Genomic DNA, 57,671 nt, shown 5'->3' with positions numbered 1-57,671 from the left:
ACACTTAAATACGGCGATGAACTTTTATATATTACTGGAAGTCCATACGATACATTACTTGAAGTGATTGGTGTAAATGGTAATGGTATTGAAAGTTTAAAAGAACATGGAATTGAATATAATGAAGTTCCTTTGAAAGAGGGGCAAATAGATATTCAGTCCACACTTGAAGCAATTTCAGAAAAAACAAAAGTAGTAGCTATTCAACGTTCCAAAGGTTATGACCAAAGACCTTCCATCGCTATCAAAGAAATTGAGACAGCAATTCAAGCCATTAAAGCGCGATACCCTAATATTATAATCTTTGTGGATAATTGTTATGGAGAATTTGTCGAAGAACGTGAACCTATTGAAGTTGGTGCAGACTTGATAGCAGGTTCATTAATTAAGAATCCAGGTGGCGGTTTAGCTAAGATAGGTGGTTATATCGCTGGACGTAAAGACTTAATCGAACGTTGTGGCTATCGATTAACAGCGCCTGGTATTGGTAAAGAAGCGGGCGCATCATTGTATTCGTTACAAGAGATGTATCAGGGCTTCTTTCTAGCACCGCATGTAGTTAGTCAAAGCTTGAAAGGTGCATTGTTTACGAGCTTATTATTAGAAAAAATGAATATGCAAACAGTTCCTAAATATAATGTTAAACGTACGGATTTAATACAGACCGTTCAATTTGATACGAAAGAACAAATGATAGCATTTTGCCAAAGTATACAACACGCTTCACCAATCAATGCACATTTCAGCCCGGAACCAAGCTATATGCCGGGTTATGAAGATGATGTAATCATGGCTGCTGGTACTTTTGTTCAGGGGTCTTCAATTGAATTGTCTGCAGATGGACCGATAAGACCACCATATGAAGCATATGTTCAAGGTGGATTAACTTATGAACACGTTAAATTGGCTGTTACTCGTGCAGTTGCTAATTTGAAGGAACAAAACTTAATATAGATGCTTAATGGGAGTGGTTCAGAATTTTTTTAAATTCGTCGTCCGCTCCCAGATTGTTTTTCTTGTGGAATTTCTTCATGAAATTCTCTCTGATGGGGTCCCGCCCGCAAGGATGACTAGAACTGAGAAGGCGCTTAAATTAAGCTTTTCTCAGTTCAGTCAGCTACTGCGAATTTGCGAAGTAGCACCATTATATTATTTATATCACAGCTTCTTTTCTGAAAAAATATTATATAAATGAGTCTATATTAACTATTGAAAAGAGCTTGAAATTAATATTAAATATAGATTTGGATTTTTCATGTAAGAAAACCTAACATATTTTTGTAATGCGATTAAAACTATGCTAAATTTATATCAAGTTCAAAAGTAGAGGTGAGGTTATGAATGTCTAACGATAAAATCAGACGTAATATGGCCGTGTTCTCTATGAGTGTTGTTTGTAAATTAACAGAACTCACTGCAAGACAAATCCGCTACTATGAAACACATGAACTTGTCATGCCCGAGCGTACAGAAGGAAACAAGCGATTATTTTCGTTAAATGATTTAGAACGTCTTCTTGAAATTAAATCTTTGATTGAGAAAGGATTTAACCTTAAAGGGATCAAGCAAATCATAACTAATAATCAAGGGCATCTTACATCAGATGAACAAGAGATTAGAAAAAGAATGATTGTTGACGCAACGCAGAAACCACACGGTGAAGCTTTGCCAATAAATCGTGGCGATTTATCACGGTTTATTAAATAAATTTTTGGAGGATTTCTACCATGCCTAAACGTACATTTAGTAAAGACGATATTCGTAAGTTTGCAAAAGAAGAAAACGTTAGATACTTAAGATTACAATTTACAGATATCTTAGGTACAATCAAAAACGTTGAAGTACCAGTTAGCCAATTAGAAAAAGTATTAGATAACGAAATGATGTTTGATGGTTCATCAATCGAAGGTTTCGTACGTATCGAAGAATCTGACATGTATTTATGCCCGGATTTAGATACTTGGGTTATCTTCCCTTGGACTGCTGGTCAAGGTAAAGTAGCTCGTTTAATTTGTGATGTATATACGACTGATGGTGAACCATTTGCTGGTGACCCACGTAACAACTTAAAACGTGTGTTAAAAGAAATGGAAGATATGGGCTATACAGATTTCAACTTAGGGCCTGAACCTGAATTCTTCTTATTTAAATTAGACGAAAAAGGTGAACCAACATTAGAATTAAATGATAATGGTGGTTACTTCGATTTAGCACCAACAGATTTAGGTGAAAATTGCCGTCGTGACATCGTATTAGAACTTGAAGATATGGGATTCGATATCGAAGCAAGTCACCACGAAGTTGCGCCAGGACAACATGAAATAGACTTTAAATATGCAGATGCGATTACTGCTTGTGATAACATCCAAACATTTAAATTAGTTGTTAAAACAATTGCACGTAAGCATAATTTACATGCAACATTCATGCCAAAACCATTATTTGGTGTTAACGGAAGCGGAATGCACTTCAACGTATCATTATTTAAAGGTAAAGAAAATGCATTCTTCGATCCAAATGGTGAAATGCAATTAACAGAAGATGCTTATCACTTTACTGCAGGTATCTTAAATAATGCACGTGGATTCACAGCTGTTTGTAACCCATTAGTAAACTCTTATAAACGTTTAGTTCCTGGTTATGAAGCACCTTGTTATATCGCTTGGAGTGGTAAAAACCGTTCTCCATTAGTACGTGTGCCATCTTCAAGAGGCTTATCAACACGTATCGAGGTACGTTCAGTAGACCCTGCAGCTAACCCTTACATGGCATTAGCTACAATCCTACAAGCTGGTTTAGATGGAATTAAGAACAAAACTAAAGTTCCAGAACCAGTTAACCAAAATATTTATGAAATGAACCGTGAAGAACGTGAAGCTGTAGGTATCCAAGACTTACCTTCAACACTTTACACTGCTTTAAAAGCTATGCGTGAAAATGACACAGTTAAACAAGCGTTAGGTAATCACATTTACAATCAATTTATAAACTCTAAATCAATTGAATGGGATTATTACAGAACTCAAGTTTCTGAATGGGAACGCGATCAATACATGAAACAATATTAATTCGCTAAGCAAATCGGGGAAAGACTTAGTGGTATAAGGAGTTAAGGCATTTTGCCTTAGCTTCTTTTTCTTGTTGGAAAAGCTAAATTTACTTGACCATTTTTGTGAAGAAATTGAAATTGGTCAAGTTTTGGTCAAGTACACTTTAAAATACATTCTTAATATACTTCTCAAAGTTATTTTTAGCATCATCATTCATTTTTTTAGTTACATGACTATACTTTTTTTAGTAATACTTTTGAATTTTGTTTTAACCTTTTCAATCAATTTCATAGGTATATTACTAAACATTAATTTGTTATGCCCAAGCTACTTCAGAAATAGAACGCATAATTATGCTAATGTATACAGAAAAAATGAGGGAACTACTCGCCTTTTATGCAAAATATGCAACGAATACTGGATTAACCATTCAAGAAGTCATGAAAAAAGCAGATGACTTTGATGTATATGCGTTTCGAAACAAAGCTAAAAAATATGTGAAGCGTAGAGATTTTAGCAATGAAGCAAACAAAGCACTTAAACTTTATAACTTGACTATGAAAGTATCTAGAGAAAAACTATTAAAGCAACAATTAGATTTGATAGTCAAAGATTCTACTTTGGATATTCAAGATAAGCTAGAAAATAAGTTAGTTGAGGCAGTGGATAGAGAAGTTGAAAGACAAGCACATATACTTGGGGAACATGTGAAAATTGATGACACTGAAGTAAAAGCGGTTGTTAACAGTAACTTTAAAGGTGTGAAATGGTCTACAAGATTATGGCAAGATATGGCTGTAGTTCAAAAAGAAGTGGAAAGAACAACGAGTAATGTGTTGCTTAGAGGTAGACATCCTAATGAGTACGTATCTGAGTTTAAAAAGCAAACTAATACCACAACATTTAATGCTAGCAGATTATTAATTACTGAATCAGCACGTGTGCAGTCTGAATCACAGAAGCTAACTTATCTAAAAGAATTGGGTGAAGATGGCGAATATAAATATGTGGCTAAAATAGACAAGAAAACATCTAAAATATGTCACTCTTTAAATGGCAAGGTATTTAAAGTTAAAGATATGATACCTGGAGTTAATGCTCCACCAATGCACCCTTGGTGCAGAAGTACTACAGTGCCCCATTTGGGAAACTGGCGGGATAAATTCTATAAAGAAAATACATATAAGTATCAGGTAGAACAAATAGAAAGAATACCAAAACCTTCAGGAGCGTTAAATGATACTAATGATCCTTATCAAAAAAAGAGAAATAAGCATGCTAATGTATATTATCAGTCAGTACGTCGAAGAAATAAGAAAATAGAAATTGATATTATTTCTAGAAATACCAAATTAAATAAAAATTTAGTGAAAAGAGCATATGAGCATCTTTTTATAAACAAATATAGTTTAGATGGTGGTATTAATAGATTTCATCCAGATTATTATATTGCTGTAAGTTGGCAGCGTTTGAGAGAAGGTAAAAATATTAAAGAGCAAGACTTGGTTCTATTACGTCATGAAGCCCTTGAACATTATTTAATGAATAAGTATAATTATAAGTATATAGACGCTCATAAAATTGTGGAAAGAAAATATGATTACTCAAGATATATTGAATAAGTAAGGTGAAACAGGTGCTTATATTAAGAAAATTATATGAAGATGAACAAATTATCAGATATGAATATGTACCACAAGATGACATTAAAAACGGTAAAGGCGAGATAGCTGTTAATAAATTAAGTTCAGAAGTAAAAGAATATAGTTTGTCTAAATTAGAAATTAAAAAAAATATTTTAACTTATAGAAATAAATCGTTTCTTGCAATCTTAGATTTTATTGAGGAAAATAAATTTCCTATTAAATATTTATATGCGTGGTATTAAAAATAGCATCATTTCTAGACTAATAAATAGAAAGTGGTGCTATTTTTATACACTTTTTTAACCTTCTACGGAAGGTTATTTTTTATGTCCAAAACGTGCTGATGACGTTATAAAAGCAAGTATGGAATGAAAAGTCGACAGACTATAAACGGAGGTATATCTCATGGAAAACAACCAAAGTAATATTACTGAAGAAACAAAAAGCAATGAGAATTTAGAAACACCTAATGAACAAACCCAACAAAATGAGAAAACATTTTCCCAAGAAGAAGTATCTCAAATGATTAAAGACCGTCTAGCTAGAGAAAGAAGAAAATCTGATGAGCGTATTAAAGACGCTATTCAAGAAGCTGAAAAACTGGCCAAGATGAATAAAGACCAAAAAAGCCAATATGAGATAGAAAAACTTTTGAAAGAGAATGAAGCATTAAAAGCTGAGAAGGCATTATCTCAAATGAGAAATGAAACGCGTTCAATGCTTAGTGAATCAGGTGTAGAAAACTTTGATGATCAAATTGTAGACATAATAGGAAAATCCTAATTTAATTGCTGAACTAAAATGCGCTTCAATATCTTGCAATAAAATTCAAATTACACTTGTGTGTTATATTATAAAATTAATATAATATAATTAAATAAAAAGTTGGTCTCAAAGTCTGAGAACTATAGACACAAGTAAGACGTATGAAATAGTTAATAATTTATAAGAAGATGAATTTTATGAGTAGAGATATGAGAAGAAAGTTAACTTTTTATATTAATGTAGTTACTTTATTGTTAGCTATGGTTAATTTTTTAAGAAATAAAAGGAGTGTTTAACAACATGAAATTCAACAGGGAGCAAATATCTCTATATTTAACTATAGGTATATTTATATTAGTATTACTGACTTTAATAACCAGCTTAATAAATTAACTTAAAACAATGAGTAATTTAAAATAGATGGAGTGAACAGTATGAGTAATATAACAATCCATATTGACGAAGATTTTATGCATAAATTGATTGAAGAGAAACTAGATAATATATTGCATAATTATAAGAGACAATATGCTTCAGTAGGTATTAAAGATTTAGTAACTTTAACTGGATTAAGTAAATCAACGCTTCAAAATAAAATAGTCTGTGAACCTGAAATTGTTGAAGTAACTCGCCGGGTTGGATCTAGAGTAATTTATCTGTATCCACAAGTGCTTGAAGCTTATCAAAAAGTTATTAATAGAATAGGCGTATGATAAAGGGCAGTACTCTAAACTATAGGTGACTAATATAATAAAACAAGAGTCCGAAACAAAAATAATATAATGAAGCTATTTTGCAAATTCGCAGTAGCTGACTGAACTGAGAAAGCACTTAATTCAAGCTTTTCTCAGTTCTAGTCATCCTTGCGGGCGGGGCCCCAACAAAGAGAATTTCATGAAGAAATTCTACAAGCAAAGCAAGTTGGGGTGGGACGACGAATTTAAAAGAATTCTGCCCCACTCCCACTTAAAATTCAATGTTAACGTGGTAGTGAATGTGATTAACATGATTGCTTAAACTTTTATAAGGAGAATAAAAAAGTGGAATTTAATATTAAAGTCACTATAGAAAAACGAGAGCCATCTAAAAAAGAAAAAATTATAGCACTCTTTGGATTAATTGTAATTATAGCCGGTATTTATTATAAGCTACATTAAAAAACAGGATTTCCTTTTCAGGAAGTCCTGTTTCTCTATTATCAAATTAACTCTAATAACTTATCTACATTTTCTTCGGTAGTAGCCCAACTTGTCGCAAATCGTACGACACGATGATTATCGTCATATTTCTCCCAAATCGCGAACTTCACTTTTTGTTTCAATTCATTAATCTTTTCTTCACTTAGCACGAAGAATTGTTGATTGGTAGGTGAATCGAAGTAGAGTTGATAGCCTTTTTCAAGGAATCCTTTTTTCATTTTATTAGCCATATTGATGGCATGACGGCTAATATCTAAGTATAAATTATTAGTGAATAATTCCAGAAATTGTACGCCTACTAAGCGACCTTTAGCAAGTAATGCACCATGTTGTTTGATTCGAGTGGTAAAGTGTTTTGGTTCATTGTTTTTAGTGAACACGATGGCTTCACCACATAGCGCACCTATTTTAGTACCACCTATATAAAAGATATCGCAGTATTTAGCAATATCTTCAAAAGTCAAATCACTTTGATCACTCATTAAGCCATAACCTAAACGTGCACCGTCCATAAATAGTGGTACTTGATGTTCTTTGCATACATCGGAAAGATTTTTCAATTCCTCTTTAGTATATAAAGTACCGTATTCTGTCGGATGCGAAATATAGACCATTCCAGGAAAAACCATGTGTTCGCGTTTGAAATCATTGTAAAATGTATCTAAATATTCATTCACTTCTTTTGGTCTGATTTTACCTTCATGAGATGGTATTGCTAACACTTTATGACCACTAAATTCAATCGCACCTCCCTCGTGTACGGCGACATGACCTGTATCCGCTGAAATTACACCTTCATATGGCTCTAATACTGAATTAATCACAACTTGATTGGTTTGCGTACCGCCAACTAAGAATCGTACAGTCGCTTCTGGACACTTAATGGCTGATTTAATTTTTTCTGCTGCTTGCTTTGAAAATTGATCATCACCATAACCAGAGGCCTGGATTAAATTGGTATCAAGTAATCGTTGTAATACGTTTTCATGTGCACCTTCAAGGTAGTCATTTTCAAAAGAAATCATATAATACCCCACAATCTAAATAGTTTAATTATTCTGAAAATTTAATAGAATGACTTTAGTATACAATAATTTAGCACTTATGTGAATTTAATATTTTAAATATAAAATTGTAAGCGTTTTAATTAAAAAGGTGAAGTGTAAATTTATTTGCGATTTAAATGTAAAAAGACTATGATTTAAACAAATAAGTTGAAATGGAGTGTTATAAAATGAGCAAAATCAAATTTAAAAAAATTCAAGAAAAAACTCTGGATGAGCTAGAAAAAGAGATTAATGTATATCTTGAAAGTGATGAAGGTAGCCAATATGAAGTTTTGAATATTTCGATTGATAAAGTAGAAGAACGTAAATTCCCCAATAATGAAGAAGTACTTAACGCAATTATAATATTAAATGCCAAGTAATATATTGATTGAATAGATAAATCCAAATTATAAAATTAAATAGGAGTATTATTTTATGAAATTTATGTTCGGCCCAGATTTGGGGACGTTTTTTACGATTATATTAGCACTAGGATTTGTGATAAATCTAATATTAGCATTTATTATCATTTTTTTAGAAAGAAATAGACGTAGTGCATCATCAACATGGGCATGGCTCTTTGTATTATTTGTTTTACCATTAATCGGGTTTATACTCTATTTATTTTTTGGAAGAACAGTTTCAAAAAGGAAAATGGAGAAAAATAATGGTAAAGAATTGGATACATTTAAAGATCTAGTAGATGAACAAGTTAAACAATTCGATGCATATCGTTATCAAACTCATAATCAGCAAGTAACGAAACATAGGGATCTTATTAGAATGTTATTAAACAAGCAAGATGCATTTCTAACAGAAGAAAATCATATTGATTTATTTACGGATGGCCACAAGCTTTACGACAAAGTGATTGAAGATATTTATAATGCGAAAGACTACATTCATTTAGAATATTATACATTTGAACTTGATGGCTTAGGTCATCGTATAATAGATGCATTAGAAACAAAACTTAAAGAAGGTTTGGAAGTTAAAATATTATATGATGATGTGGGTTCTAAGAAAGTAAGAATGTCAAAATTTCATCATTTCCAATCACTAGGTGGCGAAGTTGAAGCCTTTTTTGCCTCTAAGTTCCCACTTGTCAATTTTAGAATGAATAACCGGAATCATAGAAAGATTATAATTATTGATGGACAAGTAGGATACATCGGAGGATTTAATATTGGTGATGATTATTTAGGACTTGGTAAGTTAGGGTACTGGAGAGATACGCATATTCGTGTTGAAGGTAATGCCATCGATGCATTACAAATACGTTTTATTTTAGATTGGAATTCACAAGCACATCGTCCACAATTTGAATATGATGAGAAATATTTCCCTGAAAAGAATCAGCATAAAGGTAAATCAGCTATACAAATTGCTTCAAGTGGACCTGCTTTTGAGTTACATCAAATAGAGTACGGCTATACTAAAATGATTATGAGCGCCAAAAAATCTATTTATATGCAAAGTCCTTACTTTATTCCAGATCAATCCTATATCAATGCACTGAAAATGGCGGCGAATGCTGGCGTAGATGTACATTTAATGATTCCATGTAAACCAGATCATCCATTCGTATATTGGGCGACGTTTTCAAATGCTGCTGAACTATTACATAGTGGTGTGAAAATTTATACGTATCAAAATGGTTTTATCCACTCTAAAGTTATGATAATTGATGATGAAATATGCAGTGTTGGTTCCGCTAACATGGACTATCGTAGTTTCGCATTAAATTTTGAAGTGAATGCATTTATCTATGATGAAAATATCGCCAAACAAATTAGAACTGCTTATGAAGAAGATATTAAAAAATCTAAATTATTAACATTAGACGCATATAATAAACGTCCACTTTCAATTAAAATAAAAGAAGATATAGCAAAATTAGTATCACCAATTTTATAGTATTCAGAATAAGAACATACACAAACTAATCTAATAAGATTACTTGTCGGTCATTGCCGGTTAAATGGAGAAGGCATTTTGTTTCTCTATTAAATCTAATGGATTAACCTATTTATGAGATTAAGCGACACTGAGTTGCTTAATCTTTTTTGCTATTTTGTCATCATTTTACTATGACAAATGTCATATTAAAGTCATGACATTATGAACTAATTTCAGCTTCGATAAAAGAATAAGATAGATGTATAAATGATAAGGATGTGAGTTCGTAATGATAAATATCAACCAATTGAATAAATCGTTTGGCCTGAAGACTATATTAGATAACATTACTTTAAATATCGAAGAAGGAAAATGTACAGCTTTAATCGGAAAAAATGGCGCAGGCAAGTCAACATTAATTGATATACTAATTGGTCATAAACATGTGAATAGTGGATCTATTGAGGATACATCAAATCTAATTTCGTCGAAGAATATGGGGATATTATTTCAAACTACACATTTGCCTAAGCTCATTAAAGTGAAAGAGTTATATCATTTATATGCACAATTATATCCAAATCCCATGACATTTGAAACGTTTCAAAGATTAACGCATTTTACGGATGTCCAAATGAATCAATATGCTAATAAATTATCAGGAGGCAAAGAAGAATATTAGATTTTGTACTCATTTTAATAGGAAAGCCTCAATTCTTAATATTAGATGAACCCACCACTTCAATGGATATTGAAACGAGGGAACATTTTTGGAATTTGATTAGTCATCTCAAACAAGATGGAATGACCATATTGTATACGTCTCATTATATTGAAGAAGTCGAAAGGATGGCTGACAAAGTTGTGTATATAGAGCACGGTAAGGTTAAACTTAATGATACACCGCAAAATATCTTGTTTAGTCAAAATAATTCTATTATTGAAGTCATGAAATATACAGAAGACCAATATCATCAACTTTCAGAAATATACCATATAGATATTATGAATAATAATTTAAAAATACATTCAGAAAATGTTGAGTCAGTCATTATGAACTTAATTAAAATCCAAATAGATTTAAACCAAATTACAATTTATAAGAAATCTTTACTGGAACATATGTTTTCAAATGAAGAAAGTGTGGTGCAATAGCTTATGTTAAAGACAATGACTTTACTCAATTTTGAATATAAATTATTGTTGCGACGTAAATTTTCGTCATTTATGGCATTTGTTTTTCCGCTTGCGTTCTACTTACTATTTACATCTTTAATTGATATGCCAGAAGATGCAAAAAAAGTTTTTTATAAAGAATATATGTATAGTATGACTGTATTTAGTTTAATGGGCTTCTGTTTAATGCAATTTCCATTAGAAATTATAGATGAAAGGAATAATGGATGGTATAAAAAAATAATATCTACACCCATCACTGCACTAAATTATTATTTAGCTAAAATACTTAAAACAATGACTTTATTTTTTATTTCAATTGTACTTTTATATAGTGTGGCCCATTTCTATAAAGGTGTATCACTTAAACCAAGTGAATGGATCTTATCTGGTGTAACACTATGGTTAGGTGCTAGCATGTTTCTAACTTTAGGTTTAATTATTACGCAATTTAATGAAACACAGAAAGCGAGTAGTATAGCAAATTTACTTAATATTGTTTTAGCGATTATTGGCGGTTTATGGTTCCCAGTAAGTACGTTTCCAGATTGGATGCAAACCATTACTAAGTTAACACCAACGTATCATTTACGTCATTTGGCGCTTGAACTAGGTAAAGGTCATGGCTTTAATCTTCAATCGTTCCTTATTTTAGGTATTTATAGCATTATTTTTTTAGGTATTGCATTATTAATTAATAAGAAGAAAGAGGTGGATTAAATGAAACGTAGTTTAGGCGCTAAAATGGGAGAAATTTCATCTTTAATTTACTTAATATTTCCTTATTATGGTTTATATTTAACGTGGAGACATGAAAGCTTTTTCATTAATCTTTGTATAGTCATCATTTTTACGATTGCATATGCAGGGTTAATTCTATTTCATGAAACATTAAGCCACCGAATGAACTTAATTTTATTCATTATTCACTTTTTAGCGATTATCTATTTTGTATATGCATATAATCCGTCATTGAGCTTATTTTTCTTCTTCAGTGCTTTTGCAATACCATTTTTATTTAAAAAAGGGATTAAATCAATCGAATTTGTTTTATTAATAAGTTCAATGATTGCTTGTATCATCATCACAACTATACATTCCAATCACTTATATGTTGTGAGTATTATTATATATTATATTGTCATTTTAGCGATATTGTTTGGTAATTTTAAAATTGTGAAAGAAAGACAATATCGTCAACAAATTGAGGAAAAGAATAAATATATTAATATTTTAATTGCAGAGCAAGAACGCAACAGAATCGGTCAAGATTTGCATGATACATTAGGTCATGTATTTGCAAGTTTAAGTGTGAAATCAGAGTTAGCAGCGAAACTGATTGATAAAGATCCTCAAGCCGCTAAGAAAGAAATTTTAAATATAAATGAAATGTCGAAAGAAACATTGGAGAAAGTAAGGCACATTATCGAAAATTTAAAAGTACAAAGTTTTGAAGAGGAAATTCAATCAATAGCGCAAATATTACAGGATGCGAATATTCACTTTCATTTTGAAAATAAAAGAGGCGCGAGTTCTCTTAATCCAACTAAACAAACCATATTATCTATGATACTTAGAGAAGCAGTTAACAATGTGATTAAGCATGCACAAGCCACTGAAATTAACGGGAAAATAGAAAATAATGACATGGGTATTCAATTCACCATCAGTGATAATGGTATAGGTTTGAAACAACCTAATAAAGTGAATTTAAAAAGTATTAATGATAGGGTAGCGTTATTAAACGGTACTATTCATATCACTTCTAAACAGGGTACGACCATCGATATAATGATTCCGAGAGAAGGTATACAATGATTTCAATCGTGATTGCAGAAGATCAAAATATGTTACGTAAAGCAATGATACAATTAATTGAATTTCATGATGATTTAAAAGTAATCAATGATTTTGATAATGGTGTTGATGCATTGGAATGCATTACGCATAATCAGCCCGACATCGCTATTCTCGATATTGAAATACCAGGGATGACAGGCTTAGAGGTATTGTCGCAATTAAGAGAACACAAAGTTAAAACGAAGGTAATTATTGTTACGACTTTCAAAAGGCCTGGTTATTTCGAAAGAGCAGTTGCAAACGATGTCGACGCATATGTCTTAAAAGAACGCTCAGTCGACGATTTAGTTACCACCATTCACAAAGTTTTAAATAGCGAAAAAGAATATAGTACATCTTTAATGACATCTTTATTTAAAGAGGCCAATCCTCTAACGCATAAAGAGCAAGTAGTACTACGTGAGATTGGAGAAGGGTTAAGTAATAAAGAAATTGCGGATAAGCTTTATCTTTCAAATGGGACAGTAAGAAATTATATGTCTAACATTATTGATAAGCTCGAAGCGGAGAATCGTTTTGATGCTTGGAAAAAAGCGAACGATAAAGGTTGGATATAGTATTGGATTAATTTCATCAAATAGACTGCATAAAAGTGCAGAACATAAAACTGTGTTTAGGTTACTATACTTCAGTAACCGAAAACAGATGATTTTATGTTCTGCATTTTGTTTACAAAAAATCGCGTACGTTGAAGTTGAGCGCGACATTTTAAATATATTACTTATTCTTTTCTTGCTTTTCTAAATTGTCGACATGAGTAGCTAATAAACGTAACACTTGCGCTACTTTATCTGGAGGGGTGTCTTTTGACAAGGTATGCTCGAATACATTGCCATTTTGTGTTTGAACTTTATATATTAGACCGTGATGATCTATAATGACGTCTATAATTTCCATAATGACACCTCGCTAATTGATTTGATGATGAGGCTTTTGTAGCTACTTAAAAATCCATCCATTTTTATAATTAATTTTATACAATTAAGGTATTTCTTATACATACCACTAATTTTAAAAATTAACCTTAAATATAAAAAAATGTGGGAGTTAGACAGAATTTAATTTTAATTCATAGTCTCGCTCCCAATTAGCTTTACTTCTAAAATGTTTTATGCGATTCATTGTTGTACCATGCTCGAAATGATAACTAAAGTTGAGAAAAACGAATATAACAACTTTCTCAATTTAATTAGCCATTTCAAATATGATACGTCACCTTAAAAATAATAGTGTTGTCATTGTTGTTATTATTTGTTTTTTCTTTTACGTACGATCGATTGAATAATATAAGCAATAAATCCTACTAACACGCCTAATAATATCGCTACTACGACAGATACAATAATAGGTAATTTATAGACGATTTGAAGAATCACCCCGACAATAATAGCTATGATAACAGCTATAACTGTCACTAAATTTTCATTTTTCTCAGACATCTATGTCACTCCTAACGCATTTATTATAGCATGGTATGACTCAACAATTCACTTATTGCGTGTAAGGTTGAGTCTAACTTTGTTCAATAAAATTAAGAAGCCATTGACGATTAATTTTAATTTATATATGATATTTATTATTGAAATTAAAAGTGTAGGTGACAACTGTGAATTCGAAAAAATCCCTTAGCATCATAGTATTAGCAGTTTTAGTAATAGGCGTTTTAGCTTTTCAATTTATTAATCATACAGGTCCATTTAAAAATAGTGGCACGCAATCTTCATCAAATTCTACTAATATGAAAGATAAAGAAAAAGTACATGTAGAACGTGTGGTAGATGGTGATACCTTTGTGGCAACTAATGAAGACGGCAAAGAAATTAAAGTTAGGCTTATTGGTGTAGATACACCAGAAACAGTAAAACCTAACACACCAGTTCAACCTTATGGTAAAGAAGCGTCAAATTATAGTAAACAACATCTAAACGGAAAAGATGTATACTTAGAATATGATAAAGAAAAAGAGGATCGTTATGGACGAACTTTGGCGTATGTGTGGTTGAATGATAACACGATGTACAACGAAGAATTAGTAAAAAAAGGATTAGCACGTGAAAAGTATTTCTCACCAAATGGCAAATATCGTCATATATTCGAACAAGGCGAACAACAAGCTAAAAAAGATAAAGTGAATTTATGGAGTTAAAAATTTAAGCGATTGACACGTGTATCTGTAAAAAGATGGAATGTCAATCGCTTGTTTAATGCATTAATTATTAAAGCTATTTACAATTTTAGTCACTTGTTCTTCAGAAAGCGGATGCTTAGATAAATCAATTGCATTTTTGATTACCGCTTCAAGAGATGACTTAGTCGAAACAGTATCCACATATTGAGCTCTTTCATCTGAACCTTCAATGATATTGACACTACCATCACTAAAGTAAACGACACCGATACTTTGTACTTTATGGTTAAAGTGATTTTCAATACCGTCTTTTAGAATTTTAGAATTAATTGCTGCCTGTTCATATGGATCATGATCATAAAATTCATAAATGACACGGTTACTTTGGATTTTTTCGATGAAAGTATAAATCTCACTTCGTGGTGAATCGAACTGACTATGATATTGTTTGCTAACATAATGACCAACAATTTGATTGACATCAGTTGTGTCGATTTGCATATCATCGTCAACTGGTGCATCAAAGTGATAAAATGTCTTTTGTTTCCAGTTTTTGACATCAATATTGATTAAACCAACATCTGAAACGACGATATAATCAAACGTTCTAGCATATTCAAAGAAAGGATGCTTAGTAGCTAAATTACTTGTCGTTATAATATCATAGAATTTTAACTTTCCTTCGTCTTTATACTTATCAAGTATGCCAGTTAAAACGTGCTTTGCGTTTCGTTTAGCATGTGAGCTTACGTCATTATTAGAACTAAGCATTTGATTTTTGAGTTCTAAATTTTCATTACTAAGCGACGCATTCTTTGTTACCATCTGATTTCTCGCGTAAACTTCTGTATCAACTCTATCTTGCATATAACGTTGATTTAAGATGAACGCTAAAATAAGAATAACGATGATAACAACCAAGATAATTGTTAATGTCATAATTCATCACCTATGTTCGAATTTTTCATTTTATATCACTCATTTATTGTAATCTTAAAGACGTGAGTGATATGAAATAACATATAAATTATATCTATTATATTTGCGTAGTTCAACAAAATATAAATTAAGTTAAATTGTTAAATTAATAAAAATAATCTAATTATTAGTCATATCAATCATTTTTTTAACATCATTTTTAACAATACTTCACAATTCGTAAATTGAAAACTCAAATCAGTATATGTATAATTAGTATATGAAAGCGTTTCCTTTGGAGGTAGTAATATGGAACATCAACAACATGTAGAAGAGCTAGTTAAAATATTAAAAAATAAATGTCGTACTTCATTCAAATTTCACGGGGAAGTCGCAATGCAGTTATTTTTAAGTGATAATTTTATTCTACCTTCTAGAGTCGACATTTGTGTAGAGCGCAAGCAACTCGTCGAAGTACTAAAAGTAATTCCTTCCACATATCAATTAAATTATTATGATAAAAATAATGCGTTAATGGATCGTAATCAACTAAGTGTGCCAGAAATAGCGCACATAGATATTACGTTTAACCAACAATTGTTAATAAATATCTTCATTTATGATGTGGTGAATGAAGAATGGATATTTAGACTTGATAATAATATTCGTATTCCTATGAATAGCATATACTTTCATTCATTGACGTGGGGCGTAGATTATATTAAGCCAGAAATTGTATTAATGTATGATTTATTAGATAACCAAAACTATCATCAATTACCTAACTACAAAATGGTTTTAGACTCTTTAAGCTATTATCAATTTGTAATTTTGAAAGTAGTTGTGGGTGAGCAACGTATAAAAGAAGCTTTAGCCAATAATCATTCATAAAAAACATCTAATATTTAAGTAAAATGTAAAGGAACATGATTACTTAAATACTAGATGTTTTTAATTATGCTCGCTTATTTAAGTTTTTTAAACAAACGCCGTGATAACAATATTCATATGTAGACAAAACAGCTTTATCTGCATCTTCAATTGAAATACCAAACATCATTGAAATTTCTGATGACCCTTGGTTAATCATTTTTAAATTGATATTGGATTCTGCTAAGGCATGCGTGATAGTGTTCGCTGTGCCAATCGCTTTATTCATACCTTCGCCAACAATCATTAATATGGCTAGATCATGCTCGATACTTAATTCATCGACATCACAACGTTTACGAATCGCATTGAGTACATCTTTCTCTTTACCTTTTAATTGATGCGTACGGAGAATGATACTGATGCTATCAATCCCTGAAGGCATATGGTCGAATGAAATATTATAGTCTTCTAATATTTCAAGTACCTTACGAGTGAAGCCAACTTGTCTGTTCATTAAATATTTTTTAATGTTAATTACAGTAAATCCTTTATCACAACTAATACCAATAATGACATTTTTATCACTTACATCTCTATCATGGCGAATAAATGTTCCTTTATCTTGTGGGCGATTGGTATTTTTTATAACCACTGGAATTCTATGTTTATAAAGTGGTTGCAAGGCTTCATCATGGAAGACGCTAAATCCTGCATAAGACAATTCACGCATTTCACGATAGGTAATCTCTTCAATAAGATCGGGGTTTTGAATAATATTTGGATTCGCTTTGAAAATACCTGATACATCAGTGAAGTTCTCGTAAAGAGATGCTCTAATTCCTCTAGCAATAATTGCACCCGTAATGTCAGAACCACCTCTAGGGAAGGTAACAACGTAGTTATTCTTTGATACACCAAAGAATCCAGGGATAATAATTTTGCCTTCAATATCTCTTAATTTACTTATCTGTTCATATGCTTCTTCTAAAATTTGTGCTTGCTGTGGTAAATCTGTTACTAGAATACCTGCATCTTTAGGTGAAAGATAAGTCGTTTTAAAGCCTTGTGAATCATTATATGAGGCAATTAATTGTGCATTAAAATTTTCGCCACAAGATAGAAGTGCATCATACAATCTTAAAGGTTCTTCTTTTAAAGTTGAAATAATTTCTTCTAATGTCTCGTCAATCACAGTTAATAACGACGTATCCATATCCAATTCTTGTAAGATATCAGCATATCGTTGAATAATTTCTTTCTTTTTATCCTGATAATTAAGGTTATTTAGCACTTTTTCGTATAATCGAACAAGAAGATCTGTCGTTTTAACATCATCTTTGTGTCGCTTTCCTGGTGCAGATACAATGATAATTTTACGTTCTGGGTCACTATTTACGATATCTAGGACTTTTTTTATTTGTGTTGCATTTGAAACTGAACTACCGCCGAATTTTGCCACTTTCATATACCTAATCAACCTTTCTAAAAAATCAGAAAATTCTATTTAATTTTCTGATATCACGTGATAATATATAGCTAAGTATTTACATTTTATGCTAAAAAGTCCTATCAATTTAATATGGTTTAATAGTATACTAAAACAAAGTATATTTCAACAAGACAATTGTATTTCTCAATTATACAAATGGGGGAAGATAAAAATATGAAAGAATTAAATATTGCTTTACTTGGTCTAGGAACAGTTGGATCAGGCGTAGTTAAAATAATTGAAGAAAATCGACAACAAATCATTGATACGTTAAACAAAGATATTGTTATTAAACATATTTTAGTACGTGATAAAACTAAGAAAAGACCTATTAATATTAGCCGATATCATTTAACTGAAGATGTTAATGAAATTTTAAATGATGATTCCATTGATATTGTCATTGAAGTTATGGGTGGTATCGAGCCAACTGTAGATTGGTTGAGAGATGCGTTAAAGAGCGGGAAACATGTCATCACTGCAAATAAAGATTTATTAGCAGTACATTTAAAATTATTAGAAGATTTAGCTGAAGAGAAAGGACTTGCATTGAAGTTTGAAGCGAGTGTTGCTGGCGGTATTCCTATTGTAAATGCAATTAATAATGGATTGAATGCGAATAATATTTCTAAGTTTATGGGAATACTCAATGGTACTTCTAACTTCATTCTTTCTAAAATGACGCGCGAACAAACAACGTTTGAAGAAGCACTTGATGAAGCACAACGATTAGGATTTGCTGAAGCAGACCCAACTGATGATGTAGAAGGCATTGACGCAGCGCGCAAAGTTGTTATTACGTCTTATTTATCGTTTAACCAAGTTATTAAATTAAATGATGTTAAGGTTCGAGGTATCAGCCAAACAACGCTATCTGATATCAATGTAGCTGATAAATTAGGCTATAAAATCAAACTAATTGGTAAGGGAACTTATCAAAATAGTAAAGTGAACGCATCAGTTGAACCAACATTAATACATAAATCCCACCAACTAGCTACAGTTGAAGATGAATATAATGCTATTTATGTCGTAGGAGATGCAGTAGGTGACACAATGTTCTATGGGAAAGGCGCAGGTAGCCTAGCTACTGGTAGTGCCGTTGTAAGTGACTTATTAAACGTTGCATTATTCTTTGAATCAAATACACATACATTACCACCACACTTTGAACTGAAAACGGATGCAACACGAGAACTGATGGATACGGAAGATGTAGTATCCATTCAAGAGAAGTTAAATTATTATGTCGTTCTAAAAAGTGACTTATCAAAAGAAAAATTTGAATCATTATTGAAAGAAACGTTACCATTCCACAAATCACTACAGGTTGAACAGCGTGATGATCAATCTTATGGTGTAGTTATTGTTGGTTTAGATCAATCACCGGAAAGCGTTTTAAGTAAAGCTGATTTTAATATCGAGAAAATTTATCCAGTTGAAGGGGTTTAATGTTTATGAAAAGATGGCAAGGTTTAGTAGATGAGTTTAAAGCATATTTACCAGTTAATAGCGACACACCAAAGTTAACTTTAAATGAAGGTCATACACCATTGATTCATTGTGACAATTTATCGGACATGTTAGATATTGATTTATATGTAAAATATGAAGGTGCAAATCCAACAGGTTCTTTCAAAGATAGAGGAATGGTTATGGCTGTTACTAAAGCGAAAGAACAAGGGAAGAAAGTCGTCATTTGTGCATCTACTGGTAACACTTCAGCTTCCGCAGCTGCGTATGCAGCAAGAGCTGGACTAAAAGCAATTGTGGTTATTCCAGAAGGAAAGATTGCACTTGGTAAATTGTCGCAAGCTGTAATGTACGGTGCTGAAATCGTTTCAATTGAAGGAAACTTTGATGAAGCGTTGGAAATAGTTAAGGAAATTGCTAAAAATGACGAAGAGATTGAACTAGTTAATTCTGTAAATCCTTATCGTATTGAAGGACAAAAGACAGGTGCATTTGAAATTGTTGAGCAATTAGAACAAGCACCTGACATACTTGCAATTCCAGTTGGTAATGCTGGTAACATTACTGCTTACTGGAAAGGGTTTAAAGAATATCATGAGAAAAAAGGTAGTCAATTACCGCGATTATTTGGTTTCCAAGCAGAAGGTGCTTCACCAATAGTACAAAATAAAGTGATTAAAAACCCTGAAACAATTGCTACAGCTATTCGAATTGGTAATCCAGCGAGTTGGACTAAAGCTACTAAAGCGTTAGATGAGTCTAAAGGATTAATTGATAGTGTTACAGATGAAGAGATATTAGAAGCTTATCAATTAATGACATCTAAAGAAGGTGTGTTTAGTGAGCCGGCTAGTAATGCTTCAATTGCTGGATTAATTAAATTACATCGTGCAGGTCGACTACCTAAAGGTAAAAAAGTAGTGGCAATTTTAACTGGTAATGGATTAAAAGATCCTGACACTGCTATTTCGATTTTAGATAATCCGATTCAACCGCTTCCTAACGATAAATCAAGTATTATTGATTACATAAAAGGGGCTTTGTAAAATGAGCGAACAATTGCACTTAAAGATACCAGCGTCTACGGCTAATCTAGGCGTTGGTTTCGATTCAATAGGTATGGCTATAGATAAATATTTGCATCTCTATGTGGAACGAATTGAAGGGGATAATTGGGAATTTACGTATCTGAATTCTGAATTAGCGTCACTTCCTAATAGTAAGGAGAATTATGTTTATAAAGTAGCGCAACAGGTTGCATCAAAATATAATGTTCAATTGCCTAGCTTAAGTATTTCAATGAGAAGTGACATTCCTTTAGCACGAGGCTTAGGATCTTCAGCATCAGCGTTAGTAGGTGCATTATATATTGCTAACTATTTTGGCAATATACAATTATCTAAATACGAACTACTTCAATTAGCAACAGAAATTGAGGGTCACCCCGATAATGTAGCACCTACAATATATGGTGGTTTGTTAGCAGGTTATTATAATCCCGAAACTAATGAAACGAACGTAGCACATATTGATGTACCAAACGTTGATATCATTTTAACTATACCTCCTTATGAATTAAAGACTGAGGACTCTCGTAATGTATTACCTGATCAATTTTCTCATAAGCGTGCGGTTCAAAGTAGTGCAATTAGTAACACGATGCTATGTGCATTAATTCAACATAATTATGAACTTGCTGGAAAAATGATGTCTCAGGATGGCTTTCATGAGCCATTTCGTCAGCATTTAATACCTGAATTTAAAGAGGTTAAAGCATTGGCTCAACAATACGATGCCTATGCGACAGTGATAAGTGGTGCAGGGCCTACAATATTGACATTGAGTCGTAAAGAGAAGAGTGGGCAATTAGTTAGAGCATTGAGACAACAAGTTGCGTCATGTCATTCTGAACTAGCTACAATTAATGAAATAGGTGTTGTAGAAGAAATTGTGTATCCTTCATAAATTTTATTGTAAAATATAAAAGAGTGAATTGTCGAAAGGAGTACACTTCAGATATGAATAATTATAAAATGGTTGTCATGGATATGGACGATACATTAATTAATAGTGAAAATAAAGTAAGTCAAGAAACAAAAGATTATTTAATAGATATTCAGAACCAAGGGTATAAAGTAGTTCTAGCTTCAGGAAGACCTACTGAAGGTATGTTGCCCATTGCTAAAGAACTTCAATTAGATGTACATGATAGTTACATCATTAGTTACAATGGTGGCAAAACAATCAAAGTGTCTACAGAAGAAGTAGAAGTGAGTCAAAGTGTATCGAAGAAAAATTTTGACCTTATTGCAGATTTTTGTCGTAAACACCATTTCTTAATATTGACTTATCAAGACGGATACATCATTCATGATGGTGATCACGAATATAGAGATATTGAATCTGAACTTACGGGACTACCTATGAAGCGCGTCGAAGATATTAAAGCATATATCAAAGAAGATGTACCTAAAGCAATGGGTGTTGATTATGCTTCGAATATCTCTAAAGTACGTGACGACCTGCATGGACGTTTTAATTCGGAAATAGACGTGACAACAAGTAAACCATTCTTTTTAGAATTTATGGCTAAAGATGTTTCTAAAGGTAATGCGATAAAAGCTTTATGTGAGAAAATGAATATATCATTATCTGACGTGATTTGTTTTGGAGATAGTTTGAATGATCAATCTATGTTTGAAGTCGTTGGTTGTGCGATTGCAATGGGAAATGCCAATGAAGAACTTAAAGCGATTGCGGATAAAATAACGTTAGATAACGATTCTAATGGCATACCAGAGGCATTGAAAGAACTTTTATAGTACAAAATAAGGCATGAGAAATGAGTGCGGTGTATGTTCATCATTAAAACTATGATGAACAAGCCATGCTTATTCTCATGCCTTTTTATATTTATTTAGCAGTATGTGTCCATTCATGTTTACCCTTATAGCGCTTAACATAAGCATAAACTTGGTCCGCAGCATAATCTAAATTGGTATAGACTGTAATAGTAAACGCAGACTGATTTTCACCAAATGGCTCTGTACTAAATACATCCTTTAAATGCGTAAACAAATTCTCCATTTGGTCATGTTCAAGGCTAGGGTACTCTCTTAAAGTACGTTTTAGCAATTGACCATTTTTTTCCTCGAGAGATTGTACAACGATAACGAAACGTTCTTCACTTTTAATGACATCATCAAATAAGTTTGTTTGACCAACCATTTTGCTATTCACCTCTAAGTCATCATCTTTACTATTATTATACTAGATAACTGATTTTTCGAAAATAATCAATATATTGTAACTATAAAAAATACGAGAAACAAAAAGCGGTTAATCCACTTTTAGTTTCTCGCACTCAATGATTTAATTAATCGTTATGATAATGATGTGGTGTAATATCCATATCATTTAATTTTACAAATTTTGTTTTTCTGATTATTTTATGAGCTAAGAAAATAAGCCCTAAGATAATGATTGGCAGAATATTAACGAAGAATTTGCCTATATTACCATCAAATAAATCTCCAATAGAATTACCAAAATATAAGAAAATTAAAGTTGCAAATACTAAAATTGGTCCTAGTGGATATAAAGGTGATTTGTAAGGTAATAGTTCATTAATATCTTGACCTTGGCGTTTAATTGCCCTACGTAATCTAACTTGAGCCCACGAACTAGCTGCCCATACAATAATGACCAATGAACCTATTATATTTAATAAGCTAAACACAGCATTTGAATAGAAATTAGCAATAATGATAATTGCGACAATTAAAATGTATGTTGTTACTAATGCACGTAATGGTAGTTTAGATTTATCATTTAATTTACTTAAGAATTTAGGTGCTTGTTTCTCATCACTTAAAGAGAATAACATTCTACTTGTAGTGTAGACACCTGAATTTGTCGCTGATAATAATGATGTCAAAATAACAGCATTGATAACTGAAGCGGCAAATGCAACACCAATTCTATCAAATACAATTGTAAAAGGACTTTGTGAAACGGATTCATTCTCATTTAATAATAATGGATCTGTATATGGAATAATAGCCGCAATGACACCTATAGATAATACGTAGAATAATAAAATTCTCCAGAATACTTGTTTAACAGCTTTAGGCATTGTCTTTTGTGGATTGTCAGATTCACCAGCAGTTACTGCTACAACTTCAGTACCACCAACTGAGAAGCCGGCTACTAATAGTACGCCTAAGAAACCAGATATACCGCCTACGAATGGGGCGTCACCTTTTGTATAATTTTCAAAACCATACGTGTGACCACCTAAAATACCGAAAATCATCAAGAAGCCAACAATGATAAATATAATAATAGTTACAACTTTTATGAGTGATAACCAAAATTCAGTTTCTCCAAAGGCTTTAACCGTAAAAATATTTAATAAAAATACAATAGTTATAAAAATTAAGCTCCAAGTAAGTGGACTAAAGAATTTGAATACGTCCCAATAATAAAGCACATTTGAAGCTACCATTACATCTACGCTAGATACTAATGACCACATAATGTAATATAACCATCCCATAGTGAAGCCAAGAGAAGGGTCTACAAATCGCGTTGCGTAAGAACTGAATGATCCTGAAACAGGGTAAAAAGTTGCTAGTTCACCGATTGATGACATTAAAAAGTAAAGCATTACTCCGATTAATAAATAAGCTAAAATAGCGCCCCCAGGACCCGCTTGAGCAACAACACTACCTGTTGCTACAAAAAGCCCTGTACCAATTGCGCCACCTATAGCAATCATAGATATGTGTCTTGAGTTAAGACCACGTTTCATATTGTTATCTTCCATATGATGACTCCTAATTCTAAAATTTAAAATATACAAACCATTTTAATCCTTTTGAAGAGAGTATTCAATAACTTTTGAACAATTTAGCTTAAAAATTTTAAATTTTCTGACTTTTTACAGATTATTGAAAATGTTTCAATTATAGGACTTATGGGTTTATTAATAGTAGATTCTAAATTATAATTATTATAAATAAGTGAAAGGGGAATTAACTATGGCGAAAGATGATAAAAGATTGACTGGTTTGTTTGGGCACCCAGTTTCAGATAGAGAAAACAGTATGACAGCTGGTCCGCGAGGTCCTCTATTAATGCAAGATGCTTATTTCTTAGAGCAAATGTCTCACTTTGATCGTGAGGTCATTCCTGAACGTCGTATGCACGCGAAAGGTTCAGGTGCATTTGGTACCTTTACTGTTACAAATGATATTACAAAATATACAAATGCTAAAATCTTTTCAGAAGTAGGGAAACAAACAGAAATGTTTGCACGTTTCTCAACAGTAGCAGGTGAACGTGGCGCTGCCGATTTAGAAAGGGATATCCGAGGATTTGCACTAAAATTCTACACTGAAGAAGGTAACTGGGATTTAGTAGGTAACAATACACCTGTATTCTTCTTTAGAGATCCTAAATTATTTGTGAGTTTAAACCGTGCCGTTAAAAGAGATCCACGTACTAATATGAGAAGTCCACAAAATAACTGGGACTTCTGGACTGGTTTACCTGAAGCGTTACACCAAGTTACTATTTTAATGTCTGATAGAGGTATGCCAAAAGATTTCCGCCATATGCATGGTTTCGGTTCGCACACATATTCTATGTACAATGATGAAGGTGAACGTGTATGGGTTAAATATCATTTCAGAACGCAACAAGGTATCGAAAATTATACTGATGATGAAGCGGCTGAAATTGTAGGTCAAGACAGAGAATCTTCTCAACGTGACTTATATGATGCAATCGAAAACGGCGATTATCCTAAATGGAAAATGTATATCCAAGTCATGACAGAGGAACAAGCTAAAAATCACCCAGATAATCCATTTGATTTAACTAAAGTATGGTACAAAGGTGATTATCCATTAATTGAAGTCGGTGAATTTGAACTTAACAGAAACCCTGAAAACTATTTCATGGATGTAGAACAAGCAGCGTTCGCACCAACAAACATTATTCCTGGTTTAGACTTCTCACCAGATAAAATGTTACAAGGTCGACTATTCTCATACGGTGATGCACAACGTTATAGATTAGGTGTTAACCACTGGCAAATACCTGTAAACCAACCTAAAGGTGTTGGTGTTGAAAACATGTGTCCATTTAGTCGTGATGGCCAAATGAGATTCCTTGATGGTAACCAAGGTGGAGGCCCACATTACTATCCAAATAATAAAGGTGTGTATCAATCACAACCTGAATATAAGAAACCAGCATTCCCTGTAGACGGTGATGGCTACGAATATAATCAAAGACAAGACGATGACAATTACTTTGAACAACCAGGTAAATTATTCCGTTTACAATCAGATGATGCGAAAGAAAGAATCTTTACAAACACAGCAAATGCAATGGATGGTGTGAGTGAAGATGTTAAACATAGACATATCCGTCATTGCTATAAAGCTGATCCAGAATATGGTAAAGGTGTTGCCAAAGCCTTAGAAATCGATATCAATGATGTTGATTTAGAAGGTACTAACGACGAAACTTACGAAAATTTTAAATAGTACTGAAAAAATTCAATTGCGTTGAACATTGTATTATGGTAAAATTTTAAATCGTAAGTATTCCTAGTTAAACAAGAAAGGATGTTAATTATGCGCGTTAATGTAACATTAGCTTGCACAGAATGTGGCGATCGTAATTATATTACTACTAAAAACAAACGTAACAATCCTGAGCGTATTGAAATGAAAAAATATTGCCCAAGATTAAATAAATACACGCTACACCGTGAAACTAAATAATATCTTATCTTTTAAATACGACAATAAAGATAAAGTTAACAATGGGAAGTAGGGCAGAAACAATATTTTCTCAAATTTATTTCATTGTCCTCCCCAGGCTAGGTTGACTAGGTTTGAAATAGCTTGGTTTAAGCGTATTTCAAATCATCAACTATTGCCAAAATGATAATAGAGGCTGAGACATTTTATTTTGTCTCAGCCTCTTTTCTACGATTAGTCAAATACTTATAATATGGCAGTTTTATGAGGGTTCTCATTAGGCTGCTTTCTTAATTTGACGTAATAATTGATATGATAATGATCGTAAGAATACTGTCCATTTATAATAGTCATGATCATTCAAAATAAACGTTTTCTCGTTTTTTAATGATCACGAATGTTTGCAATTAATTTATTAAATTGAGTTATTCGTCTTGTAAATTTAAAATCATATGTTATTATATAAAACGTAATAATTATGATTTATAAAAATAGGAGTGACTCAAATGGCAAAAAAATCTAAAATTGCTAAAGAAATGAAAAGAGAAAAATTAGTAAATCAATATTATGAATTACGTCAAGAATTAAAAGCAAAAGGAGATTATGAAGCATTACGTAAATTACCACGTGATTCTTCTCCAACACGTTTAACTCGTAGATGTAAAGTGACAGGCCGTCCAAGAGGTGTCATGAGAAAATTCGAAATGTCTAGAATCGCATTTAGAGAACATGCACATAAAGGACAAATTCCTGGTGTTAAAAAATCAAGTTGGTAAAATTCAAATCTAGTACCTTAGTCCATTTACAAGACAATTAAAACATTGTAAAGTATATAAGGGTGAGAAAATGAATGATTTTTAGTTTTGATATACTAAACGTTCGTTTTTACTTAATAAATATGATTGTATAGGGGCTAAAAAGTATGAAAATTTTTGATTATGAGGATATTCAATTAATTCCAAATAAATGTATCGTTGAAAGTCGTTCTGAATGTGATACAACTGTCCAATTCGGACCTAAAACATTCAAGTTACCTGTAGTTCCTGCAAATATGCAGACTGTAATGAGTGAAGAATTAGCGCATTGGTTTGCCAAAAATGATTACTTTTATATAATGCATCGCTTTGATGAAGAAGCTCGTATTCCATTTATTCAAAATATGCAAAAAGAAGGTTTATTTGCTTCTATATCAGTAGGTGTTAAAGCAAATGAATTTAAATTTATTGAAGATTTAGCTGACAAACAATTGGCGCCTGAGTATATTACGATTGATATCGCTCATGGACACTCAGATTCAGTTATTAAAATGATTAAGCATATTAAAAAGCATATTCCTTCATCATTTGTAATTGCTGGGAATGTAGGTACGCCAGAAGGTGTTCGAGAACTTGAAAATGCAGGCGCTGACGCCACTAAAGTTGGAATTGGGCCAGGTAGAGTTTGTATTACTAAGATTAAGACTGGTTTTGGTACTGGTGGCTGGCAATTAGCAGCCTTAAACATTTGTAGTAAAGCAGCACGTAAACCTATTATTGCTGATGGTGGTTTAAGAACACATGGTGATATAGCCAAATCAATTCGTTTTGGTGCGAGTATGGTGATGATTGGTTCTTTATTTGCTGCTCACGAAGAGTCACCAGGTGAAACAGTTGAATTAGACGGTAAACGTTATAAAGAATATTTTGGTAGTGCATCTGAATTCCAAAAAGGCGAACATAAGAATGTAGAAGGCAAAAAAATGTTTGTTGAACACAAAGGGTCATTAAAAGATACTTTGACTGAAATGCAACAAGATTTACAAAGTTCAATTTCATACGCAGGTGGAAAAGATTTAAAATCATTAACAACTGTAGATTATGTTATCGTACGAAATTCAATTTTTAATGGGGACAAAGATTAAAATTTGAGTGGCAGGTGTACATTATCAAAAAATTCTTTTTACTTTCATTGGTATTGTTATTTGTAACTTTATTAATACCATTAAAAGAAAATCAAATACTAATAAATATTCAAAATGACGTAAGAAGTAAAGTTCAACAAGTAATGAACCAAGACTCAAGTGTTAAAAACAATGCACTAAAGACACCTAAAGATCAAGACTTTGCAATCAATAATATTCAAATGAATATGTCCAAAGACAAAGTTGAGCGTCAATTAGGTCAACCTAAAAGAGTAACATCTAACGAATATGGAACGAAATGGTATACCTATTACAACAATGATTACGAAAACTTTGTTATGGTTAGCTATATTGATAATAAGGTCAATGCATTGTATAGTAATCAGAATGTCATTACTTCTAAATCTAAAGTGAAATATAACACACCTAAAGATGTCGTAAAAGAACGACTTGGTAAGCCGTTAAAAGAAATGGTTAAAGGCAGATATCGAATTGATATCAGTAGTGATGAATATGATGTTTTCCATGAGGATAATATTTATACAACTGTTTTTTATGATAAACATAATGACAATGGTGTTACCGCATTACTTCAAGTTAGTGATGCTATGGAAAAAAGATTGACTCAACACTATGGTGCACCATCCTCAACGTTAGAACAGAGTTTTGAATATCAAAATTATGATTTAGTTAATGCAGAGCGAAAACAACATGGACTGAATACATTAAGTTATGCTCAAGATGTGTCTAATACTGCGAGAAAGCATAGTGAAGATATGGTAAAACAGAATTATTTTGATCATAACAATTTAGATGGGGCATCCCCATTTGATAGATTAAAGGCTGATAACATTGACTTTAACGCTGCAGGTGAAAATTTAGCTTACGGTCAACAAAATAGTATATTTGCACATGAAGGATTAATGAATTCACTTGGTCATAGAAAAAATATATTGAATTCAAATTTTAAAACACTAGGGGTAGGCGTTGATTTTAATGATGAGCGTCAGCCATATTGGACAGAAAATTATACTGGGTAAGTGTTTTAAACCAACTTATTTAGGGTATCTTTTAGTTGATAAGGAAGTTGATATTATGACAACTAAAGATGTGAAAAAACTAGATATTCTAGACAAAGTTAAAGAAATTTTGAATAAAAAAGAAAATGAAAAGCAAAAGAACTAGCAAAGTCTACATTGTAAACTTTGCTAGTTCTTTATTTATTTCGATATATAAGAGAGAGGTAAACGTAAATTTTAAAATTTAGAACTACAATTCTCTATATAAACCAATCACTTTACCTATAACGGTTACGTTATCAAGATAAATTGGGCTCATTGTACTATTTTCAGGTTGTAATCTATAACGTGTTTTCTCTTTATAGAAACGTTTAACCGTTGCCTCATCATCTTCAGTCATAGCTACAATAATGTCTCCGTTTTCAGCAATGGTTTGACTTCTAACGATAACTTTGTCTCCGTCTAAAATGCCAGCTTCAATCATACTTTCACCAACAACATTTAAAATGAAAATGTCACTATTGTGTGTAGATGTTAAATGCTCTGGTAATGGAAAATATTCTTCAATATTTTCTACTGCAGTAATTGGAATACCAGCAGTAACTTTACCGATTACAGGAACGTAAATTGTTTCTTCCATGTTAACTGAATCATTCGTTTGTTCGCTAACAATTTCAATTGCTCTTGGTTTAGTAGGGTCTCTTTTAATATATCCTTTTTCTTCTAGTCGCGATAAATGGCCGTGGACAGTAGAACTTGACGCTAATCCAACAGCTTCACCGATTTCTCGAACACTAGGTGGATATCCTTTCGTTTGTACTACATGTTTAATATAATCATATATTTCGCTTTGACGTTTAGTTAATTCTCTCATATATAGGCACTCCCTAGTTTTATTTAACTATAGTATAGCATTTATTTATTTAATGAACAAACATTTGTTCGTTTTTGTGTTGACTAGGAACAGATGTTCTGTTAAAGTGTGTATACAAACAAATGTTCTAGAGGTGGAAGTAATGTTTAATAAATATAAAAATAAATTAATTACGAATATAGCTGTTGTATCAATATCTTGTGTTGTTTTTATAGTATTTTTCATGAATTTATATCATAACGCTCAAACGGAACAAACGTACGAAATCACTGATCATACAATTTCTAAACAGGCAATAATTAAAGATGATAATAAGAACGTAAATAACACGAATGGGGAACAAAATGACTACAAAGTGTTCGCCTTTGTCAGATAAGTATCAATTTTGAGGTCTATCGAAGCTATTGAAATGTCTATAGCTTTTGCCTAGGCCTCTTTTTTGTTATATTCTATGAAGTAAAAGAGAATGAAATAGGAAAATATAGAAAGAGTGATAAAGATGCCTCAAGATAATTTAAATATAGATAGAATTAATGAACTAGCTAAAAAGAAAAAAGAGCAGGGCTTGACGGAAGCTGAAGCTAAAGAACAGTCAAAATTACGTAAAAAATATTTAGAAGCATTTAGAAAAGGATTTAAACAACAAATTGAAAGTACAAAAGTAATTGATCCAGAAGGTAATGATGTTACGCCTGAAAAATTAAAAAAAATTCAAGCACAAAATAAAAAGTAGTAAATTTAAAGTAAGGTTCTTTGAGACTAAACGATTATCAATTACACTATTTTTAAGTTATAATATAACAAATATGATTTAAATAGAAGGGAAGTATTAGAGATGTTTAACGAGAAAGATCAACTAGCGATAGATACTATTAGAGCTTTAAGTATCGATGCAATAGAAGAAGCTAATTCAGGTCACCCTGGGTTACCAATGGGCGCTGCACCAATGGCATACACGTTATGGACACGCCATTTAAATTTTAACCCTCAATCTAAAGACTATTTTAATAGAGACCGCTTTGTATTGTCAGCAGGCCATGGTTCTGCGCTATTATATAGCTTATTACATGTTTCAGGTAGTCTTGAATTAGAAGAATTAAAGCAATTTAGACAATGGGGCTCTAAAACACCTGGACACCCTGAATTCAGACACACTGATGGTGTTGAAGTTACTACTGGTCCTCTAGGACAAGGTTTTGCTATGTCAGTGGGTATGGCATTAGCTGAAGATCATTTAGCTGGTAAATTTAATAAAGATGACTTCAATATTGTTGATCACTATACTTACGTACTAGCATCTGATGGTGACTTAATGGAAGGTATTTCTCATGAAGCTGCTTCATTTGCAGGTCACAACCAATTAGATAAATTAATCGTATTATATGATTCAAATGATATCTCATTAGACGGGGAATTAAACAAAGCATTTTCAGAAGATGTAAAAGAACGTTTCGAAAGTTATGGTTGGAATCACATTTTAGTTAAAGATGGTAATGATCTTGATGCTATTGATCAAGCGATTACGAAAGCTAAATCACAACATGGACCAACGATGATTGAAGTTAAGACAATTATTGGTTATGGTGCGCCTAATGTTAGCGGAACGAATGGCGTTCACGGTGCACCACTAGGTTCAGATGAAAGAAAATTAACATTTGAAGCATATGGTTTAGATCCAGAAAAACGTTTCAACGTTCCAGAAGAAGTATATGAAATTTTCCAAACTACAATGCTAAAACGTGCAAATGAACATGAAGACGCATGGAAAGCATTATTAGAAACGTATTCAAATAAATATCCAGAATTAGCTGATGAATTTAAATTGGCTATTAGCGGTAAATTACCAACAAATTATAGAGATGAATTACCACGCTTTGATAGCGATCATAATGCTGCAACTCGTGCTGATTCAGGAGAAATCATCCAAGCGTTAAGTAAATCTGTGCCTTCATTCTTTGGTGGCTCAGCTGACTTAGCTGGTTCAAATAAATCAAATGTAAAAGAAGCAACTGATTATGATAGAAATACACCTGAAGGTAAAAATATATGGTTTGGCGTGCGTGAATTCGTAATGGGTGCAGCTGTAAATGGTATGGCAGCACACGGCGGTTTACATCCATATGGTGCAACATTCTTTGTATTTAGTGACTACTTAAAACCTGCGTTACGCTTATCAGCTATTATGGGATTAAATTCAACATTTATCTTTACACATGATTCAATTGCAGTAGGTGAAGATGGTCCTACTCATGAACCAATTGAACAATTAGCTGGATTAAGATCTATTCCAAATATGAATGTTATACGTCCCGCGGATGGAAACGAAACAAGAGTAGCATGGGAAGTTGCGCTAGAATCAGAACAAACACCTACTTCATTAGTACTTACACGTCAAAATCTACCATATTTAGACGTTGATGAAGATACAGTTGAACAAGGTGTTCGTAAAGGTGCTTATGTTGTTTTTGAAACAGAAACTAAGCCTGAATACTTGTTACTAGCAACTGGTTCAGAAGTTAGCTTAGCTATTGAAGCGGCTAAAGATTTAGATAAACAAGGTAAAGGTGTACGTGTAGTATCAATGCCAAACTGGTTTGCTTTTGAACAACAATCAGATGAATATAAAGCATCTGTAATTCCTAAAGAAATCACTAAACGTGTGGCAATTGAAATGGCATCACCACTAGGATGGCATAAATATGTTGGAACAGAAGGTAAAGTGATTGGTATTGATCAGTTTGGTGCAAGTGCCCCTGGTGATTTAGTTGTCGAAAAATATGGTTTCACAAAAGAAAATGTATTAAATCAAATTCGTACACTTTAATGATGGAAAAATGAAAGCTTGGCACAAAAAGATAGTGGAAATATTAGTTAATGCCTAGAAGTTAACTAATCTAAGACAGCGTTTGAACATGCCTTCTTAGTCATATATCTTTGTAGGGGCGGGACAATGAATTCAAATTGAATTTTGTCCCGCTTCATTTATTTATAAAAATATATAATTGATTTTAAATTTTTATGTGTAAGTTTAAAAATAAGACTTACATTTGAGTAAGTATTTGTTATGATAACATTTGGATATAGATTTACTAACTAGCTCTTGAAAATAGAATAGTAATTTAGTAAAATTCAGTAGGATATAGAAAGTGGGTGAAACAATGGCAACGTGGTTAGCAATTTTATTAATCATTGTAGCGCTTATCGGTGGACTAGTTGGTGGTTTCTTTTTAGCACGTAAATACATGATGGATTATCTGAAAAAAAACCCACCTATTAATGAAGAAATGTTACGTATGATGATGATGCAAATGGGTCAAAAACCATCGCAAAAGAAAATCAATCAAATGATGACAATGATGAATAAAAACATGGATCAAAACATGAAAAGTTCAAAAAAATAATCTTCTAACGGATTGTAAGACCTTTAAGGTTTACAATCCTTTATTTTTATAGTAAAACATCTTTAGTGTTATTTAAAAAAATTAAAAAGATTTAAAATATCAAATTACTTTTAATTAAGTAATCTCTAGTAAGAGTTTATGAATATAAGAGGGTGTAACGTTGGCATATTTAATTTTTTCAATTGTATTTGCATTATTTATGGGAATCGTGGTAATTTTTATTCGCATGAAAGCACAAAACTTTCCTGTTAATGAAAAGAAAATCATTTTACCACCATTTTTTATGGCTACAGGTGCATTGATGTATGTGATTCCGTACTTTAGATTAACTGGGATGGAAATCTTAGAATCAATCATACTCGGCGTTTTATTCTCTACAGTCCTAATATGGACAAGTCATTTTGAGATACATGGTACTGATATTTATATGAAGCGTTCTAAAGCATTTCCAATTATTTTAATATCATTGTTAATTATACGAACTGTAATTAAAATATTTATTAGTAGTCAAATTGATCCAGGTGAAATTGGCGGTATGTTCTTCTTATTAGCCTTTAGCATGATTGTACCTTGGAGATTAGCTATGTTGTATAAATATAAAAAATTGAAAAGTAGAATTGTAAAATAAGCTAGGGTTAGCATAGCGTGTTTGAAAGAATATAAAGACACATTGTTTGTTAGGTGGAAGACGACTTCTTAATGATATCGTTCCACCTTTTTTTAGTTTGAACTATGAAGTAATTCAGGATATAATAAATACGAACAAATGTTCTTGATGGAGGAGTTAAAATGAAGATTATTCATACTGCTGATTGGCATTTAGGTAAGATTTTAAATGGTAAGCAATTTTTAGAAGATCAACGATACATACTAAACCAGTTTATTGAGAATTTGAAAGACGAGAAACCAGATGTTTTAATCATTTCAGGTGATATTTATGATACGTCTTATCCTAGTAAGGAAACAATTAAACTTTTTGAAGAAACGATTAAAACAATCAATGTAAACATGGAGATTCCGACGATTATAACGAATGGAAATCATGATGGTAGAGAAAGATTAAACTATGGTTCTACTTGGTTTGAGTTTTCACATTTATATATTCGAACGCAACTTCATTCAATGTCTACACCCATAACGATTAATGACATCAACTTTTACACACTCCCATTTGCCACAATTAGTGAAATTAAAGCCTTTTTTAATGACGATGAGATAAAGACCTATGAGCAAGCAACTCAAAAATGTATCGAGCATTTATCAACGCATTTAGATCAAAATCAAATCAATATATTAATTGGCCATTTAACTATTAAAGGTGGTAAAACGTCAGAGTCTGAGAGACCTCTTACAATTGGGACAGTTGAGAGTGTAGAAAAGTCTAATTTTAAAATGTTCGATAGAGTGCTCTTAGGACATTTGCATCATCCGTTTAGCATCACCGATAATGTCATTGATTATAGTGGCTCACTATTGCAATATTCATTTTCAGAGGTTAATCAAGCTAAAGGTTATAAGAGATTAACAATAAAATCAAAAAACAACATTGAAACTAAGTTTGTTCAATTGAAGCCATTGCGAGAATTAGAAGAAATTGAAGGTGACTATATGGATGTCGTACAAGGAAATGTTCCTGTGAAGAGTAAAGACAACTATTTCCATTTTAAATTAAAAAATATGTCACATGTTACTGATCCAATTATCCACCTTAAACAACTATTTCCGAATACATTATCTTTAAGTAATATCACATTTGAAAGTCGAAATGATACCACTTATGCAAATTTTAAAACAACAGATGATCCTACAATCATTAAAAATTTCTTTAAAACGATTACAGATGAAGATTTAACAGAATATCAAGAGAAAAAGATACACCAATTATTAAACCAAGTTATTTATAAGGAGGATTAAATCATTGAGACCAACTAAATTAATACTTAATAACTTTGGACCATTTATACACGAAATGATTGATTTTCAACAAATAAATAATGAACAGTTATTTTTAATTAGCGGGAAAACTGGTTCGGGAAAGACGATGTTGTTTGATGCTATTGTTTATGCATTATTTGGAAAGGCTTCAACAGAAGGAAGAAATGAGGGTGAATTGCGAAGTCATTTCGCTGATGGTAAATCACCAATGAGTGTAGAGTATGAATTTAATATCAATGATAAGAAATTTAAAATATATAGACAAGCTGGTTTCGTTAAAGAGGGAAATTCATCGCCAACAGCAGGGAAACTTGATGTATTTGAATTTGATGAAGATAGTCAGTCATATGAATTGCGAGAGAGTAAAATTAGTTCAGGTAATAGTTATATCAAAGAACTATTAGGTATAAATGCGGAGCAATTTAGACAATTATTTATATTACCACAGGGCGAATTTAAGAAATTTTTAGTTTCAAATAGTTCTGATAAACAGAGTATTTTAAGAACGCTATTTAACAGTATACGTTTTGAAGAGATGCAGAATTTATTAATGAATCAAGTTAAAGATGAGAAAAAGCACATTGAAACACGTTATGATCAAATTCAGATGCTTTGGGATGATGTTGAAACATTTGAAGATGATACATTAATTCAATTTAAAGACTTAAATAGTATGCAAACTAAAGAAATTGTTAATGCAATACCTCAATTTGAACAAGTAGGTCAACGTTTAGGTGAAGAATATGAACATCTAAAATCACAGCATTTCGAATCACTTGAATCTATCAAACGCAAGATAGAGTCAAATCATAATTTAATTGATTCATTAAAAGAACTAGAACGTAATAAAAATGAAAAAATTCAACTTGAAAAAAATAAAGCGTATATTGAAGAATTAAAAAGTGAATTACATAAAATAATGGAAGTTAAACCCTTAAGTCATTTATACGATCAAAAAAATGCTAAAGAACAAAAGCTAAAAGATACGCAACAGAAGTTAAATACTATTTTAAAATATTTGGAAGAACTTAATGCAAATTTGAACAAACTCCAAAAAGAACAGAATAATTTAAATGAACAGTCTGAAATGGTTACTAATAAAGCAGCATACGTTGAAAAAACAAAACAATTTTATATGAATTTGAATAAATATCAGAAAGCATTTGAAGAAATTAAACAAAATGATGCGCATCTTAAAAGTAATAATCAAACGCAAGAAGAAAATAGAGTCTTAATCAATAATTTAAATAATGAAATTGCTCAAATAGATGTTAGTAGTGAAAATATTGAAAAACTTAACCAAGTTATATTTGAATTAAAAATGACATATGATAAAAAAATGGCTTTAAAAGAGAGTAAAGATAAATTTCAATTATTAAATCAAAAATATAACGAAACTGAAATTAAAATTAGTGAGGTTAAAGAACAGATCTCAGATTTGAAGGTTGAATTAGAGAAAATAGATAAAACAAATATTGATTTAAATGATAAACAAACATTTATTCAAGAGATTCAAAATGCGCTTCACGTTGGAGACACATGTCCAATATGTGGGAATGAGATTGAATCACTTAATGAGCATATCAACTTTAATGAAATCGCTAGAAATCAAAGTTTAATAAAAAATGTGAATAATGAGTTGAATTCTAAAGTGAATGAGTTAACAAAACTTGAAACGACTTCTGAACATATTAGTAAACAAATGAATGAATTAGAGTTTAATGATGATGAAATTAACGACATTGGTGAAATAGAAGCCCAATTAACAGTAAAAAGTAAAGAAAAAGAAAATCTGCAGCTTCAATTAAAAGAACTTGAGAAATTAAAAAAAGAACTCGAAAAGCAAAAAGACATCTATCATAGTTTACAGATTAAACATGAAAAATTACAATCATTGAAGCAATATTACGAAACATTAATATTGGATTTTAAAGATAATACCAACTACGAAGACATATCAAATTTTGAACAATGCTACATGGAATATGATCAAATTGTTAGTGAATATGTAATGAAGAAAGAAACTTTAGAGTCAGAATTAAACCAAACAAAGCAACAAATTGAAATTGAATCTAATAATTTAAATAATAATCAGCAAGGTATCGAGGAACTTAAACAAGAACTAAATGATTATAGCGACAAGATTAATCAAGAAATGGAACGTATAGGATTAAATTCATATGAAGATGTTGCATCTTTACTTGCTAAGTTAAATAGCAAAGAACAAATTGAAATGAAGATTAAGCAATATGAACAAGATCATCAAAAATTCACATTAGAAATTGAGCGTTTATCTAATATTACGAAAGGTCAAGTACCTGAAGCGGTTGATCAGTTAGACGCTACTAAGACTGAAATTGAAAAACAGTATAATCATTACATGGAAATGAGTGCTACAGTTCAATATAAAGTACAAAGTAATAAAGAAAAATTCAATAGTATAACGAACCATATTAATTATTTAGACAAAGAATTAAAAGAGCAACAAGAAATATTTGAATTATCTGAGGTATTATCAGGCAAAAATAGTAAGAAATTAACATTAGAAAATTATGTACTTATTTACTATTTAGAACGTATCATCCATCAAGCAAATATACGTTTAGAGCGTATGAGTGGAGAAAGATATCAATTAAAACGAAGAGAATCAATATCTCATGGTTATAGTGGTTTAGAAATTGAAGTGTTTGATTTTCATTCAAATAAATCCAGACACATTAGTTCGTTATCTGGTGGTGAAACATTCCAAGCATCACTCGCTTTAGCATTAGGTTTAAGTGAAGTGGTCCAACAGGAATCTGGCGGTATTACATTAGAATCAATGTTTATTGATGAAGGGTTTGGTACGCTAGACCAAGAAACATTAGAAACGGCGCTAGACACTATCGTTAAACTAAAAACGACAGGTAGAATGGTTGGAATTATATCTCATGTGAGCGAACTGAAACAACGCATACCATTAATTCTCGAAGTAACGTCAAATCAATATCAAAGTCAAACCAGATTTAAATGGAATTAAAAAAAATACAATATGGCAACTTAATATCAGTACTATCGTTGCCATATTGTATTTAATTATCATTATTTTGCTCTTAATAAATCGCGAATTTCTGTTAATAAAACAGTATTTTCTTCGATTTCTTCTTCAGGCTCTTCTTTTTTCACTAATGTATTTGCTATTTTTACAAATATAAATAGTGCAATTGCTACAATTATAAAATCAATAATCGATTGAATGAATAGGCCATATTTAATTCCCCAGAATTCCCAATCTTTAGCAAAATCAACTGAGCCGAAAATTTTACCAATTAATGGCATAATAATGTATGTAACTAAAGATGTAACAATTTTGTTGAACGCTGCACCCATAACTACAGCGATTGCTAAATCCAACACGTTACCTTTAAGTGCAAACTCTTTAAATTCTTTAAACATAAACTCAATACCCCCACATAAGAATAAAATATATTATACAACATATAAATATTTTAGTAAATGTTTAATTTAAAAGAAATTTGCTATTGTATAAAGCCTTTGTTATCCTTTAATATAGCGTCTTAAATTACTTCATAGAATATTATCATATGTAAATTAAAATATAGTAAAGGAAAGGAGTAAGTAAATTATGAATTCTTCTTCAGAAGAAACAAAGCATAATAAGAAGTTTTCATCGGTTTTTATCTATAGTGCTATAGTAGTAGCTATTGTGGTATTAATCGGTGCGTTTTTACCGGAGCAATTCGGTACAATTACAGGTAATATCAGTAGTTGGATTACTGAAAAGCTTGGTTGGTATTACATGATTTTGACTACAGTAATTGTGTTCTTTTGTATCTTTTTAATCTTTAGTCCAATCGGTAAACTTAAGCTAGGTAAACCAAACGATAAACCAGAATTTAATACAGTATCTTGGTTTGCAATGTTATTTAGTGCCGGCATGGGTATAGGTTTAGTGTTCTACGGCGCAGCTGAACCTATGGCAGATTTTGCTTCACCACCTAATGCGGATCCTAAAACTACTGAAGCATACACGGAAGCATTACGTTCAACATTCTTCCACTGGGGATTCCATGCTTGGGCAGTATATGGCGTAGTTGCATTAGCATTAGCCTATGCACAATTTAGAAAAGATGAACCAGGATTAATTTCAAGAACATTACGTCCAATTTTAGGTGATAAAGTTGAAGGACCTATCGGAACAGTTATTGACGTTCTTTCAGTTTTCGCAACTGTTGTAGGTGTAGCTGTATCACTTGGTATGGGCGCACTACAAATTAATGGTGGACTTAATTACCTATTTGGCATTCCAAATAATGTATGGGTTCAATCTATTATTATCGTAGTAGTTACAGTTTTATTTATTGCTAGTGCATGGTCAGGTTTAAGTAAAGGTATTCAATATTTAAGTAACTTAAATATTGGATTAGGTACACTTTTAATGATTATTGCTTTAATAATTGGACCGACTGTACTCATCTTTAATATGTTTACTAGTTCAACTGGTAGCTTACTCAATACATTCTTATTCAACAGTTTTGATACTGCAGCGCTAAATGGCCAAAAACGTGAATGGATGTCTTCTTGGACACTTTACTATTGGGGTTGGTGGTTAAGCTGGAGTCCATTCGTAGGTGTGTTCATCGCACGTGTTTCTAAAGGACGCTCAATTCGTGAATTTATTTCAGGTGTATTACTTGTACCTGCTATCATAAGTTTCTTATGGTTCAGTGTATTTGGTGTATTAGGTATCGAAACAGGTAAAAAACATCCTGAGTTATTTGATATGACACCTGAAACTCAACTATTTGGTGTATTCCACCACGTTCCATTAGGAATGGCATTATCACTTATAGCATTAGTGTTAATTGCTTCATTCTTTATTACATCTGCCGATTCAGCAACATTCGTACTAGGTATGCAAACAACATTTGGTTCACTTGAACCTTCTGGTACTGTTAAAGTAACTTGGGGTGTTGCGCAATCATTAATCGCGTTCATCTTATTATTAGCAGGTGGAGGAAATGGTGCTGACGCATTAAATGCGATTCAAAGTGCGGCAATCATAAGTGCCTTCCCATTCTCCTTTGTAGTAATAATGATGATGATTAGTTTCTATAAGGATGCAAATAAAGAACGTAAATTCTTAGGATTAACACTACAACCAAATAAACATAGACTTGAAGATTATGTTAAATATCAGCAACAAGATTATGAATCTGATATTTTAGAAAAGCGTGAATCAAGAAGAAACGCTGAAAAATAATATTAGGTAATCGTAATTAAGTTTATTGCCTTCAAGCACTTAACCAGTGCTTGAAGGCAATTTTTTTATTGAAGCAGCTACAACAATTTGTATATTAATGAAAATCATTCTCAATTAATAATATTTACTTATAGTAGGTTGCTTATATGATAAGAATAACTTATATACACTGATTAAAAATGCGAAAGCTAAATCACGTGAAATATAAGTATATAGAGTTGTTTTGAAAATCATATAATTATACAATTTATTTAAAGGCATATAAATATGAATTTTTAATATTCAAGGGGGATATACAAATGACTTCAAACATTAAGCAACAAGCTAAAAAGACATTTGAAGCGAATGGCCAGTCATATACGTATTATGATTTAAAGAGTTTAGAAGACCAAGGCTTAACGAAAGTAAGTAAATTACCTTATTCAATTCGTGTTTTATTAGAATCTGTCTTAAGACAAGAAGATGAATTTGTCATTACAGATGAACATATTAAAGCTTTGGGTAACTTTGGTAAGGAAGGGAACGAAGGTGAAGTACCTTTTAAACCATCTCGTGTTATTTTACAAGACTTCACAGGTGTTCCTGCAGTAGTAGACTTGGCATCATTACGTAAAGCAATGAATGATGTTGGTGGGGATATTAATAAAATCAACCCAGAAGTACCAGTAGACTTAGTTATTGACCACTCTGTTCAAGTTGATAGCTATGCTAATCCAGATGCATTAGAAAGAAATATGAAATTAGAATTTGAACGTAACTATGAACGTTATCAATTTTTAAATTGGGCAACTAAAGCATTTGATAACTATAATGCTGTTCCCCCTGCTACAGGTATCGTTCACCAAGTAAACCTAGAATATCTTGCAAATGTGGTACACGTTCGTGACGTTGATGGAGAACAAACGGCATTTCCAGACACACTAGTAGGAACTGACTCTCATACAACGATGATTAATGGTATTGGTGTACTTGGTTGGGGTGTTGGTGGTATCGAAGCTGAAGCGGGGATGTTAGGCCAACCATCATACTTCCCAATTCCTGAAGTAATTGGTGTACGTTTAACTAATTCATTACCTCAAGGTTCAACAGCTACTGATTTAGCCTTACGTGTAACACAAGAACTACGTAAAAAAGGTGTAGTAGGCAAATTTGTTGAATTCTTTGGACCAGGTGTAACGGATCTACCTTTAGCAGACCGTGCAACAATTGCCAACATGGCGCCTGAATATGGTGCAACTTGTGGTTTCTTCCCGGTTGATGAAGAGTCACTTAAATATATGAGATTAACTGGACGTAAAGAAGAACATGTTGAATTAGTAAAAGCATACTTAGAGCAAAATAATATGTTCTTCACTGTAGATAAAGAGGATCCAGAATACACAGATGTTATCGATTTAGATTTATCAACTGTTGAAGCTTCATTATCAGGTCCAAAGCGTCCACAAGATTTAATTTTCTTAAGTGATATGAAAAAAGAATTTGAAAAATCTGTTACTGCACCAGCTGGTAACCAAGGACACGGATTAGATCAAAGCGAATTTGATAAAAAAGCAGATATTCAATTTGCAGATGGATCTACTGCAACAATGAAAACAGGTGATATAGCTATTGCAGCGATAACATCATGTACTAATACATCTAACCCATATGTTATGTTAGGTGCAGGATTAGTTGCTAAAAAAGCTGTTGAAAAAGGCCTTAAAGTACCTGAATTTGTTAAGACTTCATTAGCACCGGGTTCAAAAGTTGTAACTGGTTACTTACGTGACTCAGGTTTACAAGAATACCTTGATGATTTAGGTTTCAACTTAGTTGGTTACGGTTGTACAACATGTATCGGTAACTCTGGACCGTTATTACCAGAAATTGAAAAAGCAGTGGCTGAAGAAGATTTATTAGTAACATCAGTATTATCTGGTAACCGTAACTTTGAAGGTCGTATTCATCCATTAGTTAAAGCAAACTATTTAGCTTCTCCTCAATTAGTAGTAGCTTATGCATTAGCTGGTACAGTTGATATTGATTTACAAAATGAACCTATCGGTAAAGGTAAAGATGGTGAAGATGTATACTTAAATGATATTTGGCCTACTATTCAAGAAGTTGCGGATACTGTAGATAGTGTTGTAACACCTGAGCTATTCCTAGAAGAATATAAAAATGTATATAACAACAATGAAATGTGGAATGAAATCGATGTAACAGATGCTCCTTTATATGATTTCGATCCAAACTCAACATATATCCAAAATCCATCATTCTTCCAAGGTTTATCTAAAGAACCGGGTACAATTGAACCGCTTAAAGACTTAAGAGTGATGGGTAAATTTGGTGACTCAGTAACGACTGACCACATTTCTCCAGCAGGTGCTATCGGTAAAGATACACCAGCAGGTAAATATTTATTAGATCACGATGTACCTATTAGAAACTTTAACTCATACGGTTCTCGTCGTGGTAACCATGAAGTAATGGTAAGAGGTACATTTGCGAATATTCGTATTAAAAACCAATTAGCGCCAGGTACTGAAGGTGGATTCACAACATATTGGCCAACTGATGAAGTAATGCCAATTTATGATGCTGCTATGAAATATAAAGAAGACGGTACTGGTTTAGCTGTTTTAGCAGGAAATGATTACGGTATGGGTTCTTCTCGTGACTGGGCTGCAAAAGGTACAAACTTATTAGGCGTTAAAACAGTTATCGCTCAAAGTTATGAACGTATTCACCGTTCTAATTTAGTTATGATGGGCGTGTTACCATTACAATTTAAAGATGGTGATTCAGCTGATTCACTTGGTTTAGATGGTAGAGAAGCAATTTCAGTAGACATCGATGAAACTGTTCGTCCTCATGATATTGTTAAAGTTCACGCTAAAAAAGAAAATGGCGACGTTGTTGATTTTGAAGCAATCGTCCGTTTCGATTCTCTAGTTGAATTAGATTACTATCGTCATGGTGGTATTTTACAAATGGTTTTAAGAAACAAATTAGCACAATAAATTAATATGTGAAGCCATGCTGACTTTATGTTGGCATGGCTTTTTTATGTTAATATGAATTGTGAATGATATAGGAAAGAGGTACGAATGAATGATATACAGTATGACTGAAATTGAAGCTAGATATCAAGAAACAGATAAAATGGGTGTGATTTACCATGGGAATTACGCTACATGGTTTGAAGTTGCACGAACAGATTATATTCGTAAGCTGGGCTTTAGTTATGCAGACATGGAGAGAGAGGGTATCATTTCTCCGGTTGTAGACCTTCAAATTAAATATAAAAAATCAATTTTTTATCCTGAAAAAGTAACAATCAAAACATGGGTTGAACAATATTCAAGGCTTAAATCAGTTTATTGTTATGAAGTTTATAATGAAAATGGGGAACTTGCGACAACGGGATCTACACAATTAATATGTATGAAATCAAGTAATTTTCGTCCAATAAGGTTAGATCGCTATTTTCCAGAATGGCATAAAACATATAGTCACGTTGATAAATTGAATCAAGAAGAAAAAGATTTTGAAGTAACACAACCAAGCGATCTTGAAATTTAAATAAAATAAAAGACCATTGGGACAACATTATCTCTATCATGTTGTCCCAATGGTCTTTATGATTTAATTTACTTTAGAATAGGCAATTTCGTCGTCATGGTCTACTTTTTCAACGAGAACATCACTATCTTCGAAATACCATAAATCATCTTCTGAAACGACCAATACTAAGTCATTATAATTCTCTTCATAACCTATTTCTACATCTTGTCTAGGTTCAACGCGAAAGGCAGGACTGAAACCTTGTTTAAGTTGAAATTCACCACCATATCGTACGTAAAACTGTAAAACCTTGTCATTCTCAGGCAAATCTAATTCATCTTTAAACCATTCTACAGCTTGATCTGTTAGTTTAATTTTCATTACATAATCCTCCTACCTTATATATCTATTACTAAATTTTTATCTTTATTGGAACTCTAAGCATTATAACATAATACCTTTTTGAGATAATCTTTAATGATTTTATGAGCATAATAAAAAGGAGTAGGACAGAATGCTTTTAAATTCACTGTCCGACTCCCAGCTTGCTTAGCTTGTAGAATTTCTTGATGAAATTCTCTTTGCTGGGGCCCCGACTCCCAGCTTGCTTAGTTTGGGCTCCGCCCGCAAAGATGACTAGTTTTGTGAATAGCTTGGTTCAAGCGTCTTCTCAATACAGTCAGCTACTGTGATTTGCAAAGTAGCATTATTATATTATAGATTTCGGGATCGATATTTTCTGATTAATAATTACATCCATTTTATTTTAGGTTCTTCGCCTTTAAAGATTCTTATTATATTAGTACGGTGCCTTATGATTAAAATAATCGAAACAAGTAGGCTCATACCGAATAATATGTAATCTTGTATGATGAGTGAGCCAATTACACAACATATTGCAGCAATAATACTTGAGAGTGAAACATATTTAAATATATATAACACGCCAAAGAATATAATTGCTAATACGAGCAGTAAAATAGGGTTTACACCTAAGACAACACCTGCACTTGTAGCAACTGCTTTACCGCCTTTAAATTTAAGGTATATCGGATAAACGTGTCCTAGTATTGCGAATAAACCTACGATTAACCCATGTGTGAAGAACGTGCTAAGCGGTCCATCTGCATGCACTGGAAACCAAATGGGAAAGAAAACGGTTATAAACCCTTTAAATATATCTAAAAAGGTTACAACAAATCCTGCTGGTTTACCAAGAACTCGGAAGCTATTAGTTGCGCCAGTATTGCCACTTCCAAATTGTCTAATATCTTTTTTGAAAAAGAGCTTTCCTATAACATATCCATTAGGAATAGCACCGATGAGATAGCTTAATATGAGCATGACTACTATCATCATATAACTTTACACATCCTTTAATAACGTAGCTATATTTTACCATAATCTCATAGCTAGCAACGACCAATTTTGAAATTTTGTTTTTTTACTAACTTAAAATAGATTAGTTTTTAACTCACACTTGCAATTTAGACCGATTTATATAAGAATAACTATTGTATAGTTTTTAAAACGAACGTACGTTTGTAGGAGGCGAACGCATTGGCAACAAAAAATTTAAATCATTATTCAGATGATTCTATTCAAGTATTAGAGGGATTGGAAGCTGTAAGAAAGCGTCCAGGTATGTATATAGGATCTACTGATAAACGAGGTCTACATCATTTAGTATATGAAGTTGTAGATAACTCTGTGGATGAAGTGTTAAACGGATATGGTAATGAAATAAATGTAACAATTAATCAGGATAATAGTATTTCTATTGAAGATAATGGTCGTGGCATGCCTTCAGGGATGCATGCATCAGGTAAACCTACTGTAGAAGTTATTTTTACCGTCTTACATGCCGGTGGTAAATTTGGTCAGGGTGGATATAAAACATCTGGTGGATTACATGGTGTTGGTGCTTCAGTCGTTAATGCATTGAGCGAATGGTTAGAAGTTGAAATACATAGAGATGGGAATATCTACAAGCAAAGTTTTAAAAATGGTGGGGTGCCTGCCTCTGGTTTAGTTAAATCAGGTAAAACGAAGAGAACAGGAACTAAAGTTACATTTAAACCAGATCCTGAAATATTTAAAGCAACAACTTCATTCAATTTTGAAACATTGAGTGAAAGATTACAAGAATCAGCCTTCCTATTAAAGAATCTTAAAATAACATTGAAAGATTTACGTAGTGGTAAAGAACGTGAAGATGTTTACCATTATGAAGAGGGGATTAAAGAATTTGTAAGTTACGTCAATGAAGGCAAAGAAGTTCTTCATGATGTAACAATGTTCACAGGTTCAGCTAATGGCATAGAAGTGGATGTTGCTTTCCAATATAACGATCAATACTCAGAGAGTATATTAAGTTTCGTTAATAACGTGCGTACAAAAGACGGAGGAACACATGAAGTAGGATTTAAAACTGCTATGACACGTGTCTTTAATGATTACGCTAGACGAATTAATGAATTAAAAGAAAAAGACAAAAATTTAGATGGTAATGATATACGCGAAGGTTTAACTGCGATTATATCAGTACGTATTCCAGAAGAGTTGCTACAGTTTGAAGGACAAACGAAGTCTAAATTAGGTACTTCAGAAGCGCGTAGTGCAGTTGATTCAGTAGTCTCTGATAAATTACCATTTTATTTAGAAGAAAAAGGACAACTTTCTAAATCACTTGTGAAAAAGGCAATTAAAGCACAACAAGCTAGAGAAGCAGCACGTAAGGCCCGTGAAGACGCACGTTCAGGTAAGAAGAATAAACGTAAAGATACGTTGCTCTCAGGAAAGTTAACACCTGCTCAAAGTAAGAATACTGAAAAAAATGAATTGTATCTAGTCGAAGGGGACTCTGCAGGTGGTTCAGCTAAGCTTGGTAGAGATAGAAAATTCCAAGCGATTTTACCTTTGCGAGGTAAAGTTATTAATACTGAAAAAGCAAGACTTGAGGATATATTTAAGAACGAAGAGATTAACACGATTATCCATACAATTGGCGCTGGAGTAGGAAATGACTTCAAAATTGAAGATAGCAATTATAATCGTATTATTATCATGACTGATGCTGATACAGATGGTGCGCACATTCAAGTATTATTATTAACTTTCTTCTTCAAGTGTATGAAACCACTAGTACAAGCTGGTAGAGTGTTTATTGCATTGCCTCCACTTTATAAACTTGAAAAAGGAAAAGGTAAATCTAAACAAGTTGAATATGCTTGGACAGACGATGAACTTGATAAACTTCAGAAAAAATTAGGAAAAGGATTTATGTTACAACGTTATAAAGGTCTTGGTGAAATGAACCCTGAACAGTTATGGGAAACGACAATGAATCCTGAAACTCGAACGCTTATTCGTGTTCAAATTGAAGATGAAATGCGCTCTTCTAAACGTGTTACAACATTGATGGGTGATAAAGTTGCACCACGTCGTGAATGGATTGAAAGTCACGTTGAATTTGGCATGCAAGAAGATCAAAGTATATTAGATAACACTGAAGTACAAGTAATTGAAACTGAAGAATATACTGAGGAGGAAACAAATTGAGTGAGATAATTCAAGATTTATCACTTGAAGATGTGATAGGCGATCGTTTTGGAAGATATAGTAAATATATTATTCAAGAACGTGCTTTACCGGATGTTCGTGATGGCTTAAAGCCAGTGCAACGAAGAATTCTTTTCGCAATGCATAGTAGTGGAAATACCTATGATAAGAATTTCCGTAAAAGTGCTAAGACAGTCGGTGATGTTATCGGTCAATACCATCCACATGGTGACTCATCAGTATATAATGCAATGGTCCGTTTAAGTCAAGATTGGAAATTGCGACATGTCTTAATTGAAATGCATGGTAATAACGGTAGTATTGATAATGATCCACCAGCAGCAATGCGTTATACCGAAGCAAAGTTAAGTCAATTATCTGAGGAACTTGTACGTGATATTAATAAAGAAACAGTAGCTTTTGTTCCTAACTATGACGATACAACACTTGAGCCAATGGTATTGCCGGCAAGATTCCCCAATTTACTAGTAAATGGTTCAACAGGTATTTCTTCTGGCTATGCGACCGATATTCCACCGCACAATTTAGCTGAGGTTATTCAAGCAACATTGAAATACATCGATAATCCTAATATTACTGTTAGTCAATTAATGAAATATATTAAAGGACCAGATTTTCCAACTGGTGGTATTATTCAAGGTATCGATGGTATTAAGAAAGCTTATGAAACCGGAAAAGGTAAAATTGTCGTACGTTCTAAAGTCGACGCAGAAACACTTCGAAATGGTCGCCAACAACTTATCGTGACAGAAATTCCATACGAGGTGAATAAAAGTTCACTTGTAAAACGTATTGATGAATTAAGAGCCGATAAGAAAGTAGACGGTATCATTGAAGTACGAGATGAGACGGATCGTACTGGTTTAAGAATTGCTATTGAATTGAAAAAAGATGTAAATGCAGAGGCTATAAAGAACTATTTATTCAAAAATTCTGATTTACAAATTGCATATAACTTTAACATGGTTGCAATTAGTGACGGACGTCCTAAATTAATGGGTATTCGTCAAATTATAGATAGTTATTTAAATCATCAAATTGAAGTGGTAGCGAACCGTACTAAATATGATTTAGATCATGCTGAAAAACGCATGCATATTGTAGAAGGTTTAATGAAAGCATTATCAATTTTGGATGAAGTCATTGCTTTAATTCGTAACTCTAAGAATAAAAAAGATGCAAAAGACAATTTAGTATCTGAATTCGAATTTACAGAAGCGCAAGCAGAAGCTATCGTTATGTTGCAACTATACCGTTTAACGAATACGGATATCGTTGCATTAGAAAATGAGCATAATGAGTTAGCAAATATGATTAAAGAATACCGTCATATACTGGATAATCATGATGCGCTATTACAAGTAATTAAGAATGAATTGACTGACATTCGAAAACGATTTAAATCTGAACGTTTGTCATCAATTGAAGCGGAAATTGCAGAAATTAAAATTGATAAAGAAGTGATGGTGCCAAGTGAAGATGTTGTTTTAAGTATCACACGTCAGGGTTATATTAAACGCACATCTACACGTAGTTTTAATGCCAGTGGTGTTGCAGAAATTGGACTTAAAGATGGAGATAGTTTACTTAAATATCAAACAGTCAATACGCAAGATACGGTACTAGTATTTACAAATAAAGGCAGATATTTATTCATTCCAGTTCATAAACTCGCAGATATTCGATGGAAAGAACTTGGGCAACACGTTTCTCAAATTGTCCCTCTAGACGATAATGAAACTGTGGTCGATGTATACAATGAGCAAAACTTCAAAGATGATGCATTTTATGTATTAGCAACGCGAAATGGTATGATTAAGAAAAGTAACGTTAGTTTATTTAAGACAACGCGCTACAATAAACCGTTAGTTGCCATGAAAGTTAAAGCGCAGGATGAATTAATTAGTGTAATGCGCCTAAATAAAAATCAATTGATTACTGTATTAACTCATAAAGGTATGTCATTAACGTATTCAACTGAAGAATTATCTGATACGGGATTGAGAGCAGCTGGTGTTAAATCTATTAATTTAAAAGATGAAGATGTTGTAGTTATGACAGATGCCGTAAATCAAGATAGTTCAATTATAATGGCTACTCAAAGAGGCGCTGTAAAACGTATCAGCTATAAAATTCTACAACAAGCTAAGCGAGCACAAAGAGGAATTACATTACTTAAAGAATTAAAGAAAAATCCACACCGTATTGTTGCTGGTCATGTTGTTAAAGATGAGCATATGTATACATTATATTCTGAAAGTCATACGGAAGAAGGACAAATAACTGATATTCATTTATCTGAACAATATACAAATGGTTCATTTATCGTTGATGTTAAGGAGTTTGGAGACGTTCTAGATATGACAATCGACTAATTGCTCAAAAAATTTTATTTTCAATTTAAAAAGAAAATGATAAAATTGAACTTGTTATTTTAACCAATTTTAATCTTTCAAGAGATTTATATTGATGTTGTATAACCTCAAACGTAATATACATTAGTATTATTTAATTGAGTTTATTCAATGCAGTATAAATCTCTTGTAATATATCTTAGGATATTAATCAATTATAGATGAGAGGGATTTAATGAGTGATTTTGATAATTTAATACCTGGGTGGTTTAAAACAATCGTTCAGGTAGGTAATGATTTAATTTGGTCGCAATATTTAATTGGATTACTATTAACTGTAGGCTTCTTCTTTACAATTAGTTCTAAATTTGTGCAATTACGTATGTTGCCAGAAATGTTTAGAGCTTTAGTAGAGAAACCTGAAACGTTGAATAGTGGTGAAAAAGGTATATCACCATTCCAAGCATTTGCAATCAGTGCTGGTTCTCGAGTAGGTACTGGTAATATTGCCGGCGTAGCTACGGCAATTGTGCTTGGTGGACCTGGTGCAGTATTTTGGATGTGGGTAATTGCTTTCATTGGAGCGGCAAGTGCGTTTATGGAAGCTACTTTAGCTCAAATTTATAAGGTTCACGATAAAGAAGGCGGATTCCGTGGGGGTCCAGCATACTACATAACTAAAGGTTTAAATCAAAAATGGTTAGGTATTTTATTCTCAATATTAATTACTGTAACATTTGCGTTTGTATTTAATACTGTTCAATCTAATACAATTGCAGAGTCATTAAATACTCAATACAACATAAGTCCAGTTATAACAGGTATTGTATTGGCAGTTATTACAGCAATCATCATCTTTGGCGGTGTGCGTAGTATTGCAACATTATCGTCATTAATTGTGCCTATTATGGCGATCATTTATATTGGAATGGTTTTAGTTATTTTATTATTAAATATTGACCAAATTGTTCCAATGATAGGTACGATCATTAAGAGTGCGTTTGGTTTCGAACAAGTTACCGGAGGCGCTGTTGGTGCGGCCATCCTTCAAGGTATTAAACGTGGTTTATTCTCTAACGAAGCTGGTATGGGTTCGGCACCTAATGCTGCTGCTACAGCGGCTGTACCACACCCAGTGAAACAAGGTTTAATTCAATCACTTGGTGTATTTTTCGATACTATGTTAGTTTGTACAGCTACAGCGATTATGATTTTATTATATTCAGGATTAAAATTTGGTGAAAGTGCGCCTCAAGGTGTTCAAGTTACTCAATCAGCATTAAATGAACATTTAGGTTCAGCTGGGGGTATCTTCTTAACAGTTGCGATTACGTTATTCGCATTTTCTTCTGTAGTCGGTAACTATTACTACGGCCAATCAAATATTGAATTTTTATCTAAAAATAAAGCAATTATGTTTATTTTCAGATGTTTAGTTGTTTTATTAGTATTTGTTGGTTCAGTTGTGAAAACTGAAACTGTATGGAGTACTGCCGATTTATTTATGGGATTAATGGCGATTGTTAACTTGATTTCTATTATCGGTCTTTCAAATATAGCAATAGCTGTCATGAAAGATTATCAAAAACAACGTAAAGCTGGTATGAAACCTGTGTTCAAACCAGAGAATCTCGAAATCAACTTGTTTGGCATTGAAACTTGGGGTAGAGAAAATCAACTACCTAAAAAGTAATCGATTGAATAACTATTTAATATAATATTATTAACATACTCCTTTCAATGTATTGAATTTAGGTTTCATAACGTTGGAAGGAGTTTTTACATTAAGTTTGAAATCTTTTCATTTTTAATAAATCGTTTTATAATTCATATATTAAAAAGAAAGGTGATTATGATGAGTGAGTATACTATTTCTAAAGCTTTAAATAACAACGTCATCATATGCACTTATAATAATCAAGAGGTTATTCTCATTGGAAAAGGTATTGGCTTTAATAAAAAGGCGGGAATGACCTTAGATGAAAGTGCTTCAATAGAAAAAGTTTATAAGCTAGAACAAAAGCAACAGCAAGAATATTATAAATCTTTAGTTGAAATTGCAGATGAAGATGTTCTACAAGCGGTAATTGAAGCAGTCAATTTTATAACGAGTACAACGCATACTACTGACGATAAAAATCTTGTTGTTGCTTTGACTGATCACATTATATTTGCATACAAAAGATTAAAGCAAAATCAAATTATTAGTAATCCATTTGCTATTGAAACCAAACATTTATATAGTGGCGCTTATGCAATTGCAAGCCAAGTTATTGATAAACTGAATCAACGACTAGATGTTAATTTTCCACCTGATGAAATTGGATTTATCGCATTACATATCGCATCTAACACTGAGGATTTAACAATACAGGAAATGTCTTTAATTAATAAGTTAATTAGTAAGAGCATACTGATTATTGAAAATGATTTGAACCATGAAATTGATAATCATACAGTTCAATATCAACGATTTATTAGGCATATCCAATTTTTAATTCGACGTCTTAATAAAAAAGAATATATTTATGCTCAAGATGTCTTTATTGATATGGTTAAAAACCATTATCCTAATGCATACAATACTGCTTTTAAAATCTCAAGAATGATACAAAAACATTTAAATATTCCTATTGATGATTCTGAAATTGTTTATCTTGCACTACATATTTATCATTTTGAAACACAAATAAGTTCATCTTAAAGCGAAACAACATTTAATTGTTTTTGTGTTATGATGTTAGATAGCTTTAGTTCTATAAGTTAGTTAAGGTATGGTGAGGAACATGACAACTGAAAATAAACAAGTTGAAGATAACAGCGCAAAAAAATTCAGTTTTACAGAAACGCGTTTTATGAAGTTTTTAGGCGGTAAAGATTTATTATTTGCTTTACTTTCATTAGTGCTCATAGGCATTGTAATATTTATATTTGATAAAGTTTCATATGTTTTTGAACCATTTATCATTATATTTAATACTATTGTGGCACCAATTATTTTATCGCTCATTTTGTTTTATCTTATTAATCCAATTATCAATTTGATGGAAAAATATAATATCCCAAGATTGCTGGGCATTATTATTGTGTTTTTAGCAATTGTTGGTGGCGCAACATTAATTATTAATTTATTAATTCCATTAATCAGTGATCAAATCACACGCTTAGCGAACAATTTCCCTAAGTATGTAGATAAATTTAATAATGCAATAGATCAAGTTACGCATTTTTCTTTCTTATCTTCATTTTATACTCAAATACAAGATTGGTTAGACTCAGTCTCTAACAAGATTCCTTCGATGGTTTCGAGTTATTTTGATGGATTTGGAACTAAAATAAGAAGTTTTGCAGAAGCGATAGTAAATGTAGGTGTAGTGCTTGTCACAACACCATTTGTATTGTTCTTTATGTTAAAGGATGGTCATAAGTTTAAAGAGTATTCAACTAAGATTATGCCACCAAAATTTAGAAAAGATTACCATGATTTAATGGAGAAAATGAGTGTACAAGTGGGTTCTTATATTCAAGGCCAAATTATTGTTTCATTTTGTATCGGTATCTTACTCTTTATTGGTTATTCTATCATTGGGCTTGATTATGGATTGGTGCTTGCATGTATCGCAGCTGTTACAAGCGTTGTTCCTTATTTAGGTCCAACTATTGCGATTTCACCAGCTATTATCATAGCCATTATTACATCTCCACTTATGTTATTGAAATTAATTGTAGTATGGACGCTTGTTCAATTTATCGAAGGACATTTTATTTCACCAAATGTCATGGGTAAAACATTGAAAATTCATCCTTTAACAATTATTTTCATTTTATTAAGTGCTGGTAATTTATTAGGAATCGTTGGTGTTATTTTAGGTATACCAGGATATGCGATACTTAAAGTATTAGTCTCTCACATGTTCTTATTATTTAAACGTCGTTATAATAAGTATTACGGTAATGATTCAGGAGAATATGAAATAAAAAAAGAAGAGACAAAAGAATATACTCGAGCCGATTAGTACGGCTTGTTGATGCAAAGTGTAGTCGAGTAAAAGATAAATAATGCTAGAGTGTTACTTTGTAGTAGTTGACTAGGGCTGAGAAAGAGGAATATCCACTTTTTCTCAGCCCTATTTTTTTAATAAAATGTACATATCAAATTTTGGAATTTGAATGTATAATCTCACGTACATTACAATACTGTTAGCATGTGTAATATATATTCATATGTTCATTCAAATGAAGGTATGATATATTTTAAACTAATCGAAGTTGAAGGTAGAGGTATGATATGACTGAAGAACTAAAAAATAGATTATTATCTATACTTAAATTTGTTTTTGCTGCAGTGTTGTTTATAGCAGTTGTTGCCACGCTATATCATGAACTTGCTCATATTAATTTCAAGCAAACGCTTGAAGCTTTTAGCAAAATTAATCGTTGGTACCTTGTAGGCTTATTTATCTGTGGTGGTGCTGCAATGATTTTGCTGAGCTTATACGATCTTATATTGGTTAAGGGATTGAAACTTGATATCCCACTGATAAGAGTGTTTAAAGTGAGCTATATTATTAATGCACTCAATGCTATTGTTGGTTTTGGTGGGTTTATCGGTGCTGGATTTAGAGCATTTGTGTATAAAAATTATACAACGGATCGAAAAAAATTAGTGCATGCCATTTCAATTATACTTATATCAATGTTGACAGGTTTGAGTCTTCTATCAATTCTTGTCGTATTACATATCTTTGATGCTTCGCACATATTAAATAAAGTAAGCTGGGTAAGATGGATATTATATATTGTTGCATTATTCTTACCTTTATTTATTGCTTATACCATGATTAATCCTATTGATCGTTATAACAAATATTTAGGTGTTTATTGCACATTAGTATCTAGTGTTGAGTGGCTTGCTGCTGCATCAGTACTTTATTTATCGACAGTTATTGTTGATATCAATGTCGCATTTACGACTGTAATTGGAATTTTTATCATTGCTGCGCTTTCTGGATTAGTCAGTTTTATTCCCGGAGGTTTTGGTGCTTTCGATTTAGTTGTATTACTAGGATTAAAGTCGTTAGGCGTTCCTGAAGAAAAAGTTTTATTAGCGTTATTATTGTATCGTTTCGCTTATTACTTTGTACCAGTCATTATTGCACTTGTATTATCTACTTTTGAATTTGGTTCTTCTGCTAGAAAGTACTTTGAAGAATCTAAATATTTTGTTCCTGCAAAAGATGTAACATCATTTTTATTTTCTTATCAAAAAGATATTATTGCTAAAATACCATCTTTTGCTTTAGCCACTTTAGTATTAATCACAAGTTTTGTATTCTTTATTAATAACATTACGATTGTTTATGATGGCTTATATGATGATCATCATTTTGCATATTATATTATGTCATCTATTCATACTAGTGCTTGTTTATTATTACTTCTTAATGTTAGAGGGGTATACAAGCAAAGTCGTCGTGCTATTTTATTTGTAATGATTTCGCTTATTTTAATTTTCGCCGCGACAATATACACTTATGCATCTTTAATTTTATTATCATGGATTATTCTAATATTTGTATTACTTGTTCTTGCATATCGCCGATCTAAAGTTGTGAAGCGACCATTTAGATTAAAGCGGTTCATTGTAGCCATTATTTTGAGCGTCTTTGTATTATACGTTAATCACATTATTATTTCCGAAACATTATATGCGCTGGACATTTATCATATTGAAATGGATACATCATTATTAAAATATTATTTCTGGTTAACAATTCTTGTCGTTGTAATGTTAGTGGGTATAGTTGCATGGCTCCTTGAGTCAAAATACAATAGACCACACCAATTTGAAGATTTGTCACAATGTAAAGCAATCATCGAAACATATGGTGGTAATTATTTAAGTCATCTGATCTACAGTGGGGATAAAGATATCTTTATGCATGAAAATGAACAAGCATTTTTAATGTATCGTTATAAAGGTAATGCACTTGTTGTGTTAGGCGATCCAATTGGTGACCCAAATGCTTTCCAATCGTTACTGATTGATTTTTATAATTATGGTGAAAAGTTAGGTTATGACATCATTTTTTATCAAGTGTCAGATCGGTTTATGCCACTTTATCATAATTTTGGTAATCAATTCTTCAAATTGGGCGAAGAAGCCATCATAGATTTGACTCAATTTACGACATCAGGAAAGAAACGTCGTGGTTTTCGAGCGACACTTAATAAATTCGATGATTTAAATATTCAATTTGAAATTTTAGAACCACCTTTTTCAATGGATATTATTTCTGAATTGAAATATGTCAGTGATCAATGGTTAGATGGACGTAATGAAATGCATTTTTCAGTAGGACAATTTACTGAAGACTATTTACAACAAGCGCCTATTGGAATCATGAAGAATGAAGAGGGTAAAGTAATTGCGTTTTGTACTTTAATGCCTACTTATTATAATGAAGCTATTTCTGTTGATTTAATTCGTTGGTTACCTGACCTTGATTTACCTTTAATGGACGGTTTGTATTTGCATATGCTACTTTGGGGTAAAGACAAAGGCTATAAAGCATTTAATATGGGGATGGCAACATTATCGAATGTAGGTCAATTAAATTATTCATATCCACGTGAACGTGTAGCTGGTCGTGTTTTTGAACATTTCAATGGACTTTATCGCTTTCAAGGATTACGTAAATATAAAGAAAAATATAGCCCTAATTGGGAACCAAGATTTTTAGTTTATAGAAAAGACAGTTCATTATGGTACAGTATGCTAAAAGTAATGAGAGTTATTCGTCATAAAGAAATCATTATTTAAAAATAAGGCATCCTACAAGTGAAATGATAACAATCATTTATGAAGGATGCCTTTGATTATTTATGTGTTTAATTTGCGCTATAGTTAGCACGGTCTTGTTGTTCTTGAGCATAACGCTCAGGGTTCTTTTTATAAAAATCTTGATGATATTCTTCCGCTTTGTAAAATGTTGAAGCGGGTAAGATTTTAGTTGCTATTGCTTTTTCAGAATGAATGGTTTGCTCGAGTTGGTGGATGTATTGTTCAGCGAGTTTTTTTTGGTCCTCATTTGTGTAGAAGATTGCCGTTCTATATTGAGAACCTCTGTCTTGAAACTGGCCACCATCATCAATAGGATCAATTACCGAAAAGAATACTTCCAATAATTTATTATAAGAAAACAGTGCAACATCATATTCGATTTTTACAGTTTCATAGTGTCCTGTGGTCCCACTTTTCACATCTTCATAAGTAGGGTTGTGAGTTGAACCACCCATGTAGCCAGATGTTACTGTTTCTATACCATCGAATTGATCGAAAGGTTTGGTCATACACCAGAAACACCCACCAGCAAAATATGCTGTATTAATATTCATTTATGCCATCCTTTCATTGGACCTTAGTACCATTTATTTAAAAATTACTTGATTTTTTAAAGTAACTTCTATAACTTAGTCAAGTCCAGACTCCT

Annotated in this window: 50 protein-coding genes and 4 pseudogenes (1 of these 54 running past the window's edge); 42 read left to right on the top strand and 12 right to left on the bottom strand. The window is 32.2% G+C overall.

Annotated elements, in window-relative coordinates; all coding sequences use genetic code 11:
* The 9 genes and pseudogenes from KA878_RS02320 to KA878_RS02290 all read left to right on the top strand — a co-directional run.
* On the top strand, positions 1–954 hold the 3' portion of the coding sequence (locus tag KA878_RS02320) for a methionine gamma-lyase family protein (protein ID WP_193839397.1). The gene continues 285 nt to the left of window position 1, outside the view; only the last 954 of its 1,239 coding nucleotides appear in the window; the start codon falls outside the window, past its left edge; its stop codon occupies positions 952–954.
* Between the two features lie 387 nt (positions 955–1,341).
* Positions 1,342–1,707 carry a MerR family transcriptional regulator gene (locus KA878_RS02315; protein WP_053029363.1) on the top strand — a complete coding sequence of 122 codons (366 nt, stop codon included), beginning with the start codon at positions 1,342–1,344 and terminating at the stop codon, positions 1,705–1,707.
* Between the two features lie 20 nt (positions 1,708–1,727).
* Positions 1,728–3,068 (top strand): type I glutamate--ammonia ligase, encoded by a 1,341-nt coding sequence (glnA, locus tag KA878_RS02310; RefSeq protein ID WP_075109051.1) that lies wholly within the window; start codon positions 1,728–1,730, stop codon positions 3,066–3,068.
* 293 nt (positions 3,069–3,361) lie between these two features.
* Positions 3,362–4,259: pseudogene (locus tag KA878_RS02305) on the top strand (minor capsid protein); the annotation flags it as partial.
* A 227-nt stretch (positions 4,260–4,486) separates the two neighbouring features.
* Positions 4,487–4,549 (top strand): annotated as a pseudogene (locus KA878_RS14620) (phage head morphogenesis protein); the annotation flags it as partial.
* A 137-nt stretch (positions 4,550–4,686) separates the two neighbouring features.
* Positions 4,687–4,938, top strand: coding sequence for a hypothetical protein (locus tag KA878_RS02300; RefSeq protein WP_053018922.1), 252 nt, complete (start codon positions 4,687–4,689; stop codon positions 4,936–4,938).
* 79 nt (positions 4,939–5,017) lie between these two features.
* Positions 5,018–5,111 (top strand): annotated as a pseudogene (locus KA878_RS14265) (hypothetical protein); the annotation flags it as partial.
* Positions 5,102–5,479, top strand: a complete 378-nt coding sequence (locus KA878_RS02295; RefSeq protein WP_193839395.1) for a DUF4355 domain-containing protein — start codon at positions 5,102–5,104, stop codon at positions 5,477–5,479. The pseudogene KA878_RS14265 and the gene KA878_RS02295, both read left to right, overlap by 10 nt.
* Positions 5,480–5,895: 416 nt before the next feature.
* On the top strand, positions 5,896–6,174 hold the full coding sequence (locus tag KA878_RS02290) for a hypothetical protein (protein ID WP_193839394.1): 279 nt from the start codon (positions 5,896–5,898) through the stop codon (positions 6,172–6,174).
* A 485-nt stretch (positions 6,175–6,659) separates the two neighbouring features.
* Here the strand turns inward: KA878_RS02290 and KA878_RS02285 are convergent, their stop codons facing one another.
* Positions 6,660–7,685 carry a threonine aldolase family protein gene (locus KA878_RS02285; protein ID WP_075109290.1) on the bottom strand — a complete coding sequence of 342 codons (1,026 nt, stop codon included), beginning with the start codon at positions 7,683–7,685 and terminating at the stop codon, positions 6,660–6,662.
* Between the two features lie 209 nt (positions 7,686–7,894).
* On the opposite strand from KA878_RS02285, the gene KA878_RS02280 reads away from it, so the two are divergent.
* The 6 genes and pseudogenes from KA878_RS02280 to KA878_RS02255 all read left to right on the top strand — a co-directional run bounded on the left by KA878_RS02280 (position 7,895) and on the right by KA878_RS02255 (position 13,201).
* Positions 7,895–8,089 (top strand): hypothetical protein, encoded by a 195-nt coding sequence (locus KA878_RS02280; RefSeq protein WP_075109291.1) that lies wholly within the window; start codon positions 7,895–7,897, stop codon positions 8,087–8,089.
* A 55-nt stretch (positions 8,090–8,144) separates the two neighbouring features.
* A complete protein-coding gene (gene cls / locus KA878_RS02275; RefSeq protein WP_193839393.1) occupies positions 8,145–9,626 on the top strand; it encodes a cardiolipin synthase in 1,482 nt (493 codons plus the stop codon).
* Between the two features lie 271 nt (positions 9,627–9,897).
* Positions 9,898–10,763 (top strand): annotated as a pseudogene (locus KA878_RS02270) (ABC transporter ATP-binding protein).
* A gap of 3 nt (positions 10,764–10,766) precedes the next feature.
* Positions 10,767–11,504 (top strand): ABC transporter permease, encoded by a 738-nt coding sequence (locus tag KA878_RS02265; RefSeq protein WP_075108761.1) that lies wholly within the window; start codon positions 10,767–10,769, stop codon positions 11,502–11,504.
* Positions 11,505–12,602: a sensor histidine kinase gene (locus tag KA878_RS02260; protein ID WP_193839392.1), complete on the top strand. Its 1,098-nt coding sequence runs from the start codon at positions 11,505–11,507 to the stop codon at positions 12,600–12,602. It begins immediately after the preceding gene.
* The gene (locus KA878_RS02255; RefSeq protein WP_193839391.1) at positions 12,599–13,201 is read left to right on the top strand and encodes a response regulator transcription factor; all 603 of its coding nucleotides are present in this window, start codon (positions 12,599–12,601) and stop codon (positions 13,199–13,201) included. Before KA878_RS02260 ends, KA878_RS02255 begins: the two co-directional genes overlap by 4 nt.
* A 160-nt stretch (positions 13,202–13,361) precedes the next feature.
* Here KA878_RS02255 and KA878_RS02250 read toward each other — a convergent pair whose 3' ends face one another.
* Positions 13,362–13,541 (bottom strand): hypothetical protein, encoded by a 180-nt coding sequence (locus tag KA878_RS02250; RefSeq protein WP_193839390.1) that lies wholly within the window; start codon positions 13,539–13,541, stop codon positions 13,362–13,364.
* Positions 13,542–13,891: 350 nt separating this feature from the next.
* A complete protein-coding gene (locus KA878_RS02245) occupies positions 13,892–14,083 on the bottom strand; it encodes a hypothetical protein (RefSeq protein WP_053029380.1) in 192 nt (63 codons plus the stop codon).
* 167 nt (positions 14,084–14,250) lie between these two features.
* Here KA878_RS02245 and nucI point away from each other — a divergent pair, with 167 nt between their 5' ends.
* Positions 14,251–14,790 carry a thermonuclease NucI gene (gene nucI, locus KA878_RS02240; RefSeq protein ID WP_193839389.1) on the top strand — a complete coding sequence of 180 codons (540 nt, stop codon included), beginning with the start codon at positions 14,251–14,253 and terminating at the stop codon, positions 14,788–14,790.
* A 63-nt stretch (positions 14,791–14,853) separates the two neighbouring features.
* Here nucI and KA878_RS02235 read toward each other — a convergent pair whose 3' ends face one another.
* On the bottom strand, positions 14,854–15,711 hold the full coding sequence (locus KA878_RS02235; protein WP_070855566.1) for a hypothetical protein: 858 nt from the start codon (positions 15,709–15,711) through the stop codon (positions 14,854–14,856).
* A gap of 288 nt (positions 15,712–15,999) precedes the next feature.
* Between KA878_RS02235 and KA878_RS02230 the strand changes: the two genes are divergently transcribed.
* Positions 16,000–16,581 carry a hypothetical protein gene (locus KA878_RS02230; RefSeq protein ID WP_075108756.1) on the top strand — a complete coding sequence of 194 codons (582 nt, stop codon included), beginning with the start codon at positions 16,000–16,002 and terminating at the stop codon, positions 16,579–16,581.
* A gap of 64 nt (positions 16,582–16,645) precedes the next feature.
* Here the strand turns inward: KA878_RS02230 and KA878_RS02225 are convergent, their stop codons facing one another.
* On the bottom strand, positions 16,646–18,028 hold the full coding sequence (locus KA878_RS02225) for an aspartate kinase (protein ID WP_053029384.1): 1,383 nt from the start codon (positions 18,026–18,028) through the stop codon (positions 16,646–16,648).
* A 198-nt stretch (positions 18,029–18,226) separates the two neighbouring features.
* On the opposite strand from KA878_RS02225, the gene KA878_RS02220 reads away from it, so the two are divergent.
* Genes KA878_RS02220 through KA878_RS02205 form a run of 4 tightly spaced genes read left to right on the top strand, consistent with a single transcriptional unit; the run spans position 18,227 to position 22,347 of the window.
* Positions 18,227–19,504 carry a homoserine dehydrogenase gene (locus KA878_RS02220; protein ID WP_193839388.1) on the top strand — a complete coding sequence of 426 codons (1,278 nt, stop codon included), beginning with the start codon at positions 18,227–18,229 and terminating at the stop codon, positions 19,502–19,504.
* Positions 19,505–19,509: 5 nt separating this feature from the next.
* Entirely contained in the window at positions 19,510–20,571 is a 1,062-nt protein-coding gene (gene thrC / locus KA878_RS02215) for a threonine synthase (protein WP_193839387.1), read from the top strand.
* Between the two features lies 1 nt (position 20,572).
* Positions 20,573–21,490: a homoserine kinase gene (gene thrB, locus KA878_RS02210; RefSeq protein ID WP_193839386.1), complete on the top strand. Its 918-nt coding sequence runs from the start codon at positions 20,573–20,575 to the stop codon at positions 21,488–21,490.
* A gap of 53 nt (positions 21,491–21,543) precedes the next feature.
* Positions 21,544–22,347 carry a Cof-type HAD-IIB family hydrolase gene (locus KA878_RS02205; RefSeq protein ID WP_075108752.1) on the top strand — a complete coding sequence of 268 codons (804 nt, stop codon included), beginning with the start codon at positions 21,544–21,546 and terminating at the stop codon, positions 22,345–22,347.
* Positions 22,348–22,438: 91 nt separating this feature from the next.
* Here KA878_RS02205 and KA878_RS02200 read toward each other — a convergent pair whose 3' ends face one another.
* Together KA878_RS02200 and KA878_RS02195 are read right to left on the bottom strand one after the other, a co-directional pair.
* Positions 22,439–22,753, bottom strand: a complete 315-nt coding sequence (locus KA878_RS02200) for a hypothetical protein (protein ID WP_053029389.1) — start codon at positions 22,751–22,753, stop codon at positions 22,439–22,441.
* A 148-nt stretch (positions 22,754–22,901) separates the two neighbouring features.
* On the bottom strand, positions 22,902–24,353 hold the full coding sequence (locus tag KA878_RS02195) for an amino acid permease (RefSeq protein ID WP_193839385.1): 1,452 nt from the start codon (positions 24,351–24,353) through the stop codon (positions 22,902–22,904).
* Between the two features lie 214 nt (positions 24,354–24,567).
* Here KA878_RS02195 and KA878_RS02190 point away from each other — a divergent pair, with 214 nt between their 5' ends.
* The 5 genes from KA878_RS02190 (at position 24,568) to KA878_RS02170 (ending at position 29,241) form a co-directional block, all read left to right on the top strand.
* Positions 24,568–26,082, top strand: a complete 1,515-nt coding sequence (locus KA878_RS02190; RefSeq protein WP_053029391.1) for a catalase — start codon at positions 24,568–24,570, stop codon at positions 26,080–26,082.
* A gap of 90 nt (positions 26,083–26,172) precedes the next feature.
* A complete protein-coding gene (gene rpmG / locus KA878_RS02185; RefSeq protein ID WP_001265708.1) occupies positions 26,173–26,322 on the top strand; it encodes a 50S ribosomal protein L33 in 150 nt (49 codons plus the stop codon).
* A 485-nt stretch (positions 26,323–26,807) separates the two neighbouring features.
* Positions 26,808–27,077: a 30S ribosomal protein S14 gene (gene rpsN / locus KA878_RS02180; RefSeq protein WP_070855571.1), complete on the top strand. Its 270-nt coding sequence runs from the start codon at positions 26,808–26,810 to the stop codon at positions 27,075–27,077.
* Between the two features lie 146 nt (positions 27,078–27,223).
* On the top strand, positions 27,224–28,201 hold the full coding sequence (guaC, locus tag KA878_RS02175) for a GMP reductase (RefSeq protein WP_193839384.1): 978 nt from the start codon (positions 27,224–27,226) through the stop codon (positions 28,199–28,201).
* A gap of 14 nt (positions 28,202–28,215) precedes the next feature.
* Positions 28,216–29,241 (top strand): CAP domain-containing protein, encoded by a 1,026-nt coding sequence (locus KA878_RS02170; protein WP_193839383.1) that lies wholly within the window; start codon positions 28,216–28,218, stop codon positions 29,239–29,241.
* A 229-nt stretch (positions 29,242–29,470) separates the two neighbouring features.
* Here KA878_RS02170 and lexA read toward each other — a convergent pair whose 3' ends face one another.
* Complete coding sequence (lexA, locus tag KA878_RS02165) at positions 29,471–30,094, bottom strand: transcriptional repressor LexA (RefSeq protein ID WP_053029396.1); 624 nt, start codon at positions 30,092–30,094, stop codon at positions 29,471–29,473.
* Between the two features lie 142 nt (positions 30,095–30,236).
* Here lexA and sosA point away from each other — a divergent pair, with 142 nt between their 5' ends.
* From sosA to sbcC, 7 genes are all read left to right on the top strand, one after another.
* A complete protein-coding gene (gene sosA / locus KA878_RS02160) occupies positions 30,237–30,470 on the top strand; it encodes a DNA damage-induced cell division inhibitor SosA (protein ID WP_193839382.1) in 234 nt (77 codons plus the stop codon).
* 123 nt (positions 30,471–30,593) lie between these two features.
* Positions 30,594–30,827, top strand: a complete 234-nt coding sequence (locus KA878_RS02155) for a DUF896 domain-containing protein (protein WP_193839381.1) — start codon at positions 30,594–30,596, stop codon at positions 30,825–30,827.
* Positions 30,828–30,929: 102 nt separating this feature from the next.
* Positions 30,930–32,918 (top strand): transketolase, encoded by a 1,989-nt coding sequence (tkt, locus tag KA878_RS02150; protein ID WP_193839380.1) that lies wholly within the window; start codon positions 30,930–30,932, stop codon positions 32,916–32,918.
* Positions 32,919–33,252: 334 nt separating this feature from the next.
* Positions 33,253–33,495, top strand: coding sequence for a YneF family protein (locus KA878_RS02145; protein ID WP_011275855.1), 243 nt, complete (start codon positions 33,253–33,255; stop codon positions 33,493–33,495).
* A gap of 160 nt (positions 33,496–33,655) precedes the next feature.
* Entirely contained in the window at positions 33,656–34,123 is a 468-nt protein-coding gene (locus KA878_RS02140; RefSeq protein ID WP_193839379.1) for a CcdC family protein, read from the top strand.
* A gap of 161 nt (positions 34,124–34,284) precedes the next feature.
* Positions 34,285–35,409 (top strand): exonuclease subunit SbcD, encoded by a 1,125-nt coding sequence (gene sbcD / locus KA878_RS02135; protein WP_193839378.1) that lies wholly within the window; start codon positions 34,285–34,287, stop codon positions 35,407–35,409.
* 4 nt (positions 35,410–35,413) lie between these two features.
* Positions 35,414–38,449: an exonuclease subunit SbcC gene (gene sbcC / locus KA878_RS02130; RefSeq protein WP_193839377.1), complete on the top strand. Its 3,036-nt coding sequence runs from the start codon at positions 35,414–35,416 to the stop codon at positions 38,447–38,449.
* A gap of 62 nt (positions 38,450–38,511) precedes the next feature.
* Here the strand turns inward: sbcC and mscL are convergent, their stop codons facing one another.
* Positions 38,512–38,865, bottom strand: coding sequence for a large conductance mechanosensitive channel protein MscL (mscL, locus tag KA878_RS02125; RefSeq protein WP_033080045.1), 354 nt, complete (start codon positions 38,863–38,865; stop codon positions 38,512–38,514).
* A 190-nt stretch (positions 38,866–39,055) separates the two neighbouring features.
* Here mscL and KA878_RS02120 point away from each other — a divergent pair, with 190 nt between their 5' ends.
* The 3 genes from KA878_RS02120 (at position 39,056) to menI (ending at position 44,260) form a co-directional block, all read left to right on the top strand.
* On the top strand, positions 39,056–40,693 hold the full coding sequence (locus KA878_RS02120) for a BCCT family transporter (RefSeq protein WP_075108741.1): 1,638 nt from the start codon (positions 39,056–39,058) through the stop codon (positions 40,691–40,693).
* Between the two features lie 299 nt (positions 40,694–40,992).
* Positions 40,993–43,698: an aconitate hydratase AcnA gene (acnA, locus tag KA878_RS02115; protein ID WP_193839376.1), complete on the top strand. Its 2,706-nt coding sequence runs from the start codon at positions 40,993–40,995 to the stop codon at positions 43,696–43,698.
* A 91-nt stretch (positions 43,699–43,789) separates the two neighbouring features.
* Positions 43,790–44,260: a 1,4-dihydroxy-2-naphthoyl-CoA hydrolase MenI gene (gene menI / locus KA878_RS02110; protein ID WP_053029405.1), complete on the top strand. Its 471-nt coding sequence runs from the start codon at positions 43,790–43,792 to the stop codon at positions 44,258–44,260.
* Positions 44,261–44,323: 63 nt separating this feature from the next.
* Here the strand turns inward: menI and KA878_RS02105 are convergent, their stop codons facing one another.
* Entirely contained in the window at positions 44,324–44,623 is a 300-nt protein-coding gene (locus tag KA878_RS02105; protein ID WP_053030979.1) for a HesB/YadR/YfhF family protein, read from the bottom strand.
* Positions 44,624–44,992: 369 nt separating this feature from the next.
* The gene (plsY, locus tag KA878_RS02100; protein WP_193839375.1) at positions 44,993–45,601 is read right to left on the bottom strand and encodes a glycerol-3-phosphate 1-O-acyltransferase PlsY; all 609 of its coding nucleotides are present in this window, start codon (positions 45,599–45,601) and stop codon (positions 44,993–44,995) included.
* A 201-nt stretch (positions 45,602–45,802) separates the two neighbouring features.
* Between plsY and parE the strand changes: the two genes are divergently transcribed.
* From parE to mprF, 6 genes are all read left to right on the top strand, one after another.
* Positions 45,803–47,803, top strand: coding sequence for a DNA topoisomerase IV subunit B (parE, locus tag KA878_RS02095; RefSeq protein ID WP_193839374.1), 2,001 nt, complete (start codon positions 45,803–45,805; stop codon positions 47,801–47,803).
* On the top strand, positions 47,800–50,199 hold the full coding sequence (gene parC / locus KA878_RS02090; RefSeq protein ID WP_210142059.1) for a DNA topoisomerase IV subunit A: 2,400 nt from the start codon (positions 47,800–47,802) through the stop codon (positions 50,197–50,199). The genes parE and parC overlap by 4 nt, the downstream gene beginning before the upstream one ends.
* Before the next feature lie 214 nt (positions 50,200–50,413).
* Positions 50,414–51,871 (top strand): glutamine transporter AlsT, encoded by a 1,458-nt coding sequence (gene alsT, locus KA878_RS02085; RefSeq protein ID WP_075108736.1) that lies wholly within the window; start codon positions 50,414–50,416, stop codon positions 51,869–51,871.
* Between the two features lie 162 nt (positions 51,872–52,033).
* A complete protein-coding gene (gene glcT / locus KA878_RS02080) occupies positions 52,034–52,882 on the top strand; it encodes a glucose PTS transporter transcription antiterminator GlcT (RefSeq protein ID WP_193839372.1) in 849 nt (282 codons plus the stop codon).
* An 82-nt stretch (positions 52,883–52,964) separates the two neighbouring features.
* Entirely contained in the window at positions 52,965–54,194 is a 1,230-nt protein-coding gene (locus KA878_RS02075) for an AI-2E family transporter (RefSeq protein WP_075108735.1), read from the top strand.
* A 272-nt stretch (positions 54,195–54,466) separates the two neighbouring features.
* The gene (gene mprF / locus KA878_RS02070) at positions 54,467–57,001 is read left to right on the top strand and encodes a bifunctional lysylphosphatidylglycerol flippase/synthetase MprF (RefSeq protein ID WP_193839371.1); all 2,535 of its coding nucleotides are present in this window, start codon (positions 54,467–54,469) and stop codon (positions 56,999–57,001) included.
* Between the two features lie 68 nt (positions 57,002–57,069).
* On the opposite strand, the gene msrA is transcribed toward mprF, so the two are convergent.
* Positions 57,070–57,576, bottom strand: a complete 507-nt coding sequence (gene msrA, locus KA878_RS02065) for a peptide-methionine (S)-S-oxide reductase MsrA (protein ID WP_053030965.1) — start codon at positions 57,574–57,576, stop codon at positions 57,070–57,072.
* Positions 57,577–57,671 lie beyond the last annotated feature (95 nt).

The sequence above is a fragment of the Staphylococcus sp. GDY8P57P genome (genome assembly GCF_017892585.1).
Taxonomy (GTDB): Bacteria; Bacillota; Bacilli; order Staphylococcales; family Staphylococcaceae; genus Staphylococcus; species Staphylococcus borealis.
This window is presented reverse-complemented; position numbering and strand designations above follow the sequence as displayed.

What these genes read in the sequence shown, in the direction of transcription:
- KA878_RS02315 (WP_053029363.1), top strand. Translation starts at nt 1,342, where the DNA reads ATGTCTAACGATAAAATCAGACGTAATATGGCCGTGTTCTCTATGAGT.
- glnA (WP_075109051.1), top strand. Translation starts at nt 1,728, where the DNA reads ATGCCTAAACGTACATTTAGTAAAGACGATATTCGTAAGTTTGCAAAA.
- KA878_RS02295 (WP_193839395.1), top strand. Translation starts at nt 5,102, where the DNA reads ATGGAAAACAACCAAAGTAATATTACTGAAGAAACAAAAAGCAATGAG.
- KA878_RS02290 (WP_193839394.1), top strand. Translation starts at nt 5,896, where the DNA reads ATGAGTAATATAACAATCCATATTGACGAAGATTTTATGCATAAATTG.
- KA878_RS02285 (WP_075109290.1), bottom strand. Translation starts at nt 7,685, where the DNA reads ATGATTTCTTTTGAAAATGACTACCTTGAAGGTGCACATGAAAACGTA.
- KA878_RS02280 (WP_075109291.1), top strand. Translation starts at nt 7,895, where the DNA reads ATGAGCAAAATCAAATTTAAAAAAATTCAAGAAAAAACTCTGGATGAG.
- cls (WP_193839393.1), top strand. Translation starts at nt 8,145, where the DNA reads ATGAAATTTATGTTCGGCCCAGATTTGGGGACGTTTTTTACGATTATA.
- KA878_RS02265 (WP_075108761.1), top strand. Translation starts at nt 10,767, where the DNA reads ATGTTAAAGACAATGACTTTACTCAATTTTGAATATAAATTATTGTTG.
- KA878_RS02260 (WP_193839392.1), top strand. Translation starts at nt 11,505, where the DNA reads ATGAAACGTAGTTTAGGCGCTAAAATGGGAGAAATTTCATCTTTAATT.
- KA878_RS02255 (WP_193839391.1), top strand. Translation starts at nt 12,599, where the DNA reads ATGATTTCAATCGTGATTGCAGAAGATCAAAATATGTTACGTAAAGCA.
- KA878_RS02250 (WP_193839390.1), bottom strand. Translation starts at nt 13,541, where the DNA reads ATGGAAATTATAGACGTCATTATAGATCATCACGGTCTAATATATAAA.
- KA878_RS02245 (WP_053029380.1), bottom strand. Translation starts at nt 14,083, where the DNA reads ATGTCTGAGAAAAATGAAAATTTAGTGACAGTTATAGCTGTTATCATA.
- KA878_RS02235 (WP_070855566.1), bottom strand. Translation starts at nt 15,711, where the DNA reads ATGACATTAACAATTATCTTGGTTGTTATCATCGTTATTCTTATTTTA.
- KA878_RS02230 (WP_075108756.1), top strand. Translation starts at nt 16,000, where the DNA reads ATGGAACATCAACAACATGTAGAAGAGCTAGTTAAAATATTAAAAAAT.
- KA878_RS02225 (WP_053029384.1), bottom strand. Translation starts at nt 18,028, where the DNA reads ATGAAAGTGGCAAAATTCGGCGGTAGTTCAGTTTCAAATGCAACACAA.
- KA878_RS02220 (WP_193839388.1), top strand. Translation starts at nt 18,227, where the DNA reads ATGAAAGAATTAAATATTGCTTTACTTGGTCTAGGAACAGTTGGATCA.
- thrC (WP_193839387.1), top strand. Translation starts at nt 19,510, where the DNA reads ATGAAAAGATGGCAAGGTTTAGTAGATGAGTTTAAAGCATATTTACCA.
- thrB (WP_193839386.1), top strand. Translation starts at nt 20,573, where the DNA reads ATGAGCGAACAATTGCACTTAAAGATACCAGCGTCTACGGCTAATCTA.
- KA878_RS02205 (WP_075108752.1), top strand. Translation starts at nt 21,544, where the DNA reads ATGAATAATTATAAAATGGTTGTCATGGATATGGACGATACATTAATT.
- KA878_RS02200 (WP_053029389.1), bottom strand. Translation starts at nt 22,753, where the DNA reads ATGGTTGGTCAAACAAACTTATTTGATGATGTCATTAAAAGTGAAGAA.
- KA878_RS02195 (WP_193839385.1), bottom strand. Translation starts at nt 24,353, where the DNA reads ATGGAAGATAACAATATGAAACGTGGTCTTAACTCAAGACACATATCT.
- KA878_RS02190 (WP_053029391.1), top strand. Translation starts at nt 24,568, where the DNA reads ATGGCGAAAGATGATAAAAGATTGACTGGTTTGTTTGGGCACCCAGTT.
- rpmG (WP_001265708.1), top strand. Translation starts at nt 26,173, where the DNA reads ATGCGCGTTAATGTAACATTAGCTTGCACAGAATGTGGCGATCGTAAT.
- rpsN (WP_070855571.1), top strand. Translation starts at nt 26,808, where the DNA reads ATGGCAAAAAAATCTAAAATTGCTAAAGAAATGAAAAGAGAAAAATTA.
- guaC (WP_193839384.1), top strand. Translation starts at nt 27,224, where the DNA reads ATGAAAATTTTTGATTATGAGGATATTCAATTAATTCCAAATAAATGT.
- lexA (WP_053029396.1), bottom strand. Translation starts at nt 30,094, where the DNA reads ATGAGAGAATTAACTAAACGTCAAAGCGAAATATATGATTATATTAAA.
- sosA (WP_193839382.1), top strand. Translation starts at nt 30,237, where the DNA reads ATGTTTAATAAATATAAAAATAAATTAATTACGAATATAGCTGTTGTA.
- KA878_RS02155 (WP_193839381.1), top strand. Translation starts at nt 30,594, where the DNA reads ATGCCTCAAGATAATTTAAATATAGATAGAATTAATGAACTAGCTAAA.
- tkt (WP_193839380.1), top strand. Translation starts at nt 30,930, where the DNA reads ATGTTTAACGAGAAAGATCAACTAGCGATAGATACTATTAGAGCTTTA.
- KA878_RS02145 (WP_011275855.1), top strand. Translation starts at nt 33,253, where the DNA reads ATGGCAACGTGGTTAGCAATTTTATTAATCATTGTAGCGCTTATCGGT.
- sbcD (WP_193839378.1), top strand. Translation starts at nt 34,285, where the DNA reads ATGAAGATTATTCATACTGCTGATTGGCATTTAGGTAAGATTTTAAAT.
- mscL (WP_033080045.1), bottom strand. Translation starts at nt 38,865, where the DNA reads ATGTTTAAAGAATTTAAAGAGTTTGCACTTAAAGGTAACGTGTTGGAT.
- KA878_RS02120 (WP_075108741.1), top strand. Translation starts at nt 39,056, where the DNA reads ATGAATTCTTCTTCAGAAGAAACAAAGCATAATAAGAAGTTTTCATCG.
- acnA (WP_193839376.1), top strand. Translation starts at nt 40,993, where the DNA reads ATGACTTCAAACATTAAGCAACAAGCTAAAAAGACATTTGAAGCGAAT.
- menI (WP_053029405.1), top strand. Translation starts at nt 43,790, where the DNA reads ATGATATACAGTATGACTGAAATTGAAGCTAGATATCAAGAAACAGAT.
- KA878_RS02105 (WP_053030979.1), bottom strand. Translation starts at nt 44,623, where the DNA reads ATGAAAATTAAACTAACAGATCAAGCTGTAGAATGGTTTAAAGATGAA.
- plsY (WP_193839375.1), bottom strand. Translation starts at nt 45,601, where the DNA reads ATGATGATAGTAGTCATGCTCATATTAAGCTATCTCATCGGTGCTATT.
- alsT (WP_075108736.1), top strand. Translation starts at nt 50,414, where the DNA reads ATGAGTGATTTTGATAATTTAATACCTGGGTGGTTTAAAACAATCGTT.
- glcT (WP_193839372.1), top strand. Translation starts at nt 52,034, where the DNA reads ATGAGTGAGTATACTATTTCTAAAGCTTTAAATAACAACGTCATCATA.
- KA878_RS02075 (WP_075108735.1), top strand. Translation starts at nt 52,965, where the DNA reads ATGACAACTGAAAATAAACAAGTTGAAGATAACAGCGCAAAAAAATTC.
- mprF (WP_193839371.1), top strand. Translation starts at nt 54,467, where the DNA reads ATGACTGAAGAACTAAAAAATAGATTATTATCTATACTTAAATTTGTT.
- msrA (WP_053030965.1), bottom strand. Translation starts at nt 57,576, where the DNA reads ATGAATATTAATACAGCATATTTTGCTGGTGGGTGTTTCTGGTGTATG.